The organism is Pseudomonas sp. HR1, assembly GCF_030175875.1.
GTDB lineage: Bacteria > Pseudomonadota > Gammaproteobacteria > Pseudomonadales > Pseudomonadaceae > Chryseomonas > Chryseomonas oryzihabitans.
This window is the reverse complement of record NZ_JASNRF010000010.1, coordinates 1-57,228: the sequence shown is the minus strand read 5'-3', so window position 1 is coordinate 57,228 and position 57,228 is coordinate 1. Positions and strand designations below refer to the sequence as shown.

Here is a 57,228-nt window from a genome sequence, read left to right as displayed (position 1 = left end):
GCCGCCGGCCTCGCCACCGCGCACCAGTTGCATGCCCTCGCGCAGGGCCTGGACGCAGGGACCGGCGTGGCGCAGGAACAGCAGGCCCGCCTCGGTCAGGGTCACCTCGCCCTTGCCGCGCTCGAACAGGCGCACCTCGAGGATCTCCTCGAGTTCGCGGATGGTCTTGGAGATGGCCGGCTGGGACACGGCGATGGCATCGGCGGCCTTGGCGAAGCTGCGCTGCTGGGCGATCTCCAGAAAACACAGCAGGTGGCGAAACTTGATACGGTTGTCGAGATTCATGACGCTCTCAAGGCAAGGCACGGGCCAGAGACTACCACCCGGCGGTCATGGAAAACCCTTGGAGTCAGCAGGGGCATCCTTTGCTACAGTGCCGCCTTGTCTTCCGGAATCTCTCCATGTCGATCCGTGCCCAGCAGAAGCTGCAAACGCGCCAGGCGCTGCTGGAATCGGCACGCCTGCTGATGAACAGCGGCCGCGGCTTCGGCAGCCTCAGCCTGCGCGAGGTGAGTCGCCAGGCCGGGATCGTGCCGGCGGGTTTCTATCGCCACTTCGCCGACATGGAGAGCTTTGGCCTGGCGCTGGTGGCCGAGGTGGGCGACACCTTTCGCGACGCCCTGCGCCAGGTGCGTCATCACGAACTGCAGCAGCGCGGCATGATCGAGGCCTCGGTGGAGATCTTTCTCGGCGCCGTGAGCGACAACCGCGATCAATTCCTCTTTCTCGCCCGCGAGCAATACGGTGGCTCCCTGGCCGTGCGCCAGGCCATCGCCGAGTTGCGCCAGCGCATCACCCAGGACCTGGCCCGTGACCTGCTCGTCCTGGGTCGCCTGCCCCACCTGAATCCGTCGCAGATCGATGTGCTGGCCGACCTGGTGGTGAAGACGGTGTTCGCTACCCTGCCGGAGTTGATCGATCCGCCACCCCTGACCACACCGCCGCCGCTGTGGCCGGCGGCGAAGATGGTGCAGCAACTCAAGCTGATTCTGATCGGCAGCAAGCATTGGCGGCGCGGCGAGCGCGCAAACGCCCCAAAAGAGGGCGTTGCTCTGCTAGCCGATGCAATGGCGCACCAAATAAGAGCAAACTGAACGCCGGGTTAACTCATGGCGCCCCAGAACCAGGCGACTTGCGCGCCTTGGCAGGCACCTTGCTGTAGAGCTGGGCAAAACTGCCAAGAGTCCTGCCATGCTGGTCGTCCAAAGCCGCTGCGCGCCCCAGGATACCTGGGACGCCGAACTCCACCTCACCTACGACGCCCGCAGCAAGAGTCGCCTGAGAGCCACCACCAGCGCTGGCGAAGACGTCGGCCTGTTTCTCGAACGCGGCCAACCGCCGCTGGCCGATGGCGACTGCCTGGAAGCCCGCGATGGCCGCATCGTGCGGGTCGTCGCCCGCCCGGAAAAGCTGTTGCACGTGACCTGCGCCAGCGCCTTCGAACTGACCCGCGCCGCCTATCACCTGGGCAATCGCCACGTCGCCCTGCAGATCGGCGACGGTTGGCTACGGCTGCTGGACGACTACGTGCTCAAGGCCATGCTGGAGCAGCTCGGCGCCCGGGTCAGCGAGATCGAGGCCGGCTTCCAGCCCGAGCACGGTGCCTACGGCGGCGGTCACCATCACTCGCACCATGGCGAGGAAGGCTTCAACTACGCACCCAAGCTGCACCACTTCGGCGTGCGCACGTGAATTCGCCCTTCGCGCTGCTGCGCCTGGCCAGTCCCCAGTTGCCAATTGGCGGCTACAGCTATTCCCAGGGACTGGAACTGGCCATCGACAGCGGCCTGATCCGCAGCGCGGCGGAGGCCGAGGTCTGGCTGCGCGACAATCTCGAACTCAATCTGGCGCGCTTCGAAGCGCCGCTGCTGCTGGCCCATTGCCAAGCCGCCGCGGCGGGCGACTGGACGCGCCTGAGCGAACTGGCCGAGCACCATCGTGCCAGTCGCGAAACCGCGGAATTCCAGCTGGAAAGTCGCCAGACCGGCTATTCCCTGGCGCAATTGCTGCTGGGTCTGCCGGAGCTGGACGACAGTAGCCGCCGCCTGCTCGGCGAACGGGCCCCAACCTTCGCCCTCGGCTGGGCGCTGGCTGCCCGCGCCTGGGCGATCGCACCGCGAGCGGCGCTGGACGCCTGGCTGTGGACCTGGCTGGAAAATCAGCTGGCGGTGCTGATGAAAACCCTGCCGCTGGGCCAGCAAGCGGCCCAGCGCCTCACCTCCCTTCTGCTGCCGACCCTGACCGCCGTGGCCGAGCAGGCCGCTGCCCTGCCCGAAGCGCACTGGGGCGGCGCCCCCTTCGGCTTGGCCCTCAGCAGCATGGCCCACGAGCGGCAGTACAGCCGCCTGTTCCGTTCCTAGGAGATCCCCTGATGACAACTCAACCCCTGCGCGTCGGTATCGGCGGACCGGTCGGTTCCGGCAAGACCGCCCTCACCCTGGCCCTCTGCCGCGCCCTGCGCGAGCGCTACAACCTGGCGGTGGTGACCAACGACATCTACACCCGCGAAGACGCCGATTTCCTGGTGCGCAACGAGGCCCTGGCGCCCGAGCGTATCCTTGGTGTGGAGACCGGGGGCTGTCCGCACACCGCCATCCGCGAAGACGCCTCCATCAACCTGGAAGCGGTGGACCAGCTCAACCGCCGCTTTCCCGGCCTGGACCTGATCCTGGTGGAATCCGGCGGCGACAACCTGTCCGCCACCTTCAGCCCGGAGTTGTCCGATCTGACCCTTTACGTCATCGACGTCTCGGCCGGTGACAAACTGCCGCGCAAGGGTGGCCCCGGCATCTGCAAGTCGGATCTGCTGGTGATCAACAAGATCGACCTGGCCGAGCAGGTCGGTGCCTCCCTGGAGGTGATGGATCGCGACACCCGCAAGATGCGCGGCGACAAGCCTTTCGTCTTCAGCAATCAGAAGACCGGTCTGGGATTGGAAGAGATCATCGCCTTCATCGAGAAGCAGGGTCTGCTGACCGCCGCCTGAGTCCAGGAATATATCCCCAAGGAGCCCCCATGAAACACGCCAAGATCTTCGCCACCGCCGCCCTGCTGCTCGCCCCAGCCCTGGCCTTCGCCCATCCGGGTCATGCCGAGAACGGCCTGGCCGCCGGGGTGCTGCACCCCCTGACCGGTCTCGACCACCTGCTGGCCATGCTCGCCGTGGGGCTCTGGGCCGCGCAGCAGCAGGGCAAGGCGCGCCTGGCGCTGCCCTGCACCTTTGTCGGCACCATGCTGATCGGCGGCCTGCTGGGCTTCGCCGGGCTGGAGCTGCCCTTGCTGGAGACCGGCATCGCTGCCTCGGTGCTGGCCCTGGGTCTGCTGGTGGCCCTGGCCGCCCGTCCGCCGGTGGCCGCCGCCGTCGGCCTGACCGCCGCCTTCGCCCTGTTCCACGGCGTGGCCCATGGTCTGGAATTGCCGGAAATGGGCAATCCCTGGGCCTATGCCGCCGGTTTCGTCGCCGCCACCGCCACCCTGCATGCTCTGGGCTATGCCGTGGTGCGCTACCTGCCCCAGGCGGCCACGCCGCTGGTGCGACTCGCCGGCGTCGCCACGGCCGTGGCCGGGGGCTGGCTGCTCGCCGCCTGATCCGTCAGGCGATCCCCAGCTGCTGGCGCATTCTCGCCAGCACACCTTCTTCCGCCACCGCCGGCAGTTGCGCAGTATAGCCGCCAAAGCCGGCGAAGCGTGTGGCGAAATCCACCTCGAGCACGAATCTGTTGTCGAACTGCGGCGACGCCAGGGGTGCCAGCACCTCGGCCGTATAGGTGTCGCGCGGATCGTTGCCCAGCCGCACCGGCAGGTCACCACTCTGCTGGCGATAGGCGACCCAGGGCGAATAGGTGAAGGCCTCCAGTCGGCCCCGCGCCAGGTCCAGTTCCAATAGGCGCAGCAGGCCGTTGCCGCCGGCGTATTCGGTCTGGTAGTTGATCAGCAGGAGATCCACCGGATGGCCCAGGTCATTGGTCATCCGCAGGTGCCCACTGCCGTGATTGTGGCCGTTGAGGGTGAGGAAGATCTGGTCGTTGCGGCGGATCAGCCGATTCCACAACCGTATCCCGGTGTCGTTGCGCCGGGTGGAAAGCACCGGCTGGCCGTTCACCAGGTCGACGATGTTGTGCGAGGCCAGGATGGTCGGCAGGTGCGGATAGCGATCCAGCATGCCCTGGGCCCAGTCCAGACTCTGGTCCGAGGGACACCAGTCCAGGGTCAGCAGCAGAAAGCCCTGCCCCAGCGCCGAGAAACTATGGGCCTCGTTGAGACCGGTGACGTCGCGCTCGATGAAGGTGGCCTGGCGCGCCGCCCGCTCACGGCCGAAATACTGGGTGAAGAGTTCGCGACCGTCACGCAGGCGGTCCTCGGTGTAGAGCTCGACGACATCATGGTCGCCGGTCATGACACTGTAGGGCACCCCGGCCTGTTCAAGGCGTGCCATGGCGTGGCTGGCCAGGGCCCACTCGCCACGCTGCTCGGCGTTTTCCACCAGATCGCCCAGGTGCACCACGAACGGCAGGTTCAGCGCCGCGGCGTTGTGCGCCAGCCAATGGGTCTGGGCATGAAAGGCCAGCGCCGGCGGATAGCCCAGGTGGCCATAGCGCTCCACCCGCCGGCCGTTGGGTTGCATCTCGTGGTTGTTCTCACTGTAGTACTGGGTATCGGGGAGGACGCCGAGCACGAAGCTGCTGCGCGACGGCAGCGGCGCCAGAGGAGCGAAGGCATGCCGCTCGAACCAGTGGGCGCGGTGTTCCGGCAGGCCGTAGCGCTGGGTCGGCTTGCAGGCGGCCAGCAGCGGCAGACCGGCCAGCGCCAGGCACAGCCGGCGACGTTTGAAATCGGGCGAATCGGTCATCACAGCGGCCTCAGGGCAGGTAGTAGGCCTGCCAGCGATTGTCGTTGAAGCGCCCTTCCAGCACCGGCTGGCGGCTGGCCAGCGGCGTGCCGGCCAGGGCCGCCTGGCTGTCGGCATCGAGCAGCACATAGGCGGGTCGGGTGACCTGGGCGAGCTGCCCTGCCTGGCCGATATCGATGAAGGTCGGCAGGGGCACGTCGTAGTCGAGATTCATCAGGTAGCGGAAGGCCTTGGTGTCCTGGCCCAGGCCAAAGAACACCAGTTGCCCCGGTTCACCCTGGCGCAGGCTTTCCAGGCGGGTGACGAAGGCGCGGGTGTCGTAGCGCAGCGCCTGCATCGGATCCAGCGCCAGCACCACCAGCAGCCATTGCGCCAGGGCCGCCGCGGCCAGGGGCATGCCCAGGCGGAAGGCCCCGCGCTCGCGCCAGGCGGCCACCAGGGCGAACAGCGCCAGGATGGCGAAGGCACCCAGCAGGAAGCGCAGGTCCAGCTCGGGCCACCAGCCGGCGGCCTGCAGCCGGGGTTGCCGCAGCTTGACCAGCACCCCGAGCACCAGCGGAAAGATCACCAGCAACGGCAGGAACAGCCGCCGTACCCAGGCCAGGGCGCCCTGCCCCTGCAGCAGCACCCAGGCGCCGAGGGCGGCGCAGGCCGGAATGGCCGGCAGGATGTAATAGGGTTTCTTGAAGGTGGGAATCGACAGGGCCACCACGATCAGCGCGGCGAAGCCGGCCAGCTGGAGCAGCAGGCGACTGTCCGCCTGCGCCTGGCGCTGCCGCCAGTGGTGTCTCAGCGTCGGCAGGGCCAGCAGCGCCAGGGGAAAGGCCGGGGCGTAGCGGTAGAGGCCCAGCTGCAGGAAGTACCACCAGGGATAGCCGGCACCGTCGGTGTCGTCCAGCCGTCCGGAGACCTGCATGCGCAGCACGTCTTCGACGAAGAGCGGGCCGCCGGTACGCCAGGCCAGGCCGAACAGCAGGGCGCAGCACAGCGCCAGCACCACGGCGCCGACCAGGCCGTAGCCGAAGCTGCGCCGCCAGTCGCCCTGCACCAGCCAGTAGACGCAGACCACGCCACAGGGCTCGATCAGGCCCAGCGGCCCGCGCACGGCGAAGCCGGCGGCCATGCACAGGAACACCAGGCCGCGCCGCCGGGACAGGCCGCGCTGATCGGCGCTCCACAGCAGATAGAAGCAGCCCAGTGCCGCCAGGGTGACGAATTGATCGAGGCAGATGGAGCGCGCCTTGGCCAGGAAGCCATTGGTGAGCAGCAGCACCAGCACCGCCAGCAGGCCCCAGGCGCGGGACCGCTCGGCCAGCAGGCGATAGAGCAGCCCGACGATGGCCGCCGAGGCCAGAGCGGTGGGCATCACCGTGGCCAGGCGATTGACCTCGCCGAACAGCTGGGCGAAGACGTCGATCAACAGGGTGGAGGTGGCGGGATAGTCGGGATAAGGCTGTCCGTAGCTGGTCGGGAAGGCACTGGCCCCATGGCGAAACATCTCCTGGGCGAAGAGTGCGAAGCGGCCGTCGAAGCCGATGAAGGGCTGCTCCCACAGCCCCAGGGTGAACAGCGGCACCGCCAGCAGACACAGCGCCAGACTTTCGAGGCGCAGGCGCGCCGGACTCGGGATGGACGACACGCGGCAGGACTCCGGCAGGCTGGGAAGGACGGGCTCGCGACCCGGCGCCACTATCGCCGAACAACCTTAGGGATCGCTGAAACCAGGCTGACGGCAGGCTGACAGAAGCCGCAGGACAGAGCGGTTCGGCCGCGAGGCGGTGGCGACTATGCCGCTGCATTGAAAATTTTTCATGACAGCTGCATCCAGGGCACCGGCTGCCGGGTATAGCCCCTACAGTCCAGTTGACTGTGCCCCTCTCAATCCGGAGCAAGCGCATGAACAACACCTATAGCCGTTGCAGCATCCTGGCCCTCACCGCCCTGCTGAGCACCCCGCTGCTGGCGCAAGGGGAGTTGCCCGAAGCCGTTCGCGTCCCCGCCGGCAACAGCCTGATGCTGGAAACCGTGGGCAAGGGCACCATCGTCTACGAGTGCCGCGACAAGAAGGACATGCCCGGCCAGACCGAGTGGTTCTTTGTCGGTCCCAAGGCCGACCTGCATGATCGCCAGGGCAAGCAGGTGGGTCGCTACTACGGTCCGCCCGCTACCTGGGAAGCTAGCGACGGCTCCAAGGTGGTCGGCAAGCAACTGGCGATCGCCCCCGCCGGTAGCGGCAACCTGCCCTATCAGCTGGTAGAGGCCGCGCCCGCCGAGGGCAAGGGCGCCTTCCAGGGCACCACCTACATCCAGCGCACCGCGCTCAAGGGTGGCGTGGCGCCGGCCAAGGCCTGCACCTCGGCCAACAAGGGCGAACGGCAGACCGTGAATTACCAGGCGGATTATCTGTTCTGGAAGAAGGGCTGAGGTCCAGGGGACAGCCAGGCGCGGATCGGCTAGGCTCGGCTGATCCGGTCGCCACCCTGGCGTCCCCAGCCTGGCGCGATTTCGTGACCGACCGCTCCCCTGATCCAGCCGCCCTGCTCGCCGCCTGTGCCCGGGGCGAGCGCGCCGCCCTGCAGCGGCTCTACCAGAACGAGGCGCCGCTCTTGCTGGGCATCGTCCTGCGCCTGGTGCGCGATCGCGGACTGGCCGAGGACATCCTCCACGACGCCTTTCTGCGCATCTGGCGCGGCGCCGCCGGATTCGCCCCGGAGCGCGGTACGGCCCGCGGCTGGATGTGCAGCATCGCGCGCAACCTGGCGCTCAACGCCTTGCGCGATCGCCAGCGCCTGGTGCCCCTGGCGGACGGGTGGGAACCCCTGGCCGAGTCGGCCGATCCGGCGCGAGAGGCCGACGGCCGTCGGCTGGAGGGCTGTCTGCAGAACCTGGAAGCGCCGCGGCGGGAGGCCATCCTGGCCGCCTACCTGGACGGCTGCTCCCATGGCGAGATCGCCCAGCGCCTGCAGGCACCGCTGGGCACGGTGAAGAGCTGGGTCACGCGCGGCCTCAAGGCGCTCAGGGAGTGCATGACATGAACGACGATACTCCCCTGCCCCCGGACGAAGAGCGCGAACGCCTGGCCGGCGAATACGTGCTCGGTACCCTGGACGCCAGGGAGCGCCGTCGCGTGCAAGGTGCGCTGGCGACGGACTCCCGGCTGGCCGCCGCGGTGGCGCGCTGGGAGGCGCGGCTGCAGCCGCTGGCCGAGCGGGTGCAGCCCGTCGAACCCGGCGCGAATCTCTGGCCGCGCATCGAACGCAGTCTGGGTGAGGCCGACGCCAAGGCCACCACCCGGCGTGAGTCGCTGTGGCACCGCCTGGCACTCTGGCAGGGCCTGAGTGCGGCAGGACTGGCCGCCAGCCTGGTGCTTGGCGTGCTGTTGCTGATGCGTCCGGTCCCCACGCCAAGCTACCTGGTGGTGCTGGCCGCGCCCAGCGATCGAACGCCCGGCTGGGTGATCCAGACCGCCAGCGCCCATGACCTGCAGCTGATTCCCCTGGGGCGCGACGCCGTGCCGAGCGGCAAGACGCTGCAATTCTGGACCAAGGCCGACGCCTGGCAGGGTCCGGTATCCCTGGGTCTGGTACAGCCGGGACGCACCCTGCAGGTACCGCTAAACCAGCTGCCGCCGCTGGAAGCCAATCAGCTGTTCGAGCTCACCCTGGAAGACCAGGGCGGCTCGCCTACCGGCCGACCCACCGGGCCGATCCAGTTCATCGGCCGGGCGGTCAAGGTGCTCTAGGCCGACGTCTCAGCTCTTGCGGTGGATGTTGAAATTGCTGAACGCCTGACAGGTCGCCATCAGCTGGATGCGGTTGATGTTGACGTGCTTGGGCTGGTTCAGCGTCCAGTGGATGGATTCGGCGATGTCGTCCGGGGTCAGGGGTTCGGTGCCGGCATAGACGGCATCGGCCTTGGCCTTGTCACCCCCGAAGCGCACCACCGAGAATTCGCTTTCGGACAGGCCCGGCTCAATGTTGGTCACCCGCACCCCGGTGCCCAGCAGATCGGATCTCAGGCTCAGGCTGAATTGCTTGAGGAAGGCCTTGGTGGCGCCATAGACATGGCTGCCCGGATAGGGATAGTCGCCCGCCACCGAGCCCAGGTTGACGATACCGGCCCCGGCGCCATGGGCGATCAGCCGCGGCAACAGCAGGCGGGTGCAATAGAGCATGCCCTTGATGTTGGTATCGACCATGGTGTCCCAGTCGTCCAGGTCGCAGCTCTGGGCGGGCGTGTTGCCCAGCGCCAGACCGGCGTTGTTGACCAGGGCGCGCAACTGGTTGAATTCTTCCGGAAGGCCGGCGACCGCGGCTTCCACGGCGGCACGATCCTGGACGTCCAGCACCAGCGGCAGCACCTTGGCCTGACCGGACAATTCCTCGGCCAGGGCGTGCAGGCGATCCTCGCGGCGACCGGTGATGACGATCGACCAGCCGTCCTTGGCGAAGCGGCGAGCGGTGGCGGCGCCGAAGCCGGAGGTGGCGCCGGTGATGAAGATCGAAGACATGAAAGATTCCTTCTGCGAGGGAGGTTGGCCGAGGCCCACGATAGCTCAGGGGCATTGGTCAGGCGAATACCCAGATCGCCACAAATCCAGCGGATCAGTTATAACGCCTTGGTATTGCAGGGTTTTCCGCGCACTGGCGAATTTTTGAACAGTTCTCGCCAGGCCAGGCGCCCTGGGCCTCACGCCCGGCTATGCCAAGCTTATCCACAGGACGATCCACGGAATTCCTGTACAGAACTCGGACCGGGCTTCAGGTGGATAAGTCCGCTGCCACGAGCCAGGCAGGCGGTTCGGCCGGCGCCAGTCCGGTGCAGGCTGCCTCGACACAGGCGGCGAGGCCGGCGAAGCGCAGCTCGCGCCCGGTGAGGCCCGGGCCGTAGTGGGCGAACTTGCCGGAATTGGTCAGCAGGGTGCGGGCCTGGGGCGGCACCAGGGGTTCGCCGAGCATGCACCAGCAGGTGTCCCCGACCAGTTGGGCACCGAAGGCTTCCAGCTCGGCCAGGCTGCCAGACCGTTCGGCCGCCGCGCGCACCTCGCGGCCCAGGGTGATCACCAGCGCCACCTCGGGATGCCGCTGCCGCCCGCGACAGAGTTCGGCCAGGCGCTGGCACTCCTCGGCGGAGAAATGCGGATTGCCCAGGGCCACCAGCTGCACCTCGCGCGCGACGGCGCTGTCCAGTTCGGCCCAGGCCTGGCACAGATCGGCCAGGGTGATGTCTTCGATCTCCAGCTCGGGTGCGGCCACCGCGGCCAGGGTCGGCGCCTCGGGCGTCACCCCGACCAGATGGAACAGCGGCGCCGCCGAGGTGGTGGCGAAGGCGGCGCCAAAGGCCTTGAGATCGTCGCGACTGGGCTGGCTGTTTTCCAGCCCCAGCACCGCCGGAATCCGGGTAGGCGAGCGCAGGCCGATCCAGTAGCCGAGCAGTGGATAGAAGGCGTCGTCATGGCCCTCGGGTACGGTGACCCGGAAGACCTTGGCTGCGCGGCGACCGCTGTCCAGGTGGCAGCCGGCCAGAGGAGCCCGACCGGTCAGGGCGGTACAGATATCGAGGAAGTCGGCGTACTTCTGGGTGCGCGCGCCCAGTACGCTGTTGGCGAAGACCACGGCATTGGATTCGGCCCAGACCACCTGCTCACCCAGGGTCGGGGCGCTGTCCAGCAGATAGGGGGCACAGGTAAAGGTGGGACGGCAGCCTAGGGCCACATAGGCCTCGGCCAGGGCAGAGGCCGGCTCACCCAACGCCGGCGCCACGCCCTGCGCGCGCCAGCGGCGTTGATCCACCGATACCGCATTGAGAGTCGTAGGTACCTGTACCCGACCGCCCCACTCCACCAGGCGCTGGGCGAAGGCCAGGCTGGCCGGACCGGTGTAGATGCAGCCGTCGATATGGGCCTGGGTGATGTCGAGCAGCTCGCGGGCACCCTGCAGGTGCGCCATGCGCACCAGGATCTTCATCGCCGCCTGGACGGCCTGGCCCTCGGCGCCCGCCAGCTTGGCCTGGTCGGTCGCGCTCAGCTGCAGGTCGGCAGGGGCCTCGCTAGTGGAGTCGGGAAAGAACTCTCCCGGCGCGCCGACCCAGCCATCGTTTACCGCGATCTCATCCTGCTCGGCGAGCGCGGCGAAGGCCTCGGCGCCCAGGCTGACCACCGGCAGGGAGCGACCGAAGAGTTCTTCCGCAACGATGGCACCCAGGCTGAGGATCTCGTCCGGCTCGTCCAGTACCAGCGCTGCCGGTCCGCGTCCCGCCAGCAACAGCTCCAAGAGCACGGCGCTGCCGGTGCAGGAACCGCGTCCACTGGGAATGGCCAGGATGCGTCCGGCCAGTTCCAGGCCGTGCAGGGGATGGTGGCGATCGATCACCCGACCGCTGGCCGGATCGACGCCACCCCAGAAACTCAGGCCCAGGGGCGCCCAGGCCAGGCGTCCCCGGGCATGGCCCGCGACCAGACAGCGACCGCGGACCGCTGCCACCGCTAGTGGCCGCCCAGGTAGGCTTCGCGCACCTGGGGATTGGCCAGCAATTCCTGGCCACTGCCGCTCATGCGGATCTCGCCGGTGACCATCACATAGGCGCGGTCGGACAGGCGCAGGGCATGGTTGGCGTTCTGCTCCACCAGGAAGATGGTCATGCCGCTCTGGGCCAGCTCGCGCAGGATCTGGAAGATCTGCTTCACCACGATGGGCGCCAGGCCTAGGCTGGGTTCGTCGAGCAGCAGCAGCTTGGGTCGCGCCATCAGCGCCCGGGCGATGGCCAGCATCTGCTGTTCGCCGCCGGACATGGTCATGGCGCGCTGGTTGCGACGCTCCTTGAGCCGCGGGAAGAGCTCGAACATGCGCTGCATGTCCTCGTCCACCCAGCGGGTGCCGATGGGAATGGTACCCATCAGCAGATTCTCCTCGACCGTCATGTCGGGAAACACATGGCGCCCCTCCGGTGACTGGGCGATGCCGTTGGAGGCCACGTAGTGGGCGTTCTTGCGGGTGATGTCCTCGCCCCGGTAGAGGATCTGCCCGTTGCGCGCCTGGGGCTGGCTGAAGATGGACATCAGCAGGGTGGACTTGCCGGCGCCGTTGGAGCCGATCAGGCTCACCGTCTCGCCCTCGTTGATGGACAGGGAGACGCTCTTCAGCGCCTGGATCGGCCCGTAGAAGACGTCGACGTTACGGAATTCCAGGATCGGCGTGGTCATGCCACCTCCTCTTCTTCGGCGCCGAGGTAGGCGGCGATGACCTTGGGATCGTTGCGGATATCGGCCGGCAGGCCGCGGGCGATGACCTGGCCATGGTCCAGCACCACGATGTGGTCGGAGATGTTCATCACCATGCCCATGTCGTGCTCGATCAGCACCACGGTGATGCGGTGCTGGTCGCGCAGCAGGCGGATCATCCCGGCCAGCGCCTCGGTCTCGGCCGGGTTGAGACCGGCGGCGGGTTCGTCCAGGCAGACGATCTCCGGACGGGTGCACATGGCGCGGGCGATTTCCAGGCGGCGCTGCTGGCCGTAGGAGAGTTCGCCGGCCAGACGATTGGCGTGGTCCACCAGGTCCACCACTTCCAGCCAGTAGAAGGCCGTATCCAGCGCCTTTTCCTCGGCACGGCGATAGCCGGGGGTATTGAGGATGCCGGTGATCAGGTTGCGGTTGCACTGCATGTGCTGCGCCACCAGCAGGTTCTCCACTACCGACATCTCCTTGAACAGGCGGATGTTCTGGAAGGTGCGGGCGAGCCCTGCGCGGTTCACCAGGTGAGTACCGCCGAACATCTTGTACCAGAGCCGGCTGCCGAACTGCACCGGATTGACGAAGTCGGTGGCCTGGAAGCGCTCGCCCATGATCTTGCCGACGCGGGTCGAACGGCCATCGGCGGTATCCAGGCGGATCTCGCCATCGGTGGCCTTGTAGAAGCCGGTCAGGCAGTTGAACACCGTGGTCTTGCCGGCGCCGTTGGGGCCGATCAGCGCGGTGATGGAGTGTCGCTGAATATCGAAGGACACGTCCGAGAGGGCCTTGATACCCCCGAATCTCATGCCCAGACCGCTGACGGTCAGAATGTTGTCGCTCACGGCGCCACTCCCTTGCGAATCGCGAAGCCACTGCGGGCGATACGGATCAGGCCACGCGGCCGCCACATCATCATCACCACCATCAGCACGCCGAAAACCAGCATGCGGATGTCGCCGAATTCGCGCAGCAGCTCGAACAGCAGGGTCATGACGAAGGCCGAGACCACCACCCCGACGGTGGAGCCCAGGCCGCCCAGTACCACGATGGCCAGCACCAGCACCGACTCGAAGAAGTTGAACGAGGCCGGGTTGATGAAGCCCTGGTAGGTGGCGAAGAACACCCCGGCCAGGCCTGCGGTGGAAGCACCGATCATGAAGGCGGAAAGCTTGACCAGCACATGGTTCAGACCCATGGCGCGGCAGGCGATCTCGTCTTCGCGCAGGGCTTCCCAGGCGCGGCCGACCGGCATGCGGGTCAGGCGGTGCTTGATGTAGAGCACCAGCAGCACCACCAGGAACAGCACGGTGTAGATGAAGATCATCGTCGCGTTGGGGTTGTAGCTGATGCCCAGCAGCTCGTGGATGGGCACCCCGCCCTCCTTTGCCCGGCGGCCGAATTCGATGCCGAAGAAGGTCGGCGAAGGCGCAGCGATGCCGTTGGGGCCCTTGGTCACTTCCAGCCAGTTGTTGAGCACCAGGCGGATGATCTCGCCGAAGCCGAGGGTGACGATGGCCAGGTAGTCCCCGTGCATGCGCAAGACCGGGAAGCCCAGTATCGCTCCCGCCACCGCCGCCATGACCGCCGCGAGCGGCAGCATGGTCCAGAAGCCCAGCCCGAGGTACTGGTAACCCAGCGCCAGACCGTAGGCGCCGATGGCATAGAAGCCGACGTAGCCGAGGTCGAGCAGACCGGCCAGGCCCACCACGATATTCAGGCCCAGGCCCAGCAGCACGTAGATCAGGCAGAGGATGATCACCGTCAGCCAGTACTTGGTGGCCAGGAAGGGAAAGGCGATGGCCACCAGAATGACGATGGGCAGGATGAATCTCAGGTTGGACTTGTGCCCCGGCGGCAGCACATGGACACCGCCGTCGTTGCGCTTGAAGGACTCGATCCAGTCACGGCCCTTGGCGGTCTGGCCAAACAGGCTGAGCAGGAAGCGGCCGGCCATGACCACCGCGACCATGATGCCGACGCGACCGGGCTCGAGGTTGTAGCCGTAGCCGTCGAGCACGATGCCGACGATGGGGCCGAACAGGATCAGCGAGACCAGACCCACCATGAGGGTGTCGCGCAGCACGACCTTGAGGTCGAAGGAGGAAGACGTCTGACTCATGGATTACACCTTCGTGACCTGGGGTTTGCCGAGCAGCCCCTGGGGCCTAAAGATCAGGATCGCCACCAGCAGCGAGAAGCTGAAGACGTCCTTGTAGTCCGAGTTCACCAGGCTGGCGAACTGGGCTTCGGAGATGCCGAGGATGATGCCGCCGAGCATGGCGCCGGGCAGCGAGCCGATGCCGCCGAGCACCGCCGCGGTAAAGGCCTTGATGCCGATGATGAAGCCGGCATAGAAGTCGAAGGTGCCGTAGTTGAGGGTGATCAGCACCCCGGCCAGCGCTGCCATGGCCGCACCGATGATGAAGACGTAGGAGATCACCCGGTCGGTGTTGATGCCGAGGATCTGCGCCATCTTGCGATCCTGCTGGGTGGCCCGGCACATGCGGCCGAGGGTGGTCTTCTGGATCACGTAGGTGAGCAGGCCCATGCCGATGATGGAGGCCAGGATAATGAAGATCTTGGTGTAGGTGATGATCACGAAGCCGTCGCCGATGTGCAGGCGCAGGGCTCCGTCGAGCAGCGTCGGTACCCCCTGCTGGCGCGCGCCCTGGGCGAGCTGCACGTAGTTCTGCAGGATCAGCGACATGCCGATGGCCGAGATCAGCGGCGCCAGGCGCGTGGAGTTGCGCAGCGGCTTGTAGGCGATGCGCTCGATGGCCCAGCCGTACACGGAGGTGACCACCACGGTGAAGATCAGGGTGCCGAGGATCAGCACCGGGAAGGAATGCAGGCCGAACACGCTCAGCAGGGCGATGCCGATGGCGGCGAGATAGGCCGACACCATGTACACGTCGCCGTGGGCGAAGTTGATCATGCCGATGATGCCATAGACCATGGTGTAGCCGATGGCGATGAGTCCGTAGACCGAGCCCAGGGTCAGGCCGTTGACCAGTTGTTGCAGGAAGATACCGTCCACGTTTGCAGTCTCGCGCTGGATGGATGACGAGGGCCGCCGGCCGCCACCTCGTCCTGGGGCGGAGACGAGGCGGCGGCGGGCGGATTCACGCGAGGATCAGGGCAGCTGGTGGTACTTGCCCTTGTCGTCCCATTCGTACATCACGTAGTCGGAGACCTTGAGGTCGCCCTTGCTGTCCCAACTCTTCTCACCCAGGACGGTGTTGACGCTGTGGGACTTCAGCCACTCGGCGGCCTTGGCGCCGTCGGTGCCCTTGATGCCGTTGAAGGCGGCGGCCACGGCCTGCAGCGAGGCGTAGGAGTAGAGGGTGTAGCCCTCGGGCTCGTAGCCGGACTTGCGCAGGGTTTCCACCACGGTCTTGCCGGCGGGGTTCTGCAGCGGGTCGGCGCCGAAGGTCATCAGCACGCCCTTGGTGTACTGGGCGCCACCGGCGGTGGTGACCAGGTCGGCGGAGACGATGCCGTCGCCGGAGACGAACTTGGCGGTCACGCCCTGCTCGCGCATCTGACGAACCAGCGGACCGGCCTCGGGGTGCAGGCCGCCGAAGTAGACCACGTCGGCGCCGGAGGCGCGGATCTTGGTGACCAGGGAGTTGAAGTCCTTCTCGCCGCGGGTCAGGCCCTCGTAGAGCACCTCTTTCACGCCGCGCTTGTTGAGCTGCGCCTTGGTGGCGTCGGCCAGGCCCTGACCGTAGGTGTCCTTGTCGTGGATGATGGCGACCTTCTTGGCCTTGAGGGTGTCGACGATGTAGTCGCCGGCGACGATGCCCTGCTGGTCGTCACGTCCGCACATGCGGAACACGCCGGTCAGGCCACGCTCGGTGATCTTGGGATTGGTGGACGCCGGGGTGATGGAGATGATGCCGGCTTCGTCGTAGATCTCCGAGGCGGGCATGGTGTTGGAGGAGCAGAAGTGGCCGATCACGGCCTTGACCTTCTCGGAGTCCACCAGGCGGTTGGCCACGGCCACGGCCTGCTTGGGCTCGCAGGCGTCGTCGCCCTGCACCAGCTTGATCTTCTCGCCATTGATGCCACCGGCGGCGTTGATGTCCGCCGCGGCCTGGGTAGCCCCCTTCCAGAACTGCTCGCCATAGGCGGCGCTGGCCCCGGTGAAGGGACCGGCGACACCGATCACGACGTCGGCATGCGCCAGGGAGGAGAGAGTGAACGCAGAACCGATAGCGAGAGCCAGAATGCCTTTTCTGTAAATCTTCGACATGGGAGGTTTGCTCCAGAGGGTGGTTGGCCTTTTCGCCGGAGCAAAGCCTGTGCCATCAGCCAGTTGTGTACCGGGCGCAAAGGCCATTTGCCGCCACCGCGATGAGCCAAAACCGCCGACAGCCTGCGGCGAGGGCCGCAGCCAGTGGAGCGGACCGCCCTTTAGACTTTTGTCGTAAGCGGCTCATTAGTCTGGATAATTCGGCGAAGCGGTAGCAGCGGGAGGGTTGAAACCCAGCGGTTTGTTACCAGATAGCAACCCGGTTGCACCTGTTTCGCACCAAAACGTAACACCGGCCCCACACTGTGCCACTAAAGTAACCATGATCTTGCGGTCGCAGGCCCCGGGCGGATCTGCCGTTCTCTCGACCTGCTTGCAGTGGTGGACAGCCAGAAAAAAGCGGCCGACTTGCACGGGTCGGGATGCGCAAATCGGCCGCTTCGGCGCGTTATCGCCCGGCCCGAGGGCCGGTGACAGCAGGTATGGCGGGGTCGCTAGAGCACCACGCGCAGGCATTGCCCGGCGTGATAGAGGGTGAAGCCGGCTTCATACATCAGGCTGCGCCACTGGCCGACCGGATTGGCATCCAGCGACGCCAGGGGCAGCGGCAGGTCGTGGCGATCGCCACTGCACAGATAGCGGGCAAAGGCCTGCCCCACCACCGTGCCCGTGGTAACCCCGCGTCCGTTGTAGCCGGTCACCGCCAGCAGGCCCGGCGCCGGTTCGAACAGTCGCATCAGATGATCGGGCGTGAAGCCGATGCGGCCCGTCCAGCTGCATTCCCACTCGACCCGTCCGAGCGCGGGGAAATAGTGCCGCTGGATGCGATCGGCCCAGGCGCGGATGAAGCCGGCCGGCCGCCCCGCCATGTTGCCGAGACTGCCCAGCAGCAGACGGCCATCGGCATCGCGGCGGATGCTGCTGAGCACCGTCCGGGTGTCCCAGGAGCCACGGCCCTGGGGCAGGATGAAATCCGCCTCCGGGCCGAGGGGCCGCGAGGCCACCTGGTAGTAGTAGCCCGGGAAGAATTGCTTGCGCAGGGTGGTCCATTCGCCTTCGGTGTAGGCGTTGGAGGCGATCACCACCTGGTCGGCGGTGACCCGCCCCTGGGGGGTTTCCACCTGCCAGCGTTCGCCGATCCGCTGCAGGCGCTGCACCGAACTCTGCTCGAACAACTCGCCGCCTTCCTGGCGCAGCGCCCTGGCCAGGCCCAGGGCATACCCCATGGGCACCAGGGTACCGGCGCGATGATCGAGCAGCGCACCACTGATGTCGCGGGTACCACAGGCGCTGTAGCAGGCTTCGCCTTCCAGCAGCTCGACCCGGGCGCCGCGGCGCTGCCATTGCTCGGCACGCTGACCAAGATCGGCCAGGCCCTTGGCGCTGTGCGCCATGTGCAGGGTGCCGGCGCGGCGCGGCTGGCAGTCGATGCCATAGCGCTCGATGAGGGCGAACACCTGACTCGGCGCATCGCCCATCACCCCCAGCAGACGCTCGCCGACCTCCGGTCCCAGGGTGGCCACCGCCTCGTCCGGCGGGATCCACATGCCGGCATTGACCAGCCCGACATTGCGACCGGAGCCGCCATGGCCGACGCCATGGGCCTCCAGCACCACCACCCGCCGCCCGGCCTGCGCCAGGTGCAGGCCGGTGGACAGGCCGGTGTAACCACCGCCGATGACGCAGACCTCGGTGTCACGCTCGCCCTGCAGCGGTGCGTCCGGCACCGCCGGATACAGCCGCTCCCATAGGCACTCTTCACGCAACTGCATTCTCTGCGCTCCTGGCGGATCCACTCAGTCGAAGACGATGCCCTGGGCCAGCGGCAACTGGCGGGAATAGTTGACGGTGTTGGTCTGGCGGCGCATGTAGGCCTTCCAGGCATCGGAGCCGGATTCGCGGCCACCGCCGGTTTCCTTCTCGCCACCGAAGGCGCCACCGATCTCGGCACCGCTCGGTCCGATGTTGACGTTGGCGATGCCGCAGTCGCTGCCGGTCGCCGACATGAAGGCCTCGGCCTCGCGCACGTCGGTGGTGAAGATGCAGGACGACAGGCCCTGGGGCACGGCGTTGTTCAGCGCCACCGCCTCGTCGAAATCGTCATAGGTCAGCACATAGAGGATGGGCGCGAAGGTCTCGTGACGCACCGCCTCGCTCTGCTCGGGCATCTCGACGATGGCCGGCGCCACATAGTAGGCCTCGGGATACCTGTCGGCCAGCTGGCGCTCGCCGCCGTAGACCACCCCACCCTCGCCACGCGCCTGCTCCAGCGCGCCCTGCATGGCCTGGAAACTGGCCGCGTCGATCAGCGGACCGATCAGGTTGCCCTCCAGCGGATGACCGATGCGGACTTTGGCATAGGCGGTCTTGAGTCGGGCGACGATCTCGTCCTTGACCGAACGATGGGCGATCAGCCGGCGCAGGGTAGTGCAGCGCTGGCCGGCGGTGCCGACGGCGCTGAACAGGATGGCACGCACCGCCATGTCCAGATCGGCGCTCGGTGCGAGGATCATGGCATTGTTGCCGCCCAGCTCGAGGATGCTGCGACCGAAGCGCGCCGCAACCCGGGGTCCTACCTCGCGACCCATGCGGGTGCTACCCGTGGCGCTCACCAGTGCCACCCGCGGATCGTCCACCAGGGCTTCACCGGCGGCGCGATCGCCAACGATGACCTGACTCAGATCGGCCGGAGCATCGCCAAAGCGCGCCAGGGCCTTCTCGAACAGCGCCTGGCAGGCCAGGGCGGTCAGCGGGGTCTTTTCCGAGGGCTTCCAGATCACCGGATTGCCACAGACCAGGGCCAGGGCGGCATTCCACGACCAGACCGCCACCGGGAAGTTGAAGGCACTGATGATGCCCACCACCCCCAGCGGCTGCCAGGATTCACGCATGTGATGACCAGGGCGCTCGGAGGCAATGGTCAGACCATAGAGCTGACGCGACAGGCCAACGGCGAAGTCGCAGATGTCGATCATCTCCTGGACTTCGCCCAGGCCTTCCTGGGTGATCTTGCCGGCTTCCCAGGACACCAGCTCGCCCAGATCGGCCTTGTGCGCGCGCAGCTCTTCACCCAGCAGCCGCACCAGTTCGCCACGCCGCGGCGCCGGCACCGCCCGCCAGGCCTGGAAGGCCCGCTCGGCACGGGAGATCTTCTGCTCCACCTCGGCGGCGCTTTCCAAGGCGACGCTGCCCAGTTGGCTGCCGTCGATGGGGGAATGCACCCGGTGCTCGCCTTGGGTGTAGTGCTGGACAGGAACGCCGAGGCGTTCCAACAGGGCCTTGCTCATGCTGAGGTCTCCGCAGAGTGGGAATCGTCCCTGAGTATGGTCAGCCCAGCGGCGCCGGACAACCGACCTTTGCTCGGCATATCATTCCCTTTTTTCATGCCGCGAGTCCGCTCATGCAACGTCGCCACCTGCCGTCCATCACCGCCATGCAGTGCTTCGAGGCGGTCGCGCGTCACCTGAGCTTTACCCGCGCGGCCGACGAACTGGCCCTGACCCAGAGCGCCGTCAGCAAGCAGGTCGCCCAGCTCGAGGACCTGCTGCAGCACAGCCTGTTTCGCCGGGTCCGCCGTCGCCTGCAACTCACGCCGGCGGGCGCGCTCTACCTGGCCGAGGTGGACAAGATCCTCAACCAGCTGGAGATGTCGGCGCGCTACCTGAGATCCTATGGCGGCGAGACCGAGGTGCTGCGCGTGGCCACCCCGCCGACCTTCGGCGAACGCTGGCTGGTGCCACGGCTGAAGGGCTGGCGCCTGCGCTTTCCCAACATCCACCTGGACGTCTCCAGCGCCCTGGAGCCGGTGGACTTCCGCGATCCCCGCCATGACGTGGCACTGTTCTATGGTCATGGCAGCTGGCCGGGTGCCGAGTGCGAACTGCTGCTACACGAGCACATGGTCGCGGTCTGCGCGCCGGATCTGCTGCCCACCGAGGGCATCGCCGGACCGGAGCAACTGGTGGACTTCGTGCTGCTGCAGAACACCACCCGCCCGGAGTCCTGGCACGACTGGTACGCCAGCCTCGGGCGCGAGGAGGTGCACAGCCATCACGGGCCGCGCTTCGACACCTTTACCCTCTGTGCCCGCGCCGCCCAGGAAGGCTGCGGTGTGGCGCTGCTGCCGGAATTCCTGGTGGCCGAAGAACTGGCCTCCGGCCGCCTGGTGCTCGCCTGGCCCCACCGCCTGGCCAGCCCCCACGCCTACTGGCTGGCCTATCCGGAACAGATGGCCGAGGTGCCCAAGGTGCGCAGCTTCATCGAATGGATTCGCGAGAAGGCGTAATGCCTGGGCCAATCGCGGCCATGGGTCGCTCCTACAGCGGGAGGCACGCCGGTTTATCGCGATCTTGCCGGGGCTAATGCCAGCTCGGATAACCCCCTCTCCCTCTGGGAGAGGGCCGGGGTGAGGGTAGGACCCGCGATGAACTCTTCAGTGGAAAAGGCTGCGCCGTTTTCACGCTGCGGGTGTATTCCTATAGCGATAAGACAGTTGCTCCCCTGGAGAAGCGGTCGCTACGGCGCACCGGCATGGCCGCGATACAAAGGTCCCCGGCACCCGTACCCGAAACGAAAAAACCCGGCCGAAGCCGGGTTTTTCTCATGCAGGGTCGTCTCAGACGCCGGAGGCTTCCGCCGCCGCCACGTCCTTGATCGACAGCTTGATGCGACCGCGGTTGTCCACGTCCAGCACCAGCACCTTCACTTCCTGACCTTCCTTGAGGACGTCGGTGACCTTCTCGATGCGCTGATCGCTGATCTGCGAGATGTGCACCAGACCGTCCTTGCCTGGCAGGATGTTGACGAAGGCACCGAAGTCGACGATCCGCTCGACCTTGCCGACGTAGATCTTGCCGATCTCGGCCTCGGCAGTGATGCCCAGAACGCGCTGCTTGGCCGCTTCAGCCGCTTCGCGGGTCTCGCCGTAGATCTTGATGGTGCCGTCGTCTTCGATGTCGATCGAAGCCTTGGTCTCTTCGCAGATACCACGGATGGTGGCGCCACCCTTGCCGATCACGTCGCGGATCTTGTCCTGGTCGATCTTCATCGCCAGCATGGTCGGGGCGTTTTCCGACAGCTCGGCGCGGGACTCGGAGATCACCTGGTTCATCTGACCCAGGATGTTCAGACGCGCTTCCAGCGCCTGCTCCAGGGCGATCTCCATGATCTCTTCGGTGATGCCGTTGATCTTGATGTCCATCTGCAGGGCGGTAACGCCCTTGGCGGTACCGGCCACCTTGAAGTCCATGTCGCCCAGGTGATCTTCGTCACCCAGGATGTCGGTCAGGACGGCGAACTTCTCGCCTTCCTTGACCAGACCCATGGCGATACCGGCAACCGGGGCCTTGACCGGCACACCGGCGTCCATCAGCGCCAGAGAGGCACCGCAGACCGAGGCCATGGAGCTGGAGCCGTTGGACTCGGTGATCTCGGAGACCACGCGGATGCTGTAGGGGAAGGCTTCCTGGGTCGGCAGCATGGCCTGGATGCCACGACGGGCCAGGCGGCCGTGACCGATCTCGCGACGGCCCGGGCTGCCCATGCGGCCGCACTCGCCGACCGAGAAGGGCGGGAAGTTGTAGTGCAGCATGAAGCTGTCACGACGCTCGCCTTCCAGGGTGTCCAGCAGCTGGGCATCGCGGGCGGTACCCAGGGTCGCGGTGACCAGGGCCTGGGTTTCGCCACGGGTGAACAGCGCCGAACCGTGGGTCTTCTTCAGGGTGCCGACTTCGATCTGCAGCGGGCGAACGGTGCGGGTGTCACGGCCGTCGATACGCGGCTTGCCGTCGACGATGTTCTGGCGCACGGTGCGGTATTCCAGCAGACCGAAGGTCTCCTTGACCTCGGCTTCGCTGTACTGACCGTTCTCGCCGGCCAGCTTGGCGATGGCCTGGTCACGCAGGGCGCCCAGGGCCGCATAGCGGTCCTGCTTGATGGTGATGGTGTAGGCACGGGACACGGCCTCGCCGACCTCGGCCTTGACGGCCTCGACCAGGGCGGTGTTCTCGGCGGGTGCCTGCCAGTTCCAGGTCGGCTTGCCGGCTTCGGCGGCGAACTGGCTGATGGCCTCGATGGCCACTTGGAATTCTTCGTGGGCGAACAGCACGCCACCCAGCATCTGGTCTTCGGTCAGCTCGTCGGCTTCGGATTCCACCATCAGCACGGCGTCACGGGTACCGGCCACGACCATGTCCAGGCTGGAGCTCTGCAGCTGCTCGTAGCTGGGGTTCAGCAGGTAGCCCAGTTCACTGTGGTAGCCCACGCGCGCAGCGGCGATGGGACCGGCGAAGGGAATGCCGGAGATGGCCAGGGCGGCGGAGGTGCCGATCATGGCGGCGATGTCCGGATCGGACTTCTTGTTGGTGCTGACCACGGTGCAGACCACCTGGACTTCGTTGAGGAAGCCTTCGGGGAACAGCGGGCGGATCGGGCGATCGATCAGGCGCGAGGTCAGGGTTTCCTTCTCGGAAGGACGGCCTTCACGCTTGAAGTAGCCACCGGGAATGCGGCCAGCGGCGTAGGTCTTCTCCTGGTAGTGCACGGACAGCGGGAAGAAGTCCTTGCCGACGGCGGGCTGCTTGGCACCGACCACGGTGACCAGCACGCTGACGTCTTCGGTGGAGACCAGCACGGCACCGGTCGCCTGGCGCGCGATGCGGCCGGTTTCCAGGGTGAAGGTCTGCTCACCGAACTTGAATTGCTTGATTACTGGATTCACAGTCTTTCCTTCTCTTTATTGCCTTGGGGGAAACGGGGGCGACCAGAGGGATTCGGACCCTCGCTGATCTCCGGGTGACGCAGGCCGATTCTGTCGGCCTCTCAAGCAAAAAAGCCGGAGGCCGGCGCGAGCCGACCTCCAGCTTCAGACTGCTTGCAGCAGGTCTGCATCGTATTAACGACGCAGGCCCAGGCGAGCGATCAGTGCGCTGTAACGAGAGGTGTCCTTGGACTTCAGGTAGTCCAGCAGCTTACGACGCTGGTTGACCATGCGGATCAGACCACGACGGCTGTGGTGATCTTTGCCGTTGGCCTTGAAGTGACCTTGCAGCTTGTCGATGTTGGCGGACAGCAGGGCAACCTGCACTTCCGGGGAACCGGTGTCGCCTTCGCTCTGCTTGAACTCGTTTACGATCTGGGCTTTGTCTTCAACGCTCAGTGCCATGATAGGGCTCCTCTGAGGAACAGGCCGGGATGGATCCCGTGCTTAAGGAAAGAGGTGTGACCGTGCCTGCTGACAGCCACCCTCGGTATCGGTCTAGGACCGAATCAGTCTACGGGGAGCAACCTGCCCCTCGTCATCAATCTCGCCGATGCCGATGAAACGACCCTGGTCGTCCTGCACCCGCATCAAGCCGAATTTCGGTGCATTGGCCGCCCGAACGGGCTGACCGTGCAACCAGTAGTAGGCGCTGTGCTGCGTCAACTGCACCAGCGGCCAGTGCTCCAGGCCACTGTCGACCGGCAGCAGGAAGCGATCCAGCGCTTCGGAACCGCCTTCGGCGTGCGCCGCCTCCAGCTCTTCCAGGCTGATGGCCTGCGCCAGGCCAAAGGGGCCGGCCTGGGTGCGGCGCAACTCGGCCACATGGGCACCACAGCCAAGACGGGCGCCGAGGTCTTCGACCAGGGTACGCACATAGGTGCCCTTGCTGCAGGCCACTTCCAGCGTCGCGCGATCTTCCTGCAACGCCAGCAGTTCCAGACAGGCAATAGTAACAGAACGCGCCTCGCGCTCCACTACTTCCCCGGCACGCGCCAGCTTGTACAGCGGCTGACCGTCGCGCTTGAGCGCCGAATACATCGGCGGGATCTGCTCTATCTGGCCGCGGAAGGCCGGCAGTGCCGCCTGGATGGCCGCTTCATCGACCGCGACCGCCCGTCGCTCCAGCACCTCACCCTCGGCATCGCCGGTGGTGGTGGTGACGCCCAGTTGCGCCACGGTGCTGTAGCCCTTGTCGGCATCCAGCAGGTACTGGGAAAACTTGGTGGCCTCGCCGAAGCACAGTGGCAGCACGCCGGTGGCCAGGGGATCCAGGCTACCGGTATGTCCGGCCTTCTCGGCATTGAGCAGCCAACGGACCTTTTGCAGGGCGGCGTTGGAGGAAAAGCCGCGCGGCTTGTCCAGCACCAGCACGCCGTGCACCTGGCGGCGAATACGCTTGACCTGGGCCACCCCTATTCCTCCCCTTCGTGGCGACGATCTTCGGCGACCGCGCGCTCGATCAGGGCCGACAGCTGGGCACCGCGACGGATGCTCTCGTCGTACTGGAAGCTCAGTTGCGGAACGGTGCGCAGCTTCATCGCCCGGCCCAGCTGCTGGCGCAGGAAGCCGGCGGCGTCCTTGAGGATGCCGATGTTCTGCTTGATGGCGTCGGCATCGTCGTCCTTGCCCAGGACGGTGATGTGCACCTTGGCATGGGACAGGTCGCGCGCGACGTCCACGCCGGTGATGGTCACCATGCCCAGTCGCGGATCCTTGATCTCGCGCTGGATCAGCAGTGCCAGTTCACGCTGCATCTGATCACCGATGCGCTGGGTACGGCTGAATTCTTTGGCCATGTCGAAACTCTCGTACGAAAGGCCGCAGACACCAGGCCTGCCAGCCATGAACCTTGGAAACGCGAACGGCAAGTCCGGACCTGGCAGGGTTCTGCCAGGTCCGCGACCTGCCGTCCTGGTGCAGGGTCGTCGTTACAGCGAACGGGCGACCTGAACCTTCTCGAACACCTCGATCTTGTCGCCTACGCGTACGTCGTTGTAGCTCTTCACGCCGATACCGCATTCCATGCCGGCACGGACTTCGGCCACGTCATCCTTGAAGCGACGCAGGGATTCCAGCTCGCCTTCGAAGATGACCACGTCTTCGCGCAGGACGCGGATCGGACGATTGCGGTGCACCATGCCCTCGGTGACCATGCAGCCGGCGACAGCGCCGAACTTGGGCGAACGGAAGACGTCACGCACCTCGGCGATACCCAGGATGTTCTCCCGGACGTCACTGCCCAGCATGCCAGTCAGCGCCTTCTTCACGTCTTCGATGATGTCGTAGATGACGTTGTAGTAGCGCATGTCGAGGCCTTCCTGCTCGACGATCTTCCGCGCCCCGGCATCGGCCCGGACGTTGAAGCCGAACAGCACGGCATTGGAAGCCAGCGCCAGGTTGGCATCGCTCTCGGTGATACCACCGACGCCACCGCCGACCACCCGCACCTGGACTTCGTCGTTGCCCAGACCGGACAGCGAGCCCTGCAGCGCCTCGAGGGAGCCCCGCACATCGGACTTGAGCACGATGTTGAGGGTCTTCTTCTCGTCCTGGCCCATGTTCTCGAAGATGTTCTCGAGCTTGCCGGCGTGAGCGCGGGCCAGCTTGATCTCGCGGAACTTGCCCTGACGGAACAGCGCCACTTCGCGGGCCTTCTTCTCGTCGGTCAGCACGGTGAGCTCGTCACCGGCATCCGGGGTGCCGTCCAGGCCAAGGATCTCGACCGGGATGGACGGACCGGCTTCCTTGATCGGCTTGCCGTTCTCGTCGAGCATGGCGCGGATGCGGCCGAAGTTGACGCCGACCAGTGCCATGTCGCCCTGACGCAGGGTACCGTTCTGCACCAGCACGGTAGCCACCGGACCACGACCCTTGTCCAGGCGCGATTCGATGACCACGCCGCGACCGGGTGCTTCCGGCGTGGCGGTCAGTTCCAGGACCTCGGCCTGCAGCAGGATGGCTTCGAGCAATTCGTCGACGCCGGTACCGGCCTTGGCCGAGACGTGTACGAACTGGGTGTCGCCGCCCCACTCTTCCGGGATCACCTGACGACCGGCCAGATCGTGCTTGACGCGATCCGGGTCGGCATCGGGCTTGTCGATCTTGTTGACCGCCACGACGATGGGTACACCCGCCGCCTTGGCGTGCTGGATGGCTTCCTCGGTCTGCGGCATGACGCCGTCATCGGCCGCGACGACCAGGATGACGATGTCGGTGGCCTTGGCACCGCGGGCACGCATCGCGGTGAACGCGGCGTGGCCAGGGGTATCCAGGAAGGTCACCATGCCACGCTCGGTTTCCACGTGGTAGGCACCGATGTGCTGGGTGATGCCGCCGGCCTCGCCCGACGCGACCTTGGCGCGACGGATGTAGTCCAGCAGCGAGGTCTTGCCGTGGTCGACGTGACCCATGACGGTCACCACCGGCGCGCGGTGCAGGGCCTTGCCGCCCTCGAACTTGAGGGACTCGGCCAGTTGATCTTCCAGCGCGTTCTCGTTGACCAGCTTGACCTTGTGGCCCAGCTCTTCGGCCACCAGCTGCGCCGTCTCGCGGTCGAGCACCTGGTTGATGGTGGCGGGAGACCCCATCTTGAACATGAACTTGATGACTTCGGCGGCCTTCACCGACATCTGCTGAGCAAGCTCAGAGACGGTGATGGTCTCGCCTAGATTGACTTCGCGCACTACAGGTCCTGTCGGGCTCTGGAACCCGTGTTGGTTTCGCTTCTTGAGTCGCGACTTGCCACCGCGACCACCGCGCCGGCCAAAGCCTTCTTCCTCGTCGTCGCCACTGCGCACGGTACGGGGAGCTGCGACCTTGTCCTTGATCGACGGGCGATGTTGGGCGTTCTTGCGCTCGCGACGCTCGTCTTCGTCGCGCTTGCTGCTCGGCGCAGGATGCACGGGACGACGCGGCTCTTCGCGCTTGCGCTCGCCGGCCGGATCGGCCTTCTTGACCTCGGCGGCAGCCTCGGCAGCGGGTTGCTGCTCGGCCACCACGGCCGGGGCTTCCGACGCGGCCGGTGTCGCAGCCTCGGCGGCGACCGCCTGCTGCTGCGCGGCCTGGGCAGCGGCTTCGGCCTGCTGCTGGGCAGCCGCTTCGGCGGCGCGCTGAGCTTCTTCCTCGGCACGTGCCTGGGCCGCAGCCTCGTCGGCCGCGCGCTGGGCTTCCTGCTCGCGGCGCTGTTCGGCCTCGAGTTCAGCGGTACTGCGCTTGACGAAGGTCTTCTTCTTGCGCACTTCGACGCTGACTGTCTTGCTGCCGGCCACTTTCAGCGTGGTCTGGGTCTTGCGCTGCAGGGTGATCTTGCTCGGCTCGTCGAGCTGCGCCGTCCCCTTGAGATGCGTCAGCAGGGCCTGCTTCTCCGCATCGCTCACCAGCTGCTCAGCACTGCTGTGCGTCAGACCTGCCTCGCGCATCTGCTGTAGCAGACGTTCCACCGGCGTATTGACCGTTTGGGCCAGTTCTTTCACCGTGACTTGCGTCATGCACTTCTCTCCTCAGACTGCGCCGCTTACTCGAACCAATGGGCACGGGCAGCCATGATCAGCTTGCCGGCACGCTCTTCGGTCATGCCGTTGATGTCGAGCAGGTCGTCGATCGACTGCTCGGCGAGCTCTTCGCGATTCACCACGCCACGCTGGGCCAGCGCGCTGGCGAGCTGGGGGTCCATGCCGTCGAGGGTCAGCAGATCTTCGCTGGGGCTCTTCTGTTCTTCGGTCGCGATGGCCCGGGTCAGCAGGCGATCCTTGGCCCGGGTACGCAGCTCGTTGACGATGTCTTCGTCGAAGCCATCGATGTTGAGCATCTCTTCCATGGGCACGTAGGCCACTTCCTCGAGGGAGGTGAAGCCTTCTTCCACCAGCACCTGCGCCAGCTCCTCGTCGACATCCAGCTCGTCGATGAAGCGCTGGATGATGTCGCCGGTCTCGGCCTGCTGCTTGGCGTTGATGTCCGCCTCGGTCATCACGTTGAGCGTCCAGCCGGTCAGCTGACTGGCCAGGCGCACGTTCTGACCGCCACGGCCAATGGCCTGGGCCAGGTTGTCCTCGGCGACGGCGATGTCCATGGTACGGCTGTCTTCGTCGACGATGATCGAGGCGACTTCGGCCGGGGCCATGGCGTTGATGACGAACTGCGCCGGGTTGTCGTCCCAGAGGACGATATCGACCCGCTCGCCACCCAGCTCACCGGATACCGCCTGGACGCGCGAACCGCGCATGCCGATGCAGGCACCCTGGGGATCGATGCGCTTGTCCTTGGAACGGACGGCGATCTTGGCCCGCGAACCCGGATCCCGGGCGGCGGCCATGACATCGATCAGCTGCTCGGAAATTTCCGGCACCTCGATGCGGAACAGCTCGATCAGCATCTGCGGATCGGTACGCGACAGCATCAGCTGCGGACCGCGGTTCTCCGTGCGGATTTCCTTGAGCAGGGCACGCAGACGCACGCCCATGCGGAAGGTCTCGCGGGGAATGATGTGCTCGCGCGGCAGCAGCGCCTCGGCATTGTTGCCCAGGTCGACGATCACGCTGTCACGGGTGACCTTCTTGACGGTACCGGAGATGATCTCGCCGACCTTCTCGCGATAGGCGTCCACCACCTGAGCCCGCTCGGCCTCGCGCACCTTCTGCACGATCACCTGCTTGGCGGTCTGGGCGGCGATCCGACCGAATTCGATGGACTCGATCTTTTCTTCGATCACTTCACCGGCCTTGACGCCGGGATGCTCTTCCTGGGCGTCTTCCACCGTCAGATGCGAATCGGGCAGCTGATAGTCTTCGTCTTCCACCACGGTCCAGCGACGGAAGGTTTCGTAGCTGCCGTTGTGTCGGTTGATCGACACCCGCAGATCCACATCTTCTTCATAGCGCTTCTTGGTAGCCGTGGCGAGAGCCAACTCCAGTGCCTCGAAGATGACGCCGGGTGGAACACCCTTCTCGTTCGAAACAGATTCCACTACCAGCAGAACTTCTTTGCTCATCTTACGCCTCGTATTCGCAATCCTTGGGATCCGCGGTCTCGCGCTCAAATCACTCGAAACGGGGAACGACGTTGGCCTTGTCGATCATCTCGATGGGCAGCAGATACTCATGCTCGTCCACCTGCACCACGACGTCCTGGTCTTCCACACCGCGCAGCAAACCCTGGAAATTACGTCGCCCTTCGAAGGGCGACCGAAGTTTGACCTTGACCTGTTCACCGGCGTGGGCAGCGAATTGCTCCAGCGTGAACAGCGGTCTATCCATACCGGGGGAAGACACCTCGAGGGTGTATTCATTGGTGATGGGATCTTCCACATCGAGTACGCCACTTACCTGGCGACTGACGGCCTCGCAATCTTCGACGAGAATGCCGTTGGGATGATCGATATAGACACGCAGTAGCGAATGCCGCCCTTGGGAGATGTACTCGACACCCCAGCAGACATAGCCAAGCGCCTCGACGACGGGGGCCAGCAAGGCCTGCAACTGTTCTAGCTTGCTCGACACCTGGTTGCCTCGCGTTTTTTGAGAATAAAAAATGGGCATTACGCCCATCCCTAAGAGGTCTGCGCAAGAAAGCGCGACCCGAACTGTCCAGCCAACAAAAAGCCCCTATAAAGGGGCTTTAAAAAACTGGTTGCGGGGGCTGGATTTGAACCAACGACCTTCGGGTTATGAGCCCGACGAGCTACCAGACTGCTCCACCCCGCGTCAAAGCTGGAGCGAGATTATATTCAACTGAACCCTAGGAGTCAACCTACTCTCTCGCCGCGTCCTGCAGGACGTCTTTGCTATTTGGTGCCGAAGATGGGACTCGAACCCATACAGCCTGTGGCCACTACCCCCTCAAGATAGCGTGTCTACCAATTCCACCACTTCGGCATGAAACCTTTGAAACCTACTTGGACTCCTGGGGCACGTCCCCGGAAGTACCACCCTGGGCAGCGCTAGGCTGACTCAGGGGAACATCGTTACCATCCTGCTTCGGCTGAGGAGCCTGCTGGACCGGCTGAGTGGGCAGACCCACTTCGCGCAGACTCAGCGCATGGTTCTTGGCGAAGTACGCCAGACCCAGGCTAGTCGCGAAAAAAACCGCGGCTAGTATAGCAGTAAAGCGACTCAGAAAGGTAGCAGAACCTTGGCTACCGAATACGGTACCCGAGGCGCCCGCACCAAAGGATGCACCGGCTTCGGCACCCTTGCCCTGCTGCATCAATACCAGCACGATCAGGCCAAGCGCCATCAGCAAGTGGATCACGACAACTGCAGTTTCCAACATTATCCACGTCCTGCAGCGCGGCAAATCGCACTGAACTCTTCAGCATTCAGGGAGGCTCCACCTACCAGCCCCCCATCGATATCCGGCATGCCGAACAATTCGGCAGCGTTGGCGGCCTTGACACTGCCGCCATACAACAACTGAAGGCCTTCAGCGACCCCAGCATCGGCCTCGCGCACCAGGGCGCGAATCGCCGCATGAACCTCTTGCGCCTGCTCCGGCGTCGCCGTGAGCCCCGTACCTATCGCCCAGACCGGCTCGTAGGCCACGACGGCATTGGCGAACGCTGCCACTCCAACCGCATCGATGACCGCCTTCAGCTGGCCACCCACCACGTCCAGAGTGCGCTCGGCCTCCCGCTCTTCACGGGTTTCGCCGACGCAGAGCACGGGAATCATCCCGCCCTCCTGAATGGCCGCAAATTTCTTCGCCACCACCACATCATCCTCGCCCAGCAGCGCACGTCGCTCGGAGTGCCCCACCAGTACGTAGCGGCAACCGAATTCTGCCAACTGGGTCGAGGACACCTCGCCAGTCAGAGCCTTCTCGCCCGCGACGGGAGCACAGGTCTGGGCCCCCACCATCAGCGACGTTTCCGCCAACGCTTCAGCCACCCCTGGCAGATGCACCAATGTCGGAATCACCACGACATCGACACCTGCTGCGCCATCCAACCCTTTCAAGCCTGCGACCAGCGCCGACACGCCTTGCAGCGAGCCATGCATTTTCCAGTTACCGGCAACCAGGGAACGACGCATGCGTTTTACCTCAGGGAGCGAAGTGGGCGCAGATGTTACTCAATCGAAAACAGGCATGCAAGCAAATCAAGCACATACCTCGGTTATCAACTGAGCGAGGGCTTCCGCATGGGCCCGCACCTCTCGTTCGTTCTCGCCCTCGACCATGACCCGCAACAGCGGCTCGGTCCCGGATTTGCGCAGCAGCACCCGTCCCTTGCCGGCCATCTTCTCGGTCACCTCGGCACTGGCCTGCTTGACCCGTGGATGCTCCAGGGGATCCTGGCCGCCACCGAATCTCACGTTGATCAGCACCTGCGGGCACTTGCGCAGCGCCATGCGCGCCTGGGCCAGGGTCTGGCCGGCATTGCGCAGGGCGATCAGCACCTGCAGCGCGGCGATGGTGGCGTCTCCGGTGGTGGTGTACTGGCAGCAGACCACGTGCCCGGAATTCTCGCCCCCCAGCACCCAGTTGCGCTCCAGCAGTTCGGCCATCACATAGCGATCCCCGACCTTGGCGCGCACGAAGGGAATATCCAGCTCGGCCAGGCCCAGCTCGAGTCCGAGATTGCTCATCAGGGTACCTACCACCCCACCCTCGAGGCGGCCGCGGCGCTTGAGGTCGCGAGCGATCAGATAGAGGAGCTCGTCGCCATCGACCGCCGCCCCGGTGTGATCCACCATCAGCACCCGGTCGCCGTCGCCATCGAAGGCGATGCCAATGTCGGCATGCTGGTCGAGCACTGCCTGCTGCAGCCCTTCCAGGTGAGTGGAGCCGCAATCCTTGTTGATGTTGAGTCCGTCCGGCTGCACGCCCAGCACGCTGACGTCCGCCCCGAGTTCGCGGAAGACGCTGGGCGCGATCTTGTAGGTGGCGCCATTGGCGCAATCCAGCACGATCTTCATGCCGGCGAAGCTGGTCCCGGTAGGCACACTGCTCTTGCAGAACTCGATGTAGCGCCCGGCGGCATCATTGATGCGCGAAACCTTGCCGATACGCGCCGAGTCGACCACGGTCATGGGCGTATCGAGCAGTTCCTCGATCATGGTCTCGAGTTCATCGGGCAGCTTGGTGCCGGCGCCGGAAAAGAACTTGATGCCATTGTCGTAGTAGGGATTGTGCGACGCACTGATGACGATGCCGGCGCTGGCCTGGAAGGTCCGCGTCAGGTAGGCGATCCCTGGCGTGGGCATGGGACCGAGCAGCATGACGTCGGCGCCGGCGGCGGACAGCCCGGCTTCCAGTGCTGATTCGAACATGTAGCCCGAGTTGCGGGTGTCCTTGCCGACCAGCACCCGGCAACCACCGCGGCTGCGAAAGGCGATACCGGCCGCCCAGCCCAGCTTGAGCATGAAATCCGGGGTGATGGGATACGTCCCGACCTTGCCGCGAATGCCATCGGTTCCAAAATACTTTCTTGCCATCAGTTCTGTTCCTGCCTGAAGCCTTCGACTGCGGTGATCATCTTCACCACGTCCACCGTTTCCGCCACATCATGGACCCTGAGGATCTGCGCGCCCTTGGCCAGTGCCAGCGCCGCCAGGGCCAGACCGCCCGCCAGACGACCCTCTACGGGCCGCCCGGTGACCGCGCCGATCATGCTCTTGCGCGAGACACCCACCAGCAAGGGTAGCCCAAAGGCGAGCAACTCGGCCTGTCGCCTGAACAGTTCGAGGTTGTGCTCGAGGGTCTTGGCGAAGCCATAGCCTGGATCCAGCACCAGCCGCTGACGGGAGATGCCGACCGCTTCGCAGCGGGCCACCTGCTCGGCGAGAAAGGCGCCTACCTCGCCTGCGACATCGGCATAGACGGGCGCCTGCTGCATGGTGCCGGGCTCGCCGCGCATGTGCATCAGGCAGATCGCCAGGTCGGTCGCGGCCGCCGTCTCGAGGGCACCGGGCCGACGCAGCGAGCGCACGTCATTGATCAGACCGGCACCCGCCCTGGCGCCTTCGCGCATGACCGCGGGCGTGGAGGTATCCATGGAAATCACGACATCGAGCTCGCGGGCGATCGCCTCGATCACCGGCACGACCCGATCGAGTTCTTCCGCTTCGGATACCGCGGGCGCCCCCGGGCGCGTGGACTCGCCCCCGACATCGATGATGGCCGCACCCGCCGACACCATTCCCTCGGCATGGCGCAGGGCGCTCTCGACCGCCGTATAGCGACCACCATCGGAAAAGGAGTCGGGAGTGACGTTGAGGATGCCCATGACTTTGGGCGCGTCAAAAACAAGAACCCGATTGCCGCAAGGCAATCGGGTCGAAGGAAGCGGATTGAACATGGGTGTTTCAGTGTTCTCCGGCCGGACCACCGATGGGGGTTTCCGGACGATCGCTACCACTCTGCGGCGCCGGAGCGTCACCGGTAGGACCGCCACGGTCGTGCCAGTCACGCGGTTCACGCGGGACCTTGCCGGCCATGATGTCGTCGATCTGATCGGAATCGATGGTCTCGTACTTCATCAGGGCATCGGCCATGAGTTCGAGCTTGTCGCGGTTCTCGTCCAGCAGGCGCTTGGCCGTGCCATAGCAGTCGTCGATGATCCGGCGGATTTCCAGGTCGATCTGCTTGGCGGTCTCGCCCGACATGTTGCCGGCGCCGCCACCACCCGAACGACCCAGATAGCCTTCGTTCTCCTCCTCGCCATACAGCAGCGGGCCGAGTTTCTCGGACAGGCCCCACTTGGTGACCATGTTCCGCGCCAGAGAGGTCGCGCGCATGATGTCGTTGGAGGCACCGGTGGTCACCCCCTCGAAGCCCAGGGTCATTTCCTCGGCGATACGGCCGCCGAACAGCGAGCAGATCTGGCTTTCCAGGGCACGCTTGGACAGGCTGTAGCGATCCTCCTCGGGGAGGAACATGGTCACGCCCAGAGCGCGACCACGGGGAATGATGGAGACCTTATAGACCGGATCGTGCTCCGGCACCAGGCGACCGACGATGGCGTGACCCGCTTCGTGGTAGGCGGTGTTGCGCTTCTCCTTCTCGGACATGACCATGGTCTTGCGCTCAGCGCCCATCATGATCTTGTCCTTGGCCAGCTCGAACTCGCGCATGTCGACGATGCGCTTGTTGGCACGAGCGGCGAACAACGAAGCCTCGTTGACCAGGTTGGCCAGATCGGCACCAGAGAAACCCGGGGTACCGCGGGCGATAACGCCGGCGTCGACGCGCTCGCCGACCGGCACCTTGCGCATGTGCACCTTGAGGATCTGTTCGCGACCGCGGATGTCCGGCAGACCGACCACCACCTGACGATCAAAGCGACCGGGACGCAGCAGGGCCGGGTCGAGCACATCAGGACGGTTGGTGGCAGCGATGACGATGATGCCATCGTTCATCTCGAAGCCATCCATCTCGACCAGCAACTGGTTCAGGGTCTGCTCGCGCTCGTCGTGACCACCGCCCATGCCGTTGCCACGATGGCGACCGACCGCATCGATCTCGTCGATGAAGATGATGCAGGGCGCGTGCTTCTTGGCCTGGTCGAACATGTCACGGACGCGGCTGGCGCCGACACCGACGAACATTTCGACGAAATCCGAACCGGAAATGGTGAAGAACGGCACCTTGGCCTCACCGGCCACGGCCTTGGCCAGCAGCGTCTTGCCGGTACCCGGCGAGCCGACCATCAGGACACCGCGGGGAATACGACCACCCAGGCGTTGGAACTTGCCTGGATCACGGAGGAATTCGACCAGCTCGGTGACTTCTTCCTTGGCTTCGTCGCAACCGGCGACATCGGCGAAGGTGGTCTTGACCTGGTCTTCCGACAGCAGTCGCGCCTTGCTCTTGCCAAAGCTCATGGGACCGCCGCGACCGCCAGCGCCCCCCTGCATCTGGCGCATGAAGAACATGAAGACGGCGATGATCACCAGGATCGGGAAGCTGGCCACCAGCAACTGAGTCCAGATGCTCTGCTGCTCGGGCTGCTTGCCGGTGATGGTGACGCTGTTGTTGACCAAGTCGCCGATCAGGCCATTGTCCTGGATCGCCGGACGGATGGTCTTGAAAGGATCGCCATCACGATGCTTGCCGGTGATGACATAGCCATCCACGGTCACGCTCTCGATCTGCCCGTCCTTCACCTGCTGGATGAAGTCGGAGTAGTTGAGCGTCTGGGGTTCGTTGGGGCTGGAGAAGTTGTTCATCACGGTGACGAGCACCGCGGCGATGATCAGCCACAGGATCAGATTCTTTGCCATGTCGTTCAATTGACTACCCTCTGCGCCGGTTTCGTGGGTAAACCGTTCGAAGCGAAACCGGCAGTGACCGGTAAGTTACTACACAAAGCCTGGCCCACGGCAGACATCGTCTGTAACGCTATATGAGTCTTCTGCCTTTGACTCTAGGGCAAGGCAGACGTTGCGGCCATCAATTCTCTCAATTGCCCCTAAAACCGCGACCCAATAGATATTGCTGGCGCGATCTGGTCCCGCGACGCGGACGGCGGCGCCAGAGCCCTGCTCGAAGGACTCACGCCATCTTCGTCCCGCAGGCCCCTGGATCGATCCATCGCACTCAGCTCGCTCATATGGGGGCCCAATGAAAAATAACAAGGCCCTTCGATGCTCGCGACGAGGTCTTCCTGGCGCACCGACTTGACCGGAGGCCCCTCGCGGTGTTCCTTGAGCCGACCAGGCAGGCGTTGCAGGGCGCGCGGGTAAGTTTTCGCGTATCGCTGGGCGGCACGTGGCAGCTGGGATAAACTGTCCGGCTTTTATCCGGGGTGAATTATGGCGCTCAACAACGAGCTTAAAAAGCGGTTCAAGGCGATCGGTCATCAACTCAAGCCGGTGGTCACCATCAGCGAGAACGGCCTGAGCGAAGGCGTGCTGGGCGAGCTCGACCGTGCGCTCAACGATCACGAACTGATCAAGATCAAGCTGGCCGTCACGGAGCGGGAAGACCGCCGGGCCCTGATCGACGAACTGTGCGCGTCGAGCAAGGCGGAGCTGGTGCAGGTCATCGGCAAGATGGCGCTGATCTACCGCAAGGCGCGCGAGCAGAATCGCAATCTCTCCAACGTGGTGCGCTATACCGTCTGATTGCCCGGCGCACGCCCGGGAACGGGCTGCAGCACCAGGATCAGACCGCAGAGCAGCAGGACCAGGTAGCCGGCCAGGGCGGTCGGCCCGGTCCAGAAGCGCGCCAGTTCGTTCTGCAGCAGTACAGCCAGGGCACTGGCCAGCAGCAGCTGGCCGCGCAGGTCACGCCACAAGGCGCCCACGCCTGCCCACCACACCAGCACCACGATTTGGGTAAAGACCCCACCGCCTGCGGCGCTGAGCATCATGCGCAGCAATTCTTCACGCCCGGACTGGATGAGCAGGGGCGCCCAGCCCGCCTGAGCGAGCGCCACGGGGATGCACAGGTGCAGGGCGACCAGCGGACCGACCCAGAACACCTGAGCCAGCTGCCAGGCTGCTGCGAGCAGCCTGGCGAGCCAGCCGCTGGCGCGACGATCAGACGTGACGGACGGCGACAATTTCGTATTCGACATCGCCACCCGGGGTCTTCACCAGCACCACGTCCCCCTCTTCCTTGCCGATCAGGGCGCGGGCGATGGGCGAACCCACCGACAGCTTGCCCTGCTTGATGTCCGCCTCGTCGTCACCGACGATCTGGTAGGTCACGGTCTCGTCGGTCTCGGTGTTGGCGATCTCCACGGTGGTACCGAAGATCACCTTGCCGGTGTGCGGCAGGGCGGTCACATCGATCACCTGAGCATTCTGCAGGCGCCCTTCGATATCGCGGATCCGCGCCTCGACCATGCCCTGCTGTTCGCGGGCGGCGTGGTACTCGGCGTTCTCCTTGAGGTCACCCAGCTCACGCGCTTCGGCGATGGCCTGGGTGATCTGCGGACGCAGCTCGGTCTTGAGGTGCTTGAGCTCGTCCTCCAGGGCACGGGCGCCCTGGACGGTCATGGGGTACTTGGTCATGCCTTAACTCCTGCATGCAGATCTTGCAGCCGGCGCACGGTCTTCTCGGCGCCGAATTTCAAAGCTTCGCAAATGGCCTGGCCGCCGGCAATGGTGGTGGTGCAGCACAGCTTGTGCTGCAGCGCGTTGCGGCGGATCGAGTAGGAATCGGCGATGGACTGCCGGCCTTCGGTGGTGTTGATGATCAGGGTGACCTCGTCGTTCTTGATCATGTCGACCACATGGGGACGGCCTTCGGTCACCTTGTTCACGCGACGCACCGGCAGACCGGCCGCCTCGATCACCCGCGCGGTACCGGCGGTGGCGACGACCTCGAAGCCGAGGCCGACCAGATCGCGAGCGACCTGCACGGCTTCGGGCTTGTCGTCGTCACGCACGCTGATGAAGGCGCAGCCGGAGTTCGGCAGGATCTCGTTGGCACCCAGCTGGGCCTTGGCGAAGGCTTCGCCGAAGCTGTCGCCAACGCCCATCACCTCACCGGTGGACTTCATCTCCGGGCCGAGGATAGGGTCGACGCCGGGGAACTTGTTGAAGGGGAAGACCGCTTCCTTGACGCTGAAGAACGGCGGAATGATCTCCTGGGTGAAGCCGACTTCGGCCAGGGTCTTGCCGGCCATGACCCGGGCGGCCACCTTGGCCAGGGACTCGCCGATGCACTTGGAGACGAAGGGCACGGTACGGGAGGCGCGCGGGTTGACCTCGATGACGTAGATGTCTTCGCCCTGCACGGCCATCTGCACGTTCATCAGACCGATCACGCCGAGCTCCAGGGCCATCTTCTTGACCTGCTCGCGGATCTCGTCCTGGATGTGCTTGGGCAGCGAATAGGGCGGCAGCGAGCAGGCGGAGTCACCGGAGTGCACGCCGGCCTGTTCGATGTGCTGCATGATGGCGCCGATCACCACGGTCTGGCCGTCGCACACCGCATCCACGTCCACCTCGATGGCGCAGTTGAGGAAGTGGTCGAGCAGCACGGGGCTGTCGTTGGACACCTTCACCGCTTCGCGCATGTAGCGCTTGAGTTCTTCTTCCTGGTAGACGATTTCCATCGCCCGGCCGCCCAGCACGTAGGAGGGTCGGACCACCATCGGATAGCCGATGTTCTTGGACAGGGCCAGGGCCTCGTCTTCGCTGCGCGCGGTGGCGTTGGCCGGCTGACGCAGGTTCAGGCGCTGCACCATCTGCTGGAAGCGTTCGCGGTCTTCGGCGCGGTCGATGGCGTCGGGGCTGGTGCCGATGATGGGCACACCGGCCTCTTCCAGGGCACGGCAGAGCTTGAGCGGGGTCTGGCCGCCGTACTGGACGATGACGCCCTTGGGCTGCTCGACGCGGACGATCTCCAGTACGTCTTCCAGGGTCACCGGCTCGAAGAACAGGCGGTCGGAGGTGTCGTAGTCGGTGGAGACGGTTTCCGGGTTGCAGTTGACCATGATGGTCTCGTAGCCATCTTCACGCATGGCCAGGGCCGCGTGCACGCAGCAGTAGTCGAACTCGATGCCCTGGCCGATCCGGTTGGGACCGCCACCGAGGATCATGATCTTGTCGCGACCGCTGGGCTTGGCCTCGCACTCTTCCTCGTAGGTGGAGTAGAGGTAGGCGGTATCGGTGGCGAACTCGGCGGCACAGGTGTCCACCCGCTTGTACACCGGCAGCACCTTGAGCTTGTGGCGATGGGCCCGCAGGTTCTTCTCGGTGACGCCGAGCAGCTTGGCCAGGCGCGCATCGGAGAAGCCCTTGCGCTTGAGCTTGCGCATCAGCTCGTAGTCGAGGTCGGCCAGACCCAGGGTCTTGATGCGCTCCTCGTCCTTGATCAGGTCTTCGATCTGCACCAGGAACCAGGGATCGATGCGGGTCAGCTCGAAGACCTTGTCCAGGCTGTAGCCCTGGCGGAAGGCGTCGCCGATGTACCAGATGCGATCGGCGCCCGGCACGGTCAGCTCGCGCTTGAGGGTGCCGTCGGCTTCGGGATCGGCCGGATCCAGCTTGGGATCGAAGCCGACCACGCCGACTTCCAGGCCACGCAGGGCTTTCTGCAGGGATTCCTGGAAGGTACGGCCGATGGACATGACCTCGCCCACGGATTTCATCTGGGTGGTCAGACGGGCATCGGCCTTGGGGAATTTCTCGAAGGCGAAGCGCGGGATCTTGGTGACCACGTAGTCGATGGCCGGCTCGAAGGACGCCGGGGTACGACCGCCGGTGATGTCGTTCTGCAGCTCGTCCAGGGTATAGCCGACCGCCAGCTTGGCGGCGATCTTGGCGATGGGGAAGCCGGTGGCCTTGGAGGCCAGTGCCGAGGAACGCGATACCCGCGGGTTCATCTCGATCACTACCATGCGCCCGGTGTTGGGGCAGATGCCGAACTGGACGTTGGAGCCGCCGGTCTCGACCCCGATCTCGCGCAGCACCGCCAGGGAGGCGTTGCGCATGATCTGGTATTCCTTGTCGGTCAGCGTCTGGGCCGGAGCCACGGTGATGGAGTCACCGGTGTGCACGCCCATGGGATCGAAGTTCTCGATGGAGCAGACGATGATGCAGTTGTCCTTCTTGTCGCGGACCACCTCCATCTCGTATTCCTTCCAGCCGATCAGGGATTCGTCGATCAGCAGTTCGTTGGTCGGCGACAGATCCAGACCACGGGTGCAGATTTCCTCGAATTCCTCGCGGTTGTAGGCGATGCCGCCACCGGTGCCGCCCATGGTGAAGCTCGGCCGGATGATGCAGGGGAAGCCGACCTTCTCCAGCACGCCGTAGGCTTCTTCCATGCTGTGGGCGATACCCGAGACCGGGCAGGCGAGGCCAATGTCCTTCATGGCCTTGTCGAAGCGCGAACGATCCTCGGCCTTGTCGATGGTGTCGGCGTTGGCGCCGATCATCTCGACACCGAATTTCGCCAGCACGCCATGCCGCTCCAGATCCAGGGCGCAGTTAAGCGCGGTCTGGCCGCCCATGGTCGGCAGCAGGGCGTCGGGGCGCTCCTTCTCGATGATCTTGGCCACGGTGGCCCACTTGATCGGCTCGATGTAGGTGGCGTCGGCCATCGACGGGTCGGTCATGATGGTGGCCGGATTGGAGTTCACCAGGATGACGCGGAAGCCTTCCTCGCGCAGGGCCTTGCAGGCCTGGGCGCCGGAATAGTCGAACTCGCAGGCCTGGCCGATGACGATGGGGCCGGCCCCGAGGATCAGGATGCTCTTGATGTCTGTACGCTTAGGCATGGGCTTCTCGAATGCAGGTAATCAGGTCAGGGTTGCGGTGGCCAGCTTCACACCGAACCCCACGAACAGGGCGCCGACGCCACCGGTGGCGCCCGCGCTGAGGCGACGCCGCTGACGGAACCAAGCCGCCAGGTGAACGCCGCAGAAAATCAGGAACGACAGGTAGCAGAAGCTGATCGCTTCCAGTACCGCGCCCAGCACCAGGAAGGACAGCGCCGGATGGGCATAACCGGGGTCCACGAACTGGATGAAGAAGGAAACGAAGAACAGGATCGCCTTCGGGTTCGACAGGCTCAGCAGCAGCGCCTTGCGGAACGGCTGGTGGACGTCTTCGCGCAGGGTCGCCTCGGCCTGGCCCTGGGCCGGGCTGCGCCAGGACTTGAGTCCGCCGCGCAACATGCCCCAGCCGAGGTAGAACAGGTACGCCGCGCCCAGATACTTGAGGATCTGGAAGAACAGCGGTTCGGCCTTGAGCAGCGAGGCGACGCCCAGCGCCGAGAGCAGCATCAGCACGGCGTCACCGAGGAACACGGCCGAGGCCGCCTGGTAACCGCTGCGAATGCCGCGCTGGGCACTGGTGGCCAGCACGAAGAAGGAATTGGGGCCGGGCAACAGGATGACGAACAGGGTCCCGACCACATAGGTCCAGAAGTCGATGACACCCAGATTCGCCAGCATGAGCGCTACCCTCCTCCCGTCTTAGCGGCGTGCCGCCATGGCCTGGATGAACTTGTCGAACAGCGGCGCCACGTCGTGCGGGCCAGGGCTCGCCTCGGGGTGACCCTGGAAGCTGAAGGCGACCTTGTCGGTACGCTCGATGCCCTGCAGGGTGCCATCGAACAGCGACTTGTGGGTGGCCCGCACATTGGCCGGCAGGCTGGCCTCGTCCACGGCGAAACCGTGGTTCTGGCTGGTGATCATCACCACGCCGCTGTCGAGATCCTGCACCGGATGGTTGGCGCCGTGGTGACCGTTGGGCATCTTCACCGTCTTGGCGCCGGAAGCCAGGGCCAGCAACTGGTGGCCCAGGCAGATGCCGAACACCGGAATCTCGGTTTCGAGGACGTCCTGGATCGCCTTGATGGCGTAGTCGCAAGGTTCGGGATCGCCCGGGCCATTGGCTAGGAAGATGCCATCGGGTTGCAGCGCCAGGGCTTCGCTGGCCGGGGTCTGGGCCGGCAGCACGGTAATGCGGCAGCCGCGGGCCACCAGCATGCGCAGGATGTTCAGCTTGACGCCATAGTCGAAGGCCACCACGTGATAGGGCAGCTGCTCGGCCGGGATCTCGGCGTGGCTGTCGGTTTCCAGCGACCAGACGCCGGAGCGCCACTCGTAGCGCTCCTTGACGCTGACTTCCTTGGCCAGGTCCATGCCCTTGAGGCCGGGGAAGGCGCGGGCCAGTTCCAGGGCGCGCTCCTCGGTGGCGTCTTCGCCGGTAAGGATGCAGCCATCCTGAGCGCCCTTCTCACGGAGGATGCGGGTCAGTCGACGCGTGTCGATACCGGCGATGGCGATGGTGCCGTTCTCCTTGAGATAGTCCGGCAGCGACTGCTTGTTGCGCCAGTTGCTCGCCAGCAGCGGCAGATCGCGAATGATCAGCCCGGCGGCCCACACCTGGGCGGCCTCGCCATCCTGCGGCGTGGTGCCGGTGTTGCCGATGTGCGGATAGGTCAGGGTGACGATCTGCTTCGCATAGGAAGGATCGGTCAGGATTTCCTGGTAGCCGGTCATGGCGGTGTTGAACACCACTTCGCCGACCGTGTGGCCGTCGGCACCGATGGATTCACCGCGAAAGATGCTGCCATCGGCAAGTGCGAGTATGGCTGGCTTAGTCAAGAAGACCTCCGAAAATCAAGCCTTGGCGGGCAAACGCAGGGTGCAAAAAAACGGGATGACATCTCGAAGAGTCATCCCGTTTTAATGTTGTGATTTCATTCTGCGCTAGCTTTTAGTGGATACACTAAAGCTGCATTGTACACGAATTGATCACGGCTGGCACCCCCGCAAGGGGATCAGCGCAACTCCAGCACGTCCTGCATGTCATATAGCGCCGGCTGTTTGTCCTTGAGCCAGAGGGCCGCGCGCACCGCGCCCTTGGCGAAGGTCATGCGGCTGGAGGCCTTGTGGGTGATCTCGACCCGCTCGCCTTCGCTGGCGAACAGCACCGTGTGATCGCCCACCACGTCGCCAGCGCGTACGGTGGCGAAGCCGATGGTCTGGCGGTCGCGGGCACCGGTCTGGCCCTCGCGGCCATAGACGGCCACTTCTTCAAGGTCACGACCCAGCGCCTGGGCAACGACCTCGCCCATGCGCAGGGCGGTCCCCGAAGGCGCATCGACCTTGTGCCTGTGGTGCGCCTCGATGATCTCGATGTCGACCTCGTCACCCAGCACGCGGGCGGCGGTGTCGAGCAGCTTGAGGCAGAGATTGACGCCGACGCTGAAGTTGGCGGCGAAGACGATGGGAATTTCCTTGCTCGCTTCCAGCAGGGTCAGCTTCTGCTCGGCGGTGAAGCCGGTGGTGCCGATCACCATGGCCTTCCTGGCCTTGCGGCAGAGCGCCAGATTCTGCAGGGTCACGTTGGGATGGGTGAAGTCGATGAGCACATCGAAATCATCCAGCACCCGCGCCAGATCGCCCGACAGCATCACCCCGTTGCGGCCGATACCGGCGAGTTCGCCGGCGTCGGCACCTACCAGACTGCTTTCCGGGCGATCCACCGCAGCGGTGAGACCGGCAGCGCCCTGGGTCTGCTGGACCGCTTCGATCAGGGTCTTGCCCATGCGCCCCGCGGCGCCCATTACAGCTATACGTCGCATCATCAGCTCCAGGCTGCTGGCCGGGCGCCGCCTCGCGACGGCGCCCCTGCCGGTTTAGAGGTCGTCGAAGAAGCGCTTCATGCCGTCGAACCAGCCACTGGCCCGGGGCGAATGGGAGCTGTCGCTCTGCAGGGTGTTGCGGAATTCCTCGAGCAGCTCGCGCTGGCGCCGGCTCAGGTTGACCGGAGTCTCCACCACCACCTTGCACATCAGGTCGCCGGCGCCACCACCGCGCACGGGCGTCACGCCCTTGCCGCGCAGGCGGAACATCTTGCCGGTCTGGGTACCCTCGGGGATCTTCAGCTTGACGCGGCCATCCAGGGTCGGCACTTCCAGTTCGCCACCCAGGGCGGCGTCGGTGAAGTTGATCGGCACCTCGCAATAGAGGTGCTTGCCGTCGCGCTGGAAGATCGAGTGCTCGCGCACATTGACCACGACATAGAGATCGCCACTGGGGCCACCCAGGGTCCCCGCCTCGCCTTCGCCGGTCAGGCGGATGCGGTCGCCGGTGTCGACGCCCGCGGGCACCTTGACCGACAGGGTCTTCTGCTCTTCCACGCGCCCCTGACCATGACAGGCGTTGCAGGGCTCGGGAATGATCTTGCCGCTGCCGTGGCAGCGCGGGCAGGTCTGCTGGACCGAGAAGAAGCCCTGCTGCATGCGCACCTGGCCGATGCCACCGCAGGTGGGGCAGGTGGACGCCGAGGTACCCGGCTTGGCGCCATTGCCATCGCAGACCTTGCACTCGACCAGGGTGGGCACGCGAATGGTGACCGTGGTCCCACGCACCGCCTCTTCCAGATCCAGGTCCAGGGTGTAGCGCAGGTCGGCACCGCGCTGCGGGCCGCCGCGTCCACCGGCGCCACCGCGTCCGCCAAAGAAGTCGCTGAAGACATCGCCGAAGATGTCGGAGAAGCTCGCGCCTCCCGCCGCGCCACCGAAACCGCCGCCGCCCATGCTCGGATCGACGCCAGCATGGCCGTACTGGTCGTAGGCCGAGCGCTTGCCCGCATCGGACAGCACTTCGTAGGCCTCGGCGGCCTCCTTGAACTGCTCTTCGGCAGCCGCGTCCCCCGGATTGCGATCCGGGTGGTATTTCATCGCCAGGCGTCGGTAGGCCTTCTTGAGCTCGGCTTCGCTGGCGCCGCGCTCGACCCCGAGCACCTCATAGTAATCACGTTTGGCCATAGACTTTCTGCACCTTAAATTTTCTCACCCTCCAGACACGCCAACGCGGGAGCAGGCTCCCGCGTGGCGGATCCGACGGGCCGAAGCCCGCCAGGTGCGGTAAGCACGGGGCTTACTTGTTGTCCTTCACTTCCTCGAACTCGGCATCGACCACGTCGTCGCCGGGCTTCTTGGCATCACCGTCCGCCTTGGCCGAGGCGCCTTCGGCACCGGCGCCAGCGCCCTGCTCGGAATAGAGCTTCTGGGCCAGCGGCGCGGAGGCCTGGGACAGGGCATTCATCTTGGCTTCGATGGCGTCCTTGTCGTCACCGCGCACGGCGGTTTCCAGTTCGCCAATGGCCTTCTCGATGGTGCTCTTCTCTTCCGCGGTGGCCTTGTCGCCCGCCTCGGTCAGCATCTTGCGGGTGCCGTGCACCAGGGCATCGCCCTGGTTGCGGGCCGCGGCCAGCTCTTCGAACTTGCGATCCTCGTCGGCATTGGCCTCGGCGTCACGCACCATCTGCTGAATCTCTTCCTCGGACAGACCGGAGGACGCCTTGATGACGATGGACTGCTGCTTGCCGGTGGCCTTGTCCTTGGCGGACACGTTGAGGATACCGTTGGCGTCGATGTCGAAGGTCACCTCGATCTGCGGTACGCCACGCGGCGCCGGCGGGATCTCGGCCAGGTCGAACTTGCCCAGCGACTTGTTCTGCGCGGCCTGCTTGCGCTCGCCCTGCAGCACGTGGATGGTCACGGCGCCCTGGTTGTCGTCGGCGGTGGAGAACACCTGCGACTTCTTGGTCGGGATGGTGGTGTTCTTCTCGATCAGCGCGGTCATCACGCCACCCATGGTCTCGATGCCCAGGGTCAGCGGGGTGACGTCCAGCAGCAGCACGTCCTTGACGTCACCGGCCAGCACGGCGCCCTGGATGGCGGCACCGATGGCGACGGCTTCGTCCGGGTTGACGTCCTTGCGCGCTTCCTTGCCGAAGAAGTCGGCCACGCGCTTCTGCACCAGCGGCATGCGGGTCTGACCGCCCACCAGGATGACCTCGTGGATGTCGGAGACGTCCAGACCGGAGTCCTTCAACGCCGTGCGGCAGGGCTCGATGGTGCGCTCGACCAGCTCTTCCACCAGGGACTCCAGCTTGGCGCGGGAGACCTTGACGTTCAGGTGCTTGGGACCGCTGGCATCGGCGGTGATGTAGGGCAGGTTGACGTCGGTCTGGGTAGCCGAGGACAGCTCGATCTTGGCTTTTTCCGCAGCTTCCTTCAGGCGCTGCATGGCCAGCGGGTCACCCTTGAGGTTCATGCCGCTTTCTTTCTTGAATTCCTCGACGAGGTAGTCGATCAGGCGGATGTCGAAGTCTTCGCCGCCCAGGAAGGTGTCGCCATTGGTGGCCAGCACCTCGAACTGATGCTCACCGTCGACCTCGGCGATCTCGATGACCGAGACGTCGAAGGTACCGCCGCCCAGGTCATAGACGATCACGGTATGGTCGCCCTTGGCCTTGTCCAGGCCATAGGCCAGGGCAGCCGCGGTGGGCTCGTTGATGATGCGCTTGACGTCCAGACCGGCGATGCGACCGGCATCCTTGGTGGCCTGGCGCTGGCTGTCGTTGAAGTAGGCCGGGACGGTGATGACCGCTTCGGTCACGGCTTCGCCCAGGTAGTCCTCGGCGGTCTTCTTCATCTTCTTCAGGACTTCGGCAGACACCTGCGGCGGCGCCATCTTCTGGCCCTTGGCCTCGACCCAGGCGTCACCGTTGTCCGCCTTGACGATCTTGTAGGGGACCATCTGGATGTCTTTCTGCACGACGTTTTCTTCATAACGCCGGCCGATCAGACGCTTGACCGCGTACAGGGTGTTCTGCGGATTGGTCACCGCCTGGCGCTTGGCTGGCTGGCCAACCAGGGTCTCGCCGTCGTTGGTGTAGGCGATGATGGACGGCGTGGTACGGGTGCCTTCGGCGTTTTCCAGTACCTTGACGTTGCCGTTTTCGAGGATCGCGACGCAGGAGTTGGTGGTCCCCAGGTCGATACCGATGATCTTGCCCATGTAGTCTTCTCCAGAAATCTCAGATTCCGCGCGGCCCGCTCAGGGGGCCTTTGATGTTCGCTTGCCTACCAGATGGGGCCGAGCGAAAGAATTTCAAGCCTTTTCGTCGATGCTCGGCTGCTGCGCTGCAGGTGCCTTGCTGACGACCACCATCGCCGGCCGCAGCAGGCGACCATTGAGCAGATAGCCCTTTTGAAACACCTTGAGGACGCTGCCCGGCTCGGCGGTGGCGCTCTCCTCCATGGCCATGGCCTGGTGGTGTTCCGGATTGAAGGGCGCGCCGTGGGGATCGACGGCCTCGACCTGATAGCGCTTGAGGGTGTCCTGCAGCATCTTCAGGGTCAGCTCCATGCCTTCACGCATGGGCTTCAAGGTCTCGTCGGTGGCGTTGGACAGCTCCAGGCCACGCTCCAGGCCGTCGAGCACCGGCAGCAGGTCGCCAGCGAATTTTTCCAGGGCGAACTTATGCGCCTTTTCCACATCCTGCTCGGCGCGACGACGCACGTTCTGCAGTTCGGCGACGCTGCGCAGCGACTGGTCCTGGGCCGCGGCGAGCTGCTCTTCGAGCTTGGCGACGCGGGCGGCGAGATCCTCGTGCTGGACGTCGCCCTGGGCGGCTTCGTGCTCGGGGGTCTGGGAGTTCTGTTCGTCGGCCATGGAGTCCTCCTGTGATATTGCCGGTGGGCGCGCCCTCTAATGGACATCGCCTTGATCGATGGCGCCTATATGGGGCCGCCGGCCGGCGCTTCAAGAGCTGTATGGATTGCCAGTGCCCAAGAGGCACTGTATAAACAACCAGAAAACCGCCTTCGGAGATCGTCGCATGCTGGTGCATCTGTCCGTCCGCAATTACGCCATCGTCGAACACCTCGACCTCGACCTCGAGCGCGGCATGACCGTGATCACCGGTGAAACCGGCGCCGGCAAGTCCATCATGCTGGACGCCCTCGGCCTCACCCTGGGCGATCGCGCCGACAGTGATGCGGTCAGACCCGGCGCCGACAAGGCCGATGTCCTGGCCAGCTTCGACACCACCGATATCCCCGAAGCGCGCCAGTGGCTCGCCGAGCGCGACCTGGAGCAGGACGGCCCCTGCCTGCTGCGCCGCGTCATTACCCGCGAAGGGCGCTCGCGCGGCTATATCAATGGCTCGCCCTGCCCGCTGGCCGATCTCAAGACCCTCGGCGGACTGCTGATCGATATCCACAGCCAGCACGAGCACCAGTCACTGCTCGGCCTCGACACCCATCGCCGCCTGCTGGACGAATACGCCGGCGCGGGCGAGCTGGTCCGCCAGGTGCAGCTCGCGGCCCAGCGCTGGCGCCAGGTGCGCCAGACCCTGGAACGCCTGACCCGCAACGGCGACGAGCAACGCGCCCGCCATCAGCTGCTCAGCTACCAGCTCGAAGAACTCGACAACCTCGCCCTGGCCGAGGGCGAGTTGCAAGCCCTGGAACAGGAGCAGAGCGATCTGGCGAGTGCCGAGCACATCCTGCTGGCCTGCCGCCAGGCCATGGACCTCTGTACCGAAAACGAGCAGGGCAACGCCCTGTCGGCGCTCAATGCCAGCGTGGCGCGCCTGACCGCCTTCGACCGCCCGCCGGCGCAGATCCAGGAGGCCAGCAACCTGCTCGCCTCCGCCCAGATCCAGATCGAGGAGGCGATGAACGAACTCAATCGCTTCGTCGATCATTTCGAAGCCGACCCGGAGCGCCAGCAGGCGGTGCAGGAGCGCCTGGACAGTGTCTACAGCCTTGCCCGCAAGCACCGGGTCCAGCCCGAGGCCCTGCTGGAGCTGCACGAACAGCTGCGCAACGAATTGCAATCCCTGGACGCCGACGACGTCGCCCTGGAGCGCCTGCAGGAAGAACTGACGGCCTTCGAGCGCCACTACCAGGAGAAGGCCGGCGAACTGAGTCGTCTGCGCGAACAACGGGCGCCGGAGCTCGCGGCCGCGGTCGAGACCGAGATGCAGCGCTTGGGTATGCCGGGTGGCCGCTTCAGCATCACCCTCACGCCAGGCAGTACCGGCGAACCCCAGCCGCTGGGCAACGAAGGCGTCGAATTCCGCGTCAGCGCCAACCCGGGCCAGCCCCTGCGCCCGCTGGCCAAGGTCGCCTCCGGTGGTGAACTGTCGCGTATCAGCCTGGCCATCCAGGTCATCACCGCCCAGACCTCGCGCACACCCACCCTGGTGTTCGACGAGGTGGACGTCGGTATCGGCGGCCCCACCGCCGAGGTGGTCGGCCAGCTGCTGCGGCAACTGGGCGAGCGGGGCCAGGTGCTGACGGTGACCCACCTGCCCCAGGTGGCGGCCCAGGGTCATCAACACCTGTTCGTGCACAAGGAGCGCGGCACCGACGAGACGCGTACCGCGGTGGCCAAGCTCGACCGCGCACGGCGCGTGGAAGAGGTGGCGCGCATGCTGGGTGGTGTCGACCTGACCCGTGAATCCCTGGCCCACGCTCGCAAACTGGTGGTCAGCCGCTAGATGCAGGCAGCCACCGGACATGAAAAAGGCGACTCGAAGGTCGCCTTTTTCATGTCCGGGTCTTCACTTGCGCTGGCGGATGTACAGCACCAGGTTGTGATCGACCAGCTCGAAACCATGCTCTTCGACGATCTCGCGCTGACGCTTTTCGATCGAGGCATCGGTGAACTCGATGACTTCGCCGGTATCCACATCAACCATGTGATCATGGTGGCCGGTGTCGGCCAACTCGAACACGGCATGGCCGCCATCGAAATTGTGGCGCACCACCAGACCGGCCGCTTCGAACTGGGTGAGGACCCGATAGACCGTTGCCAGTCCCACATCCTCGCCCGCTTCCATGAGCGCCTTGTAAACGTCTTCGGCGCTCATGTGGCGCTGCTCGGTGGTGTCCAGCATCTGCAATATCTTGACGCGCGGCAGGGTCACTTTCAGACCCGCTTTGCGGAGTTCGTTGTTCTCTACCATGCTCTTTCTCGGTGCCGAGTGCTTTCGCAGCCCTCGGGAATACGGGTATGATCGGTGCTTCGTTGCCCAGCAAGATAGTGGAAGTCTCCCACCGATGCAAAACCTCAAGCAAACGCTGACCGGGCTCTCTCTGATGGGCCTAGCCATGCTCGCCGGCTGCTCTCTGCCGGGGGTTTACAAGATCGACATCCAACAGGGCAACGTCGTCACCCAGGACATGATAGACCAGTTGCGCCCCGGAATGACCCGACAACAAGTCCGGTTTATCATGGGTTCGCCGCTGATCCAAGACACCTTCCATCCCAATCGCTGGGACTATCTGTACAGCCTGCAAGCCGCCGGCGGTCAGCGTAAGCAGGAGCGTGTCAGCCTGGTGTTCAACGGCGACAATCAACTGAGCGGCCTGGCCGGCGACTTCATGCCCGGCACCAGCCGCGAACAGCAGATCATGGGTACCGACAGCGGCACCACCGTGGATCCCACCGCCCCGGCGCAACCCTCGGCACCCGCTGCCGTACCGGAGGCGCCAGCCGTACCCGGCTCGACCGAAGACAACATCCAGAAAGAGATCGACAGCGCCCGTCCGGCCGCCGTGCCGACGCCCGATCGCATCCGTACCGACGGTCAGTGATCCCTGGCTAGAGGCCAGTCCTGGACTTGGCCTTTTCCGCGCGCCGCTTGCGACTTTCCTTGGGGTCCGCAAGCAGCGGGCGATAGATCTCCACCCGGTCACCCGCCATCAGCCTGCGCTCGTTCGGCTTGGCTACCAGCTTGCCAAAGATGCCGACCCGAAAGGCTTCGCGCTGTTCGGGTGGCAACTGCTCGAGCAGCCCCGACGCCCGCACCGCCTGCTCGACCGTGGTGCCCTCTTCGAGCTGCAGATTCAACAGCCATTGCCGCTCCGGCAACGCCATCGCCACCTCGATGGCGAGACACTCAGCCATAGAGGGCTCGAGCACGCTGGCAGAAGGCATCCACCATGGTATTGGCCGCCTGATTGAACAACGGGCCCAGGGTCGCGCGGACGATGGCGCTGTCGTATTCGAAGGACAGATCCAGGGAAATCTTGCAGGCCTTGTCGCCCAGCGCCTTGAACGTCCAGACGCCGTGCAGCTGCTTGAAAGGACCCTTTTCCAGATCCATGGTGATGGACTCGTCCGGCACCAGGGTATTGCGGGTCGTGAACTGCTGGCTAAGACCACCCTTGGCCACGGTGAGACCGGCGCGCATCAGGCCTTCGTCCTGCTCCAGGATCTGGGCGGACGAGCACCACGGCAGGAACTCCGGATAACGGTCCACGTCATTAACCAGCGCATAGAGTGCTGAAGCAGGATAGGGCAGCAACGCCGAACGTTGGATGTGCGTGCTCATCGGAACCTCGTAGAATAGCGAAATCGGTGTCGGACCTTGAATTTGAGGGCGGCGCACGCATTTTACTCCCGCACCAGCCTGCCGCAGTCCAGAACCGCGGTATTGTCCGTGTTTGCTCATACCCGCTCAAGCGCGTGGCGACATTTCCCCTGACTCGCTGTACCCTGGAATCATGGCCAAGCAAAAGAAAGTCTCCCCCGGCAGCATCGCGCAGAACAAAAAGGCGCTTCACGAATACTTCGTCGACACCCGCTTCGAGGCGGGTGTTTCCCTGGCAGGCTGGGAGGTCAAGAGCCTGAGAGCCGGCAAGGCGCAGCTGACTGACAGCTATGTGCTGCTCAAGGACGGCGAAGCCTGGCTGCTGGGCAGCCATATCACCCCGCTGCAGACCGCCAGCACCCATGTCATCGCCGACCCGACCCGCACCCGCAAGTTGCTGCTCAACAAGCGCGAGCTGGGCAAGCTGTTTGGCGCCGTGCAGCAGAAGGGCTACGCCTGCGTCGCCCTGTCGCTCTACTGGAAGAAGCACCTGGTCAAGTGCGAGATCGCGTTGGCCAAGGGCAAGAAGGAATTCGACAAGCGCGCGACCGAGCGCGAGCGCGATTCCGACCGCGAGATCCAGCGCGCCATCCGCAAGGACGCCAAATAGCCAAGCGGCCGAAAAACGTTTCGTCAGCAATGACTTGCGTCGGACGGCCGGAATTCCTATAGTGAACGACCAGCAAGTTTTGGGGGCGATTAGGATTCGACGCCGGTAACGAAACTTGAGGGGCATGCCGAGCTGGTAGCAGAACTCGTAAATTCGCTGCTGCAAACTTATAGTTGCCAACGACGACAACTACGCTCTAGCTGCTTAATGCGGCTAGCAGTCGCTAGGGGATGCCTGTAAACCCGAAACGACTGTCAGATAGAACAGGATCGCCGCCAAGTTCGCTGTAGACGTAACGGCTAAAACTTATACAGCTCGCCCAAAGCACCCTGCCCGTCGGGCCGCAATGGGTTAACTCAGTAGACAGGGCTAAGCATGTAGAACCGATAGCGGAGAGCTGGCGGACGGGGGTTCAAATCCCCCCGCCTCCACCAAAAAGAAAGGGCAGCCAATGGCTGCCCTTTTTCTTTGCCCGTCGTTTAGAACGGGATGTCGTCGTCGAAGCTGTCGTAGTCCTGCTGAGCCGGCTGCTGCTGCGGACGGGACTGCGGCTGCTGCTGGGGACGGCTGTTGCCGTTGCCGCCATTGCCACCGTTGTCATACTGCGGTGCCGACTGCTGCGGACGGGGGGCACGCTGCTGCTGGGGCGCAGGCGCGCTCTGGTTGTATTCGTCGTTGCCACCGGCATTTCCGCCACGGCCACCCAGCAACTGCATGTTGCCGTTGATGTCGACCACGATTTCGGTGGTGTAGCGATCCTGACCGTCCTGGCCCTGCCATTTGCGGGTACGCAGAGTGCCCTCGACATAGACCTGGGAGCCCTTGCGGATGTACTCGCCGGCGATCTCGGCGAGACGACCGAAGAACACCACGCGGTGCCATTCAGTGCGGTCCTGCTGCTGACCGGTCTGCTTGTCCTTCCAGCTTTCGCTGGTGGCCAGGGTGACGTTGGTCACCGCATTGCCGTTGGGCATGTAACGGGTTTCGGGATCGGCGCCGGCATTGCCGACGAGGATGACTTTATTGACGCCACGGGCCATATGAATCTCCTGATGAGGCTGTCGATCAAGCGGCGACCGGTGTTTGACTAACCAGTCGCTCCAATTGCGCCCGATCGACGATTTTAGTATCGATCTTGATGTAGACGGCCTGCTCTTCCGCCACCACTACCGCATCGGTCACTCCGGCCAGGGCCAACAGGCGTCCGACCAATCCCTGGTCGTTGACTAGCGCGGGCGTAACCGGCAAACGCAGACTGGTGACATAGGGCGGTTCCCGCATCGTACCAGCTACCACCGCCCATCCCAGGCAAAGCGCCGCACAACCCAGGAAGACGGTGGACAGGCCACCATGCTGGAACAACCAGCCCCCGAGGATACCGCCCAACGCGGAACCAAGGAACTGACTGGTGGAATAGATCCCCATGGCGGTGCCCTTGCCACCGGCCGGGGCCACCTTGCTCACCAGCGACGGCAGCGAGGCTTCCAGCAGGTTGAAGGCGGTAAAGAACACCACGATGCCGATGACCAGGGCCACCAGGCTGTTGCTGAAAAAGAAGAAGTACAGCTCGCACAGCACCAGCACACTGATGGCGCCCACCAGCACGCGCTTCATGCGCCGCCTCTTTTCACCATAGATGATGAAGGGGACCATGGCGAAGAAGCCGACCACCAGCGCGGTGAGATAGACCCACCAGTGCTCTTCCTTGGGCAGCCCGGCATGTTCGGCCAGGGCCAGCGGCAGGACGACGAAACTGGCCATCAGCACGGCGTGCAGCGCCAGGATGCCGAAGTCCAGCCGCAGCAGGTCGCGATTGCGCAGGGTCGCGCCCAGCGCCTGGCGCGCCAGGTTCGACTCACGATGGGCGAAGGGCGAAGCCTGGTGCGGCACCAGGAACAGCACGATCAGCAAGCCGACCAGTGCCAGTCCGCAGGTGGCCCAGAACAGCCCGGCGAGACCATAGGCACGAGTCAGCAAGGGGCCGGCCACCATCGCCACGGCAAAGGATACCCCGATGCTCATGCCGATCGTGGCCATGGCCTTGGTGCGATGCTGCTCGCGCGTCTGATCCGACAGCAGCGCCATGATGGCCGCCGAAATGGCGCCGCCACCCTGGACGACACGCCCGGCGATGACGCCCCAGATCGAGTGGGCATTGGCGGCAATGGCGGCACCAAGGGCGAACACCAGCAGTCCACCAATGATGATGGGGCGTCGACCGATGCGATCGGACAGCGTCCCCAGGGGAATTTGCAGGACCGCCTGGGTCAAACCATAGGCACCTATGGCGAGGCCGATCAGCGCCGGGGTGGCATCCGCCAACTCCTGACCATAGGTCGCCAGGACCGGGAGCACCATGAACATACCGAGCATACGAAAGGCGAAGACCAGGGCCAGCCCGAAGGCGGCACGGCGTTCGACGCCGTTCATGGCTTCACTGCGCTTGTCGAGCATTGATAATCCTCTCGTCGGCGACAGGCTTTTACGTCGCCACACAGCTTTAAAACAGTCGTGACAATGACCATTTAGGGAGGAAGCGGTGAAGATAGCCGAGCGCTCGTCCGAACGTTCCCGACCGCCAGGATCACGAACGCCCGATCACCGCTGTCGGGCCGTTAATTTTACCAGCCTTACCCCCTCTCTCACAGGCGCGGCAGATAGCCGCAGCCCGGGACGAGACCTCTTTTCTAGTGAAGCGCCGCCAAAACGAGGCAGAAGTCTACGTGGATAAAATCCTCATCCGTGGGGCCCGCACCCATAATCTGAAGAACATCGACCTAACCCTTCCCCGGGACAAGCTCATCGTCATCACCGGACTGTCCGGCTCCGGCAAGTCTTCGCTGGCGTTCGACACCCTCTATGCCGAAGGCCAGCGCCGCTACGTGGAATCCTTGTCGGCCTACGCCCGCCAGTTCCTGTCGATGATGGAAAAGCCCGATGTGGACACCATCGAAGGGCTGTCGCCAGCGATTTCCATCGAGCAGAAGTCCACCTCGCACAATCCGCGCTCCACCGTGGGCACCATCACCGAGATCTACGACTATCTGCGCCTGCTCTATGCCCGCGTCGGTACGCCGCGCTGCCCGGAGCACGATGTGCCCCTGGAAGCCCAGACCGTCAGCCAGATGGTCGACCAGGTGCTGGCCATGCCGGAAGGCCAGCGGTTGATGCTGCTCGCCCCCATCGTGCGCGAGCGCAAGGGTGAGCACCTGTCGGTGTTCGAGGAGTTGCGTGCCCAGGGTTTCGTCCGCGTCCGCGTCAACGGGCGGCTGCACGAGATGGACGAGCTGCCCAAGCTCGACAAGCAGAAGAAGCACACCATCGAAGTGGTGGTGGATAGATTCAAGGTGCGCGAAGACCTCCAGCAGCGCCTGGCGGAATCCTTCGAGACGGCGCTGAAGCTGGCCGACGACATCGCCATCATCGCCCCCATGGAAGGCGATAAGGGGGAGGAGATCGTCTTCTCCGCGCGCTTCGCCTGCCCGATCTGCGGCTTCTCCATCGGCGAGCTGGAACCCAAGCTGTTTTCCTTCAACAATCCCGCCGGCGCCTGCCCTACCTGCGACGGCCTGGGCGTGAAGCAATTCTTCGACGCCCGCCGGGTGGTCAACGAGGAGCTCAGCCTCAGCGAAGGCGCCATCCGCGGCTGGGACAGACGCAACGTCTATTACTTCCAGATGCTCGGCTCGCTGGCGAGTCACTATGGCTTCAGCCTCGACGCCCCCTTCAAGAGCCTCGATGACAAGCATCGCAAGGCGGTACTCAGCGGCTCCGGGCGCGAGAGCGTCAACTTCCGCTATCTCAATGACCGCGGCGACATCGTCAAGCGCGCCCACCCCTTCGAAGGCATCCTGCCGAATCTGGAGCGGCGCTATCGCGAGACCGAATCCCAGAGCGTGCGCGAAGAGCTGGCCAAGTACCTGAGCACTCAGCACTGCCCGGACTGCAATGGCACCCGCCTGCGGCGCGAAGCACGCCACGTCTGGGTCGGCGACAAGACCCTGCCGGCGGTCACCCGTCTGCCCGTGGGCGATGCCACCCAGTATTTCCAGGACCTTACCCTCAAGGGCCAGCGGCAGCAGATCGCCGACAAGATCCTCAAGGAGATCCGCGAGCGCCTGCAGTTCCTGGTCAACGTCGGCCTGGACTACCTGACCCTGGATCGCAGCGCTGACACCCTCTCCGGTGGCGAGGCGCAGCGTATCCGCCTGGCCAGCCAGATCGGCGCGGGCCTGGTAGGCGTCATGTACATCCTCGACGAACCCTCCATTGGTCTGCACCAGCGCGACAACGAGCGGCTGCTGGGCACCCTGACTCACCTGCGCGACCTGGGTAACACCGTCATCGTCGTCGAGCACGACGAGGATGCCATCCGCCTGGCGGACTATGTCATCGACATCGGCCCGGGCGCTGGAGTGCACGGTGGCCAGATCATCGCGGAAGGCACGCCCGACCAAGTCATGCGGCATCCCGACTCGGTGACCGGGCAGTACCTGTCGGGCCGCAAGAAGATCGTGGTGCCCGCCAAGCGCACGCCGCGGGACAAGAAGAAGCTGCTGAAGCTGAAGGGTGCCCGCGGCAACAACCTGCAGAACGTCAACCTGGAGATCCCGGTTGGCCTGCTGACCTGCGTGACCGGGGTCTCCGGCTCCGGCAAGTCGACCCTGATCAACAACACCCTCTTCCCGCTGACCGCCACGGCGCTCAATGGCGCGACGACCCTGGAGGTCGCTGCCCACGACAGCTTCGACGGCATGCAGCACCTGGACAAGGTGGTGGACATCGACCAGAGCCCCATTGGCCGGACTCCACGCTCCAACCCGGCGACCTATACCGGGCTCTTCACCCCCATTCGCGAGCTGTTTTCCGGCGTTCCGGAATCTCGTTCTCGCGGCTATACCCCGGGGCGCTTCTCCTTCAACGTCAAGGGTGGCCGCTGCGAGGCCTGTCAGGGCGACGGGGTCATCAAGGTGGAAATGCACTTCCTGCCGGACGTCTACGTCGCCTGCGACGTCTGCAAGGGCAAGAGGTACAACCGCGAGACCCTGGAGGTGAAGTACAAGGGCAAAACCATCACCGAGGTCCTGGACATGACCATCGAGGAAGCCCATGCCTTCTTCGAGTCCATCCCTGCCCTGGCGCGCAAGCTGCAGACGCTGATTGATGTCGGCCTGTCCTATATCCGTCTCGGCCAGAGCGCCACGACGCTGTCAGGGGGTGAGGCTCAGCGTGTGAAGCTGGCCCGGGAGCTGTCCAAGCGCGATACCGGCAAGACGCTCTATATCCTCGACGAGCCCACCACGGGCCTGCACTTTGCCGATATCCAGCAATTGCTCGACGTGCTGCATCGACTACGCGATCACGGCAATACCGTGGTGGTGATCGAGCACAACCTCGATGTCATCAAAACCGCCGACTGGTTGGTAGACCTCGGTCCGGAAGGCGGCTCCAAGGGTGGTCAGATCATCGCGACGGGCACACCCGAGGAGGTCGCGGCAAACAAGAAGTCCTATACCGGCTACTTCCTCAAGCCCTTGCTGGAACGTGACCGGGAGTAATCCCGGGCACGCACCTAAAGGTAAAAAGCCCGGCGCATGCCGGGCTTTTTTATCGGTGAGTCACTGCTCTATCGCGGCCATGGGCCGCTCCTACCGGCATATACCGGGGCTCCCCTATTCGCGTAGGTAGGGCTGAGCGCAGCGAAGCCCAACATCCAGCTGATCGCGGCCACGGGCCGCTCCTACGGCATGACTCCTTGTAGGAGCGGCCGCATCATGGCCACAACAGACCGGCGCAGCCGGGCTGTTGTGGCTCTTGTGCTCTTTGCGAAGTGCCAGCAGCACACATCTGGCAGGCCCTGCGCCAAGCTCTCCGCCACTCCGCTCCTGGTCTCCTCTCCCCCGGGAGAGGGCTAGGGTGAGGGCCACCTCAGCTAC

The 57,228-nt window shown here is 64.9% G+C and carries 52 protein-coding genes, 2 tRNA genes and 1 other RNA gene (1 of these 55 only partly in view); 15 read left to right on the top strand and 40 right to left on the bottom strand.

What is annotated here, in order from left to right; all coding sequences use genetic code 11:
• Positions 1-285 carry the 5' portion of a pca operon transcription factor PcaQ gene (gene pcaQ, locus QKY98_RS23110; RefSeq protein ID WP_145155936.1) on the bottom strand. It extends 639 nt beyond the left edge of the window, so 285 of the gene's 924 nt are visible here — the first part of the coding sequence; its start codon is at positions 283-285; its stop codon lies off the left edge, out of view.
• Between the two features lie 116 nt (positions 286-401).
• On the opposite strand from pcaQ, the gene QKY98_RS23105 reads away from it, so the two are divergent.
• The 5 genes from QKY98_RS23105 to QKY98_RS23085 all read left to right on the top strand — a co-directional run bounded on the left by QKY98_RS23105 (position 402) and on the right by QKY98_RS23085 (position 3,588).
• A complete protein-coding gene (locus tag QKY98_RS23105) occupies positions 402-1,094 on the top strand; it encodes a TetR family transcriptional regulator (RefSeq protein ID WP_284671651.1) in 693 nt (230 codons plus the stop codon).
• A gap of 97 nt (positions 1,095-1,191) precedes the next feature.
• The gene (ureE, locus tag QKY98_RS23100; RefSeq protein ID WP_042138369.1) at positions 1,192-1,692 is read left to right on the top strand and encodes an urease accessory protein UreE; all 501 of its coding nucleotides are present in this window, start codon (positions 1,192-1,194) and stop codon (positions 1,690-1,692) included.
• Positions 1,689-2,360 (top strand): urease accessory protein UreF, encoded by a 672-nt coding sequence (locus tag QKY98_RS23095; RefSeq protein WP_144962364.1) that lies wholly within the window; start codon positions 1,689-1,691, stop codon positions 2,358-2,360. The genes ureE and QKY98_RS23095 overlap by 4 nt, the downstream gene beginning before the upstream one ends.
• 11 nt (positions 2,361-2,371) lie before the next feature.
• Complete coding sequence (gene ureG, locus QKY98_RS23090) at positions 2,372-2,986, top strand: urease accessory protein UreG (protein ID WP_007162627.1); 615 nt, start codon at positions 2,372-2,374, stop codon at positions 2,984-2,986.
• A gap of 29 nt (positions 2,987-3,015) precedes the next feature.
• Entirely contained in the window at positions 3,016-3,588 is a 573-nt protein-coding gene (locus tag QKY98_RS23085) for a HupE/UreJ family protein (protein ID WP_027599099.1), read from the top strand.
• A gap of 4 nt (positions 3,589-3,592) precedes the next feature.
• On the opposite strand, the gene QKY98_RS23080 is transcribed toward QKY98_RS23085, so the two are convergent.
• Together QKY98_RS23080 and QKY98_RS23075 are read right to left on the bottom strand one after the other, a co-directional pair.
• A complete protein-coding gene (locus QKY98_RS23080) occupies positions 3,593-4,849 on the bottom strand; it encodes a metallophosphoesterase family protein (RefSeq protein WP_284671650.1) in 1,257 nt (418 codons plus the stop codon).
• 10 nt (positions 4,850-4,859) lie between these two features.
• Positions 4,860-6,488: an ArnT family glycosyltransferase gene (locus QKY98_RS23075; RefSeq protein ID WP_284671649.1), complete on the bottom strand. Its 1,629-nt coding sequence runs from the start codon at positions 6,486-6,488 to the stop codon at positions 4,860-4,862.
• Between the two features lie 257 nt (positions 6,489-6,745).
• Between QKY98_RS23075 and QKY98_RS23070 the strand changes: the two genes are divergently transcribed.
• The 3 genes from QKY98_RS23070 (at position 6,746) to QKY98_RS23060 (ending at position 8,591) form a co-directional block, all read left to right on the top strand.
• Positions 6,746-7,273, top strand: coding sequence for a DUF3455 domain-containing protein (locus QKY98_RS23070; RefSeq protein ID WP_027601376.1), 528 nt, complete (start codon positions 6,746-6,748; stop codon positions 7,271-7,273).
• 83 nt (positions 7,274-7,356) lie between these two features.
• Positions 7,357-7,884, top strand: coding sequence for a sigma-70 family RNA polymerase sigma factor (locus tag QKY98_RS23065; protein ID WP_284671648.1), 528 nt, complete (start codon positions 7,357-7,359; stop codon positions 7,882-7,884).
• A complete protein-coding gene (locus tag QKY98_RS23060) occupies positions 7,881-8,591 on the top strand; it encodes an anti-sigma factor (protein ID WP_284671647.1) in 711 nt (236 codons plus the stop codon). The genes QKY98_RS23065 and QKY98_RS23060 overlap by 4 nt, the downstream gene beginning before the upstream one ends.
• 9 nt (positions 8,592-8,600) lie before the next feature.
• Here QKY98_RS23060 and QKY98_RS23055 read toward each other — a convergent pair whose 3' ends face one another.
• The 9 genes from QKY98_RS23055 to amaB form a co-directional block, all read right to left on the bottom strand.
• On the bottom strand, positions 8,601-9,359 hold the full coding sequence (locus tag QKY98_RS23055) for an SDR family oxidoreductase (protein ID WP_027599105.1): 759 nt from the start codon (positions 9,357-9,359) through the stop codon (positions 8,601-8,603).
• Between the two features lie 250 nt (positions 9,360-9,609).
• Positions 9,610-11,331: a cis-3-hydroxy-L-proline dehydratase gene (lhpI, locus tag QKY98_RS23050; RefSeq protein WP_284671646.1), complete on the bottom strand. Its 1,722-nt coding sequence runs from the start codon at positions 11,329-11,331 to the stop codon at positions 9,610-9,612.
• A gap of 2 nt (positions 11,332-11,333) precedes the next feature.
• A complete protein-coding gene (locus tag QKY98_RS23045) occupies positions 11,334-12,050 on the bottom strand; it encodes an ABC transporter ATP-binding protein (RefSeq protein ID WP_007162636.1) in 717 nt (238 codons plus the stop codon).
• A complete protein-coding gene (locus QKY98_RS23040) occupies positions 12,047-12,922 on the bottom strand; it encodes an ABC transporter ATP-binding protein (protein WP_027599107.1) in 876 nt (291 codons plus the stop codon). The genes QKY98_RS23045 and QKY98_RS23040 overlap by 4 nt, the downstream gene beginning before the upstream one ends.
• Positions 12,919-14,199, bottom strand: coding sequence for a high-affinity branched-chain amino acid ABC transporter permease LivM (gene livM / locus QKY98_RS23035; protein ID WP_027599108.1), 1,281 nt, complete (start codon positions 14,197-14,199; stop codon positions 12,919-12,921). Before livM ends, QKY98_RS23040 begins: the two co-directional genes overlap by 4 nt.
• Before the next feature lie 3 nt (positions 14,200-14,202).
• Positions 14,203-15,117, bottom strand: coding sequence for an ABC transporter permease subunit (locus tag QKY98_RS23030; RefSeq protein ID WP_027599109.1), 915 nt, complete (start codon positions 15,115-15,117; stop codon positions 14,203-14,205).
• Positions 15,118-15,213: 96 nt separating this feature from the next.
• Positions 15,214-16,335, bottom strand: a complete 1,122-nt coding sequence (locus tag QKY98_RS23025) for a branched-chain amino acid ABC transporter substrate-binding protein (RefSeq protein ID WP_027599110.1) — start codon at positions 16,333-16,335, stop codon at positions 15,214-15,216.
• A 494-nt stretch (positions 16,336-16,829) separates the two neighbouring features.
• The gene (amaA, locus tag QKY98_RS23020) at positions 16,830-18,107 is read right to left on the bottom strand and encodes an L-pipecolate oxidase (protein ID WP_027601372.1); all 1,278 of its coding nucleotides are present in this window, start codon (positions 18,105-18,107) and stop codon (positions 16,830-16,832) included.
• A 24-nt stretch (positions 18,108-18,131) separates the two neighbouring features.
• Entirely contained in the window at positions 18,132-19,622 is a 1,491-nt protein-coding gene (amaB, locus tag QKY98_RS23015; RefSeq protein WP_027601371.1) for an L-piperidine-6-carboxylate dehydrogenase, read from the bottom strand.
• Between the two features lie 113 nt (positions 19,623-19,735).
• Between amaB and QKY98_RS23010 the strand changes: the two genes are divergently transcribed.
• The gene (locus QKY98_RS23010; protein ID WP_027599113.1) at positions 19,736-20,620 is read left to right on the top strand and encodes a LysR substrate-binding domain-containing protein; all 885 of its coding nucleotides are present in this window, start codon (positions 19,736-19,738) and stop codon (positions 20,618-20,620) included.
• 330 nt (positions 20,621-20,950) lie between these two features.
• Here the strand turns inward: QKY98_RS23010 and pnp are convergent, their stop codons facing one another.
• From pnp to ftsH, 14 genes are all read right to left on the bottom strand, one after another.
• Positions 20,951-23,053 (bottom strand): polyribonucleotide nucleotidyltransferase, encoded by a 2,103-nt coding sequence (gene pnp / locus QKY98_RS23005; protein WP_007162644.1) that lies wholly within the window; start codon positions 23,051-23,053, stop codon positions 20,951-20,953.
• A gap of 174 nt (positions 23,054-23,227) precedes the next feature.
• Positions 23,228-23,497, bottom strand: a complete 270-nt coding sequence (rpsO, locus tag QKY98_RS23000; protein WP_007162645.1) for a 30S ribosomal protein S15 — start codon at positions 23,495-23,497, stop codon at positions 23,228-23,230.
• Between the two features lie 93 nt (positions 23,498-23,590).
• Positions 23,591-24,505 (bottom strand): tRNA pseudouridine(55) synthase TruB, encoded by a 915-nt coding sequence (truB, locus tag QKY98_RS22995; protein ID WP_284671645.1) that lies wholly within the window; start codon positions 24,503-24,505, stop codon positions 23,591-23,593.
• Between the two features lie 2 nt (positions 24,506-24,507).
• Positions 24,508-24,891 (bottom strand): 30S ribosome-binding factor RbfA, encoded by a 384-nt coding sequence (gene rbfA, locus QKY98_RS22990; RefSeq protein ID WP_007162647.1) that lies wholly within the window; start codon positions 24,889-24,891, stop codon positions 24,508-24,510.
• A 132-nt stretch (positions 24,892-25,023) separates the two neighbouring features.
• Complete coding sequence (infB, locus tag QKY98_RS22985) at positions 25,024-27,582, bottom strand: translation initiation factor IF-2 (protein ID WP_027601369.1); 2,559 nt, start codon at positions 27,580-27,582, stop codon at positions 25,024-25,026.
• Between the two features lie 26 nt (positions 27,583-27,608).
• A complete protein-coding gene (gene nusA, locus QKY98_RS22980) occupies positions 27,609-29,081 on the bottom strand; it encodes a transcription termination factor NusA (protein WP_007162649.1) in 1,473 nt (490 codons plus the stop codon).
• 49 nt (positions 29,082-29,130) lie between these two features.
• Complete coding sequence (rimP, locus tag QKY98_RS22975; RefSeq protein WP_007162650.1) at positions 29,131-29,589, bottom strand: ribosome maturation factor RimP; 459 nt, start codon at positions 29,587-29,589, stop codon at positions 29,131-29,133.
• 127 nt (positions 29,590-29,716) lie between these two features.
• A tRNA-Met gene (locus tag QKY98_RS22970) sits at positions 29,717-29,793 on the bottom strand.
• Between the two features lie 85 nt (positions 29,794-29,878).
• Positions 29,879-29,964 (bottom strand) — tRNA-Leu (locus tag QKY98_RS22965).
• Positions 29,965-29,980: 16 nt separating this feature from the next.
• Positions 29,981-30,361: a preprotein translocase subunit SecG gene (gene secG / locus QKY98_RS22960; protein WP_027601368.1), complete on the bottom strand. Its 381-nt coding sequence runs from the start codon at positions 30,359-30,361 to the stop codon at positions 29,981-29,983.
• Complete coding sequence (tpiA, locus tag QKY98_RS22955; protein WP_027599117.1) at positions 30,361-31,119, bottom strand: triose-phosphate isomerase; 759 nt, start codon at positions 31,117-31,119, stop codon at positions 30,361-30,363. The genes secG and tpiA overlap by 1 nt, the downstream gene beginning before the upstream one ends.
• 66 nt (positions 31,120-31,185) lie before the next feature.
• Positions 31,186-32,523, bottom strand: coding sequence for a phosphoglucosamine mutase (gene glmM, locus QKY98_RS22950; RefSeq protein WP_007162653.1), 1,338 nt, complete (start codon positions 32,521-32,523; stop codon positions 31,186-31,188).
• Positions 32,523-33,386 carry a dihydropteroate synthase gene (gene folP, locus QKY98_RS22945; RefSeq protein ID WP_044342776.1) on the bottom strand — a complete coding sequence of 288 codons (864 nt, stop codon included), beginning with the start codon at positions 33,384-33,386 and terminating at the stop codon, positions 32,523-32,525. The genes glmM and folP overlap by 1 nt, the downstream gene beginning before the upstream one ends.
• Before the next feature lie 7 nt (positions 33,387-33,393).
• Complete coding sequence (gene ftsH, locus QKY98_RS22940; protein ID WP_027599119.1) at positions 33,394-35,310, bottom strand: ATP-dependent zinc metalloprotease FtsH; 1,917 nt, start codon at positions 35,308-35,310, stop codon at positions 33,394-33,396.
• A 531-nt stretch (positions 35,311-35,841) separates the two neighbouring features.
• Between ftsH and yhbY the strand changes: the two genes are divergently transcribed.
• Positions 35,842-36,153 carry a ribosome assembly RNA-binding protein YhbY gene (gene yhbY / locus QKY98_RS22935; protein WP_017640628.1) on the top strand — a complete coding sequence of 104 codons (312 nt, stop codon included), beginning with the start codon at positions 35,842-35,844 and terminating at the stop codon, positions 36,151-36,153.
• On the opposite strand, the gene QKY98_RS22930 is transcribed toward yhbY, so the two are convergent.
• From QKY98_RS22930 to grpE, 9 genes are all read right to left on the bottom strand, one after another.
• Positions 36,141-36,593 carry a hypothetical protein gene (locus tag QKY98_RS22930; RefSeq protein WP_052504151.1) on the bottom strand — a complete coding sequence of 151 codons (453 nt, stop codon included), beginning with the start codon at positions 36,591-36,593 and terminating at the stop codon, positions 36,141-36,143. The genes yhbY and QKY98_RS22930 overlap by 13 nt on opposite strands.
• Entirely contained in the window at positions 36,571-37,047 is a 477-nt protein-coding gene (gene greA / locus QKY98_RS22925; protein WP_007162658.1) for a transcription elongation factor GreA, read from the bottom strand. Before greA ends, QKY98_RS22930 begins: the two co-directional genes overlap by 23 nt.
• The gene (gene carB, locus QKY98_RS22920; RefSeq protein ID WP_108582852.1) at positions 37,044-40,265 is read right to left on the bottom strand and encodes a carbamoyl-phosphate synthase large subunit; all 3,222 of its coding nucleotides are present in this window, start codon (positions 40,263-40,265) and stop codon (positions 37,044-37,046) included. The genes greA and carB overlap by 4 nt, the downstream gene beginning before the upstream one ends.
• A gap of 21 nt (positions 40,266-40,286) precedes the next feature.
• Positions 40,287-40,943 (bottom strand): leucine efflux protein LeuE, encoded by a 657-nt coding sequence (gene leuE, locus QKY98_RS22915; protein WP_108582853.1) that lies wholly within the window; start codon positions 40,941-40,943, stop codon positions 40,287-40,289.
• Positions 40,944-40,964: 21 nt separating this feature from the next.
• Positions 40,965-42,101 carry a glutamine-hydrolyzing carbamoyl-phosphate synthase small subunit gene (gene carA / locus QKY98_RS22910; protein ID WP_027599122.1) on the bottom strand — a complete coding sequence of 379 codons (1,137 nt, stop codon included), beginning with the start codon at positions 42,099-42,101 and terminating at the stop codon, positions 40,965-40,967.
• Positions 42,102-42,277: 176 nt separating this feature from the next.
• Positions 42,278-43,084, bottom strand: a complete 807-nt coding sequence (dapB, locus tag QKY98_RS22905) for a 4-hydroxy-tetrahydrodipicolinate reductase (protein WP_007162662.1) — start codon at positions 43,082-43,084, stop codon at positions 42,278-42,280.
• A gap of 54 nt (positions 43,085-43,138) precedes the next feature.
• The gene (dnaJ, locus tag QKY98_RS22900; protein ID WP_007162663.1) at positions 43,139-44,272 is read right to left on the bottom strand and encodes a molecular chaperone DnaJ; all 1,134 of its coding nucleotides are present in this window, start codon (positions 44,270-44,272) and stop codon (positions 43,139-43,141) included.
• 112 nt (positions 44,273-44,384) lie between these two features.
• On the bottom strand, positions 44,385-46,313 hold the full coding sequence (dnaK, locus tag QKY98_RS22895) for a molecular chaperone DnaK (protein WP_007162664.1): 1,929 nt from the start codon (positions 46,311-46,313) through the stop codon (positions 44,385-44,387).
• 93 nt (positions 46,314-46,406) lie between these two features.
• A complete protein-coding gene (gene grpE, locus QKY98_RS22890) occupies positions 46,407-46,970 on the bottom strand; it encodes a nucleotide exchange factor GrpE (RefSeq protein WP_284671644.1) in 564 nt (187 codons plus the stop codon).
• Between the two features lie 166 nt (positions 46,971-47,136).
• Here grpE and recN point away from each other — a divergent pair, with 166 nt between their 5' ends.
• Entirely contained in the window at positions 47,137-48,804 is a 1,668-nt protein-coding gene (gene recN / locus QKY98_RS22885; RefSeq protein WP_007162666.1) for a DNA repair protein RecN, read from the top strand.
• Between the two features lie 63 nt (positions 48,805-48,867).
• Here the strand turns inward: recN and fur are convergent, their stop codons facing one another.
• Entirely contained in the window at positions 48,868-49,272 is a 405-nt protein-coding gene (gene fur, locus QKY98_RS22880) for a ferric iron uptake transcriptional regulator (protein ID WP_007162667.1), read from the bottom strand.
• A 94-nt stretch (positions 49,273-49,366) separates the two neighbouring features.
• On the opposite strand from fur, the gene QKY98_RS22875 reads away from it, so the two are divergent.
• A complete protein-coding gene (locus tag QKY98_RS22875; protein WP_058792634.1) occupies positions 49,367-49,903 on the top strand; it encodes an outer membrane protein assembly factor BamE in 537 nt (178 codons plus the stop codon).
• A gap of 7 nt (positions 49,904-49,910) precedes the next feature.
• Here QKY98_RS22875 and QKY98_RS22870 read toward each other — a convergent pair whose 3' ends face one another.
• Together QKY98_RS22870 and QKY98_RS22865 are read right to left on the bottom strand one after the other, a co-directional pair.
• Positions 49,911-50,216 (bottom strand): RnfH family protein, encoded by a 306-nt coding sequence (locus QKY98_RS22870; protein ID WP_284671643.1) that lies wholly within the window; start codon positions 50,214-50,216, stop codon positions 49,911-49,913.
• Complete coding sequence (locus tag QKY98_RS22865) at positions 50,209-50,643, bottom strand: type II toxin-antitoxin system RatA family toxin (RefSeq protein WP_027599125.1); 435 nt, start codon at positions 50,641-50,643, stop codon at positions 50,209-50,211. Before QKY98_RS22865 ends, QKY98_RS22870 begins: the two co-directional genes overlap by 8 nt.
• 172 nt (positions 50,644-50,815) lie before the next feature.
• Here QKY98_RS22865 and smpB point away from each other — a divergent pair, with 172 nt between their 5' ends.
• Complete coding sequence (gene smpB / locus QKY98_RS22860; protein WP_007162671.1) at positions 50,816-51,292, top strand: SsrA-binding protein SmpB; 477 nt, start codon at positions 50,816-50,818, stop codon at positions 51,290-51,292.
• Positions 51,293-51,373: 81 nt separating this feature from the next.
• Positions 51,374-51,726, top strand: a transfer-messenger RNA (tmRNA) gene (gene ssrA, locus QKY98_RS22855).
• A 45-nt stretch (positions 51,727-51,771) separates the two neighbouring features.
• Here ssrA and ssb read toward each other — a convergent pair.
• Both ssb and QKY98_RS22845 read right to left on the bottom strand, forming a co-directional pair.
• The gene (gene ssb, locus QKY98_RS22850) at positions 51,772-52,332 is read right to left on the bottom strand and encodes a single-stranded DNA-binding protein (RefSeq protein ID WP_007162672.1); all 561 of its coding nucleotides are present in this window, start codon (positions 52,330-52,332) and stop codon (positions 51,772-51,774) included.
• A gap of 25 nt (positions 52,333-52,357) precedes the next feature.
• Entirely contained in the window at positions 52,358-53,746 is a 1,389-nt protein-coding gene (locus QKY98_RS22845; protein WP_284671642.1) for an MFS transporter, read from the bottom strand.
• A 269-nt stretch (positions 53,747-54,015) separates the two neighbouring features.
• On the opposite strand from QKY98_RS22845, the gene uvrA reads away from it, so the two are divergent.
• Positions 54,016-56,850: an excinuclease ABC subunit UvrA gene (gene uvrA / locus QKY98_RS22840; protein ID WP_027599127.1), complete on the top strand. Its 2,835-nt coding sequence runs from the start codon at positions 54,016-54,018 to the stop codon at positions 56,848-56,850.
• Positions 56,851-57,228: the final 378 nt, after the last annotated feature.

Bases quoted from the DNA above. Each gene is read 5' to 3' on its own strand.
- carB (WP_108582852.1), bottom strand. From the start codon at position 40,265: ATGCCTAAGCGTACAGACATCAAGAGCATCCTGATCCTCGGGGCCGGC.
- dnaJ (WP_007162663.1), bottom strand. From the start codon at position 44,272: ATGGCCAAACGTGATTACTATGAGGTGCTCGGGGTCGAGCGCGGCGCC.
- QKY98_RS22870 (WP_284671643.1), bottom strand. From the start codon at position 50,216: ATGGCTGAGTGTCTCGCCATCGAGGTGGCGATGGCGTTGCCGGAGCGG.
- amaA (WP_027601372.1), bottom strand. From the start codon at position 18,107: ATGCAGTTGCGTGAAGAGTGCCTATGGGAGCGGCTGTATCCGGCGGTG.
- QKY98_RS22865 (WP_027599125.1), bottom strand. From the start codon at position 50,643: ATGAGCACGCACATCCAACGTTCGGCGTTGCTGCCCTATCCTGCTTCA.
- leuE (WP_108582853.1), bottom strand. From the start codon at position 40,943: ATGCTGGCGAATCTGGGTGTCATCGACTTCTGGACCTATGTGGTCGGG.
- livM (WP_027599108.1), bottom strand. From the start codon at position 14,199: ATGAGTCAGACGTCTTCCTCCTTCGACCTCAAGGTCGTGCTGCGCGAC.
- QKY98_RS23105 (WP_284671651.1), top strand. From the start codon at position 402: ATGTCGATCCGTGCCCAGCAGAAGCTGCAAACGCGCCAGGCGCTGCTG.
- amaB (WP_027601371.1), bottom strand. From the start codon at position 19,622: ATGAGCAAGGCCCTGTTGGAACGCCTCGGCGTTCCTGTCCAGCACTAC.
- dnaK (WP_007162664.1), bottom strand. From the start codon at position 46,313: ATGGGCAAGATCATCGGTATCGACCTGGGGACCACCAACTCCTGCGTC.
- greA (WP_007162658.1), bottom strand. From the start codon at position 37,047: ATGACCAAGTACCCCATGACCGTCCAGGGCGCCCGTGCCCTGGAGGAC.
- QKY98_RS23060 (WP_284671647.1), top strand. From the start codon at position 7,881: ATGAACGACGATACTCCCCTGCCCCCGGACGAAGAGCGCGAACGCCTG.
- ureG (WP_007162627.1), top strand. From the start codon at position 2,372: ATGACAACTCAACCCCTGCGCGTCGGTATCGGCGGACCGGTCGGTTCC.
- QKY98_RS23070 (WP_027601376.1), top strand. From the start codon at position 6,746: ATGAACAACACCTATAGCCGTTGCAGCATCCTGGCCCTCACCGCCCTG.
- QKY98_RS22875 (WP_058792634.1), top strand. From the start codon at position 49,367: ATGCAAAACCTCAAGCAAACGCTGACCGGGCTCTCTCTGATGGGCCTA.
- QKY98_RS22845 (WP_284671642.1), bottom strand. From the start codon at position 53,746: ATGCTCGACAAGCGCAGTGAAGCCATGAACGGCGTCGAACGCCGTGCC.
- ssb (WP_007162672.1), bottom strand. From the start codon at position 52,332: ATGGCCCGTGGCGTCAATAAAGTCATCCTCGTCGGCAATGCCGGCGCC.
- yhbY (WP_017640628.1), top strand. From the start codon at position 35,842: ATGGCGCTCAACAACGAGCTTAAAAAGCGGTTCAAGGCGATCGGTCAT.
- QKY98_RS23010 (WP_027599113.1), top strand. From the start codon at position 19,736: ATGCAACGTCGCCACCTGCCGTCCATCACCGCCATGCAGTGCTTCGAG.
- recN (WP_007162666.1), top strand. From the start codon at position 47,137: ATGCTGGTGCATCTGTCCGTCCGCAATTACGCCATCGTCGAACACCTC.
- ftsH (WP_027599119.1), bottom strand. From the start codon at position 35,310: ATGGCAAAGAATCTGATCCTGTGGCTGATCATCGCCGCGGTGCTCGTC.
- smpB (WP_007162671.1), top strand. From the start codon at position 50,816: ATGGCCAAGCAAAAGAAAGTCTCCCCCGGCAGCATCGCGCAGAACAAA.
- glmM (WP_007162653.1), bottom strand. From the start codon at position 32,523: ATGGCAAGAAAGTATTTTGGAACCGATGGCATTCGCGGCAAGGTCGGG.
- QKY98_RS23025 (WP_027599110.1), bottom strand. From the start codon at position 16,335: ATGTCGAAGATTTACAGAAAAGGCATTCTGGCTCTCGCTATCGGTTCT.
- nusA (WP_007162649.1), bottom strand. From the start codon at position 29,081: ATGAGCAAAGAAGTTCTGCTGGTAGTGGAATCTGTTTCGAACGAGAAG.
- QKY98_RS23045 (WP_007162636.1), bottom strand. From the start codon at position 12,050: ATGACCACGCCGATCCTGGAATTCCGTAACGTCGACGTCTTCTACGGG.
- grpE (WP_284671644.1), bottom strand. From the start codon at position 46,970: ATGGCCGACGAACAGAACTCCCAGACCCCCGAGCACGAAGCCGCCCAG.
- rbfA (WP_007162647.1), bottom strand. From the start codon at position 24,891: ATGGCCAAAGAATTCAGCCGTACCCAGCGCATCGGTGATCAGATGCAG.
- folP (WP_044342776.1), bottom strand. From the start codon at position 33,386: ATGTTCAATCCGCTTCCTTCGACCCGATTGCCTTGCGGCAATCGGGTT.
- ureE (WP_042138369.1), top strand. From the start codon at position 1,192: ATGCTGGTCGTCCAAAGCCGCTGCGCGCCCCAGGATACCTGGGACGCC.
- QKY98_RS23085 (WP_027599099.1), top strand. From the start codon at position 3,016: ATGAAACACGCCAAGATCTTCGCCACCGCCGCCCTGCTGCTCGCCCCA.
- dapB (WP_007162662.1), bottom strand. From the start codon at position 43,084: ATGCGACGTATAGCTGTAATGGGCGCCGCGGGGCGCATGGGCAAGACC.
- QKY98_RS23080 (WP_284671650.1), bottom strand. From the start codon at position 4,849: ATGACCGATTCGCCCGATTTCAAACGTCGCCGGCTGTGCCTGGCGCTG.
- infB (WP_027601369.1), bottom strand. From the start codon at position 27,582: ATGACGCAAGTCACGGTGAAAGAACTGGCCCAAACGGTCAATACGCCG.
- QKY98_RS23055 (WP_027599105.1), bottom strand. From the start codon at position 9,359: ATGTCTTCGATCTTCATCACCGGCGCCACCTCCGGCTTCGGCGCCGCC.
- fur (WP_007162667.1), bottom strand. From the start codon at position 49,272: ATGGTAGAGAACAACGAACTCCGCAAAGCGGGTCTGAAAGTGACCCTG.
- rpsO (WP_007162645.1), bottom strand. From the start codon at position 23,497: ATGGCACTGAGCGTTGAAGACAAAGCCCAGATCGTAAACGAGTTCAAG.
- secG (WP_027601368.1), bottom strand. From the start codon at position 30,361: ATGTTGGAAACTGCAGTTGTCGTGATCCACTTGCTGATGGCGCTTGGC.
- tpiA (WP_027599117.1), bottom strand. From the start codon at position 31,119: ATGCGTCGTTCCCTGGTTGCCGGTAACTGGAAAATGCATGGCTCGCTG.